The sequence below is a fragment of the Nocardiopsis sp. NPDC055824 genome (assembly GCF_053616335.1).
On the sequence record NZ_JBSHDN010000022.1, the window covers coordinates 1 to 53,090 of the forward strand.

Annotated in this window: 45 protein-coding genes and 1 tRNA gene; 30 read left to right on the plus strand and 16 right to left on the minus strand. The window is 74.4% G+C overall.

Going from position 1 to position 53,090, the window contains the following annotated elements:
- Positions 1-92: 92 nt before the first annotated feature.
- The 5 genes from ACWGL3_RS07765 to ACWGL3_RS07785 form a co-directional block, all read right to left on the minus strand.
- Positions 93-1,268 carry a C40 family peptidase gene (locus ACWGL3_RS07765; RefSeq protein WP_267946092.1) on the minus strand — a complete coding sequence of 392 codons (1,176 nt, stop codon included), beginning with the start codon at positions 1,266-1,268 and terminating at the stop codon, positions 93-95.
- 173 nt (positions 1,269-1,441) lie between these two features.
- Positions 1,442-3,112 carry a bifunctional 3'-5' exonuclease/DNA polymerase gene (locus tag ACWGL3_RS07770; protein WP_267946093.1) on the minus strand — a complete coding sequence of 557 codons (1,671 nt, stop codon included), beginning with the start codon at positions 3,110-3,112 and terminating at the stop codon, positions 1,442-1,444.
- A gap of 133 nt (positions 3,113-3,245) precedes the next feature.
- Positions 3,246-4,175: a 2-hydroxyacid dehydrogenase gene (locus tag ACWGL3_RS07775; protein ID WP_267946094.1), complete on the minus strand. Its 930-nt coding sequence runs from the start codon at positions 4,173-4,175 to the stop codon at positions 3,246-3,248.
- 168 nt (positions 4,176-4,343) lie between these two features.
- Positions 4,344-5,165 carry a TrmH family RNA methyltransferase gene (locus tag ACWGL3_RS07780; RefSeq protein WP_267946095.1) on the minus strand — a complete coding sequence of 274 codons (822 nt, stop codon included), beginning with the start codon at positions 5,163-5,165 and terminating at the stop codon, positions 4,344-4,346.
- Between the two features lie 173 nt (positions 5,166-5,338).
- The gene (locus ACWGL3_RS07785; protein ID WP_267946096.1) at positions 5,339-5,959 is read right to left on the minus strand and encodes a hypothetical protein; all 621 of its coding nucleotides are present in this window, start codon (positions 5,957-5,959) and stop codon (positions 5,339-5,341) included.
- A gap of 408 nt (positions 5,960-6,367) precedes the next feature.
- On the opposite strand from ACWGL3_RS07785, the gene ACWGL3_RS07790 reads away from it, so the two are divergent.
- The 7 genes from ACWGL3_RS07790 to ACWGL3_RS07820 all read left to right on the plus strand — a co-directional run bounded on the left by ACWGL3_RS07790 (position 6,368) and on the right by ACWGL3_RS07820 (position 14,572).
- Positions 6,368-8,110, plus strand: a complete 1,743-nt coding sequence (locus tag ACWGL3_RS07790) for a substrate-binding and VWA domain-containing protein (protein WP_267946097.1) — start codon at positions 6,368-6,370, stop codon at positions 8,108-8,110.
- A 394-nt stretch (positions 8,111-8,504) separates the two neighbouring features.
- On the plus strand, positions 8,505-10,265 hold the full coding sequence (locus tag ACWGL3_RS07795) for a substrate-binding and VWA domain-containing protein (RefSeq protein ID WP_267946098.1): 1,761 nt from the start codon (positions 8,505-8,507) through the stop codon (positions 10,263-10,265).
- Between the two features lie 281 nt (positions 10,266-10,546).
- Positions 10,547-11,194, plus strand: a complete 648-nt coding sequence (locus tag ACWGL3_RS07800; protein ID WP_267946099.1) for a hypothetical protein — start codon at positions 10,547-10,549, stop codon at positions 11,192-11,194.
- A gap of 75 nt (positions 11,195-11,269) precedes the next feature.
- Positions 11,270-13,153 (plus strand): DUF2510 domain-containing protein, encoded by a 1,884-nt coding sequence (locus ACWGL3_RS07805; protein WP_267946100.1) that lies wholly within the window; start codon positions 11,270-11,272, stop codon positions 13,151-13,153.
- A gap of 84 nt (positions 13,154-13,237) precedes the next feature.
- Positions 13,238-13,888: an oligoribonuclease gene (orn, locus tag ACWGL3_RS07810; protein WP_267946101.1), complete on the plus strand. Its 651-nt coding sequence runs from the start codon at positions 13,238-13,240 to the stop codon at positions 13,886-13,888.
- 67 nt (positions 13,889-13,955) lie between these two features.
- Positions 13,956-14,031: transfer RNA gene (locus ACWGL3_RS07815), tRNA-His, on the plus strand.
- A 142-nt stretch (positions 14,032-14,173) separates the two neighbouring features.
- Entirely contained in the window at positions 14,174-14,572 is a 399-nt protein-coding gene (locus ACWGL3_RS07820) for a hypothetical protein (protein ID WP_267946102.1), read from the plus strand.
- 425 nt (positions 14,573-14,997) lie between these two features.
- Here the strand turns inward: ACWGL3_RS07820 and ACWGL3_RS07825 are convergent, their stop codons facing one another.
- The 7 genes from ACWGL3_RS07825 to ACWGL3_RS07855 all read right to left on the minus strand — a co-directional run bounded on the left by ACWGL3_RS07825 (position 14,998) and on the right by ACWGL3_RS07855 (position 21,919).
- Positions 14,998-16,170, minus strand: a complete 1,173-nt coding sequence (locus ACWGL3_RS07825; protein ID WP_452461073.1) for a DNRLRE domain-containing protein — start codon at positions 16,168-16,170, stop codon at positions 14,998-15,000.
- A 671-nt stretch (positions 16,171-16,841) separates the two neighbouring features.
- Positions 16,842-17,108, minus strand: coding sequence for a hypothetical protein (locus ACWGL3_RS07830; protein ID WP_267946104.1), 267 nt, complete (start codon positions 17,106-17,108; stop codon positions 16,842-16,844).
- A 62-nt stretch (positions 17,109-17,170) separates the two neighbouring features.
- Positions 17,171-18,130, minus strand: a complete 960-nt coding sequence (locus ACWGL3_RS07835) for a hypothetical protein (RefSeq protein ID WP_267946105.1) — start codon at positions 18,128-18,130, stop codon at positions 17,171-17,173.
- 251 nt (positions 18,131-18,381) lie between these two features.
- Positions 18,382-18,708, minus strand: coding sequence for a hypothetical protein (locus tag ACWGL3_RS07840; RefSeq protein ID WP_267946106.1), 327 nt, complete (start codon positions 18,706-18,708; stop codon positions 18,382-18,384).
- A 116-nt stretch (positions 18,709-18,824) separates the two neighbouring features.
- Positions 18,825-19,757, minus strand: coding sequence for an ornithine cyclodeaminase family protein (locus ACWGL3_RS07845; protein WP_267946107.1), 933 nt, complete (start codon positions 19,755-19,757; stop codon positions 18,825-18,827).
- Positions 19,754-21,088, minus strand: a complete 1,335-nt coding sequence (locus tag ACWGL3_RS07850; protein WP_267946108.1) for an MFS transporter — start codon at positions 21,086-21,088, stop codon at positions 19,754-19,756. Before ACWGL3_RS07850 ends, ACWGL3_RS07845 begins: the two co-directional genes overlap by 4 nt.
- 138 nt (positions 21,089-21,226) lie before the next feature.
- Positions 21,227-21,919, minus strand: coding sequence for a GntR family transcriptional regulator (locus ACWGL3_RS07855; RefSeq protein WP_267946109.1), 693 nt, complete (start codon positions 21,917-21,919; stop codon positions 21,227-21,229).
- A gap of 249 nt (positions 21,920-22,168) precedes the next feature.
- Between ACWGL3_RS07855 and ACWGL3_RS07860 the strand changes: the two genes are divergently transcribed.
- The gene (locus ACWGL3_RS07860; protein ID WP_267950482.1) at positions 22,169-22,387 is read left to right on the plus strand and encodes a hypothetical protein; all 219 of its coding nucleotides are present in this window, start codon (positions 22,169-22,171) and stop codon (positions 22,385-22,387) included.
- Between the two features lie 1,285 nt (positions 22,388-23,672).
- Here the strand turns inward: ACWGL3_RS07860 and ACWGL3_RS07865 are convergent.
- Complete coding sequence (locus tag ACWGL3_RS07865) at positions 23,673-24,680, minus strand: hypothetical protein (RefSeq protein ID WP_452461074.1); 1,008 nt, start codon at positions 24,678-24,680, stop codon at positions 23,673-23,675.
- Positions 24,681-25,090: 410 nt separating this feature from the next.
- Between ACWGL3_RS07865 and ACWGL3_RS07870 the strand changes: the two genes are divergently transcribed.
- The 8 genes from ACWGL3_RS07870 to ACWGL3_RS07905 all read left to right on the plus strand — a co-directional run bounded on the left by ACWGL3_RS07870 (position 25,091) and on the right by ACWGL3_RS07905 (position 35,927).
- Positions 25,091-27,124 (plus strand): acyltransferase family protein, encoded by a 2,034-nt coding sequence (locus ACWGL3_RS07870; RefSeq protein ID WP_452461075.1) that lies wholly within the window; start codon positions 25,091-25,093, stop codon positions 27,122-27,124.
- 411 nt (positions 27,125-27,535) lie between these two features.
- Entirely contained in the window at positions 27,536-27,862 is a 327-nt protein-coding gene (locus ACWGL3_RS07875) for a hypothetical protein (protein ID WP_267946112.1), read from the plus strand.
- Positions 27,863-27,941: 79 nt separating this feature from the next.
- Positions 27,942-29,597 (plus strand): fibronectin type III domain-containing protein, encoded by a 1,656-nt coding sequence (locus ACWGL3_RS07880; RefSeq protein WP_267946113.1) that lies wholly within the window; start codon positions 27,942-27,944, stop codon positions 29,595-29,597.
- A complete protein-coding gene (locus ACWGL3_RS07885; protein ID WP_267946114.1) occupies positions 29,594-30,805 on the plus strand; it encodes a TRAFAC clade GTPase domain-containing protein in 1,212 nt (403 codons plus the stop codon). The genes ACWGL3_RS07880 and ACWGL3_RS07885 overlap by 4 nt, the downstream gene beginning before the upstream one ends.
- Positions 30,806-30,898: 93 nt before the next feature.
- Positions 30,899-33,574, plus strand: coding sequence for a GTPase-associated protein 1-related protein (locus ACWGL3_RS07890; protein ID WP_452461076.1), 2,676 nt, complete (start codon positions 30,899-30,901; stop codon positions 33,572-33,574).
- On the plus strand, positions 33,571-35,346 hold the full coding sequence (locus tag ACWGL3_RS07895) for a TRAFAC clade GTPase domain-containing protein (RefSeq protein WP_452461077.1): 1,776 nt from the start codon (positions 33,571-33,573) through the stop codon (positions 35,344-35,346). The genes ACWGL3_RS07890 and ACWGL3_RS07895 overlap by 4 nt, the downstream gene beginning before the upstream one ends.
- A complete protein-coding gene (locus tag ACWGL3_RS07900; RefSeq protein WP_267946117.1) occupies positions 35,343-35,504 on the plus strand; it encodes a hypothetical protein in 162 nt (53 codons plus the stop codon). Before ACWGL3_RS07895 ends, ACWGL3_RS07900 begins: the two co-directional genes overlap by 4 nt.
- 126 nt (positions 35,505-35,630) lie before the next feature.
- Positions 35,631-35,927, plus strand: coding sequence for a YciI family protein (locus ACWGL3_RS07905; protein WP_452461078.1), 297 nt, complete (start codon positions 35,631-35,633; stop codon positions 35,925-35,927).
- Between the two features lie 102 nt (positions 35,928-36,029).
- Here the strand turns inward: ACWGL3_RS07905 and ACWGL3_RS07910 are convergent, their stop codons facing one another.
- Positions 36,030-36,452, minus strand: a complete 423-nt coding sequence (locus ACWGL3_RS07910; RefSeq protein WP_267946119.1) for a VOC family protein — start codon at positions 36,450-36,452, stop codon at positions 36,030-36,032.
- 54 nt (positions 36,453-36,506) lie between these two features.
- Here ACWGL3_RS07910 and ACWGL3_RS07915 point away from each other — a divergent pair, with 54 nt between their 5' ends.
- Complete coding sequence (locus ACWGL3_RS07915) at positions 36,507-37,136, plus strand: TetR/AcrR family transcriptional regulator (RefSeq protein WP_344183541.1); 630 nt, start codon at positions 36,507-36,509, stop codon at positions 37,134-37,136.
- Positions 37,137-37,551: 415 nt separating this feature from the next.
- Positions 37,552-38,013, plus strand: coding sequence for a hypothetical protein (locus ACWGL3_RS07920; RefSeq protein WP_267946121.1), 462 nt, complete (start codon positions 37,552-37,554; stop codon positions 38,011-38,013).
- A 108-nt stretch (positions 38,014-38,121) separates the two neighbouring features.
- Here the strand turns inward: ACWGL3_RS07920 and ACWGL3_RS07925 are convergent, their stop codons facing one another.
- Positions 38,122-39,138 carry a LacI family DNA-binding transcriptional regulator gene (locus ACWGL3_RS07925; RefSeq protein ID WP_267946122.1) on the minus strand — a complete coding sequence of 339 codons (1,017 nt, stop codon included), beginning with the start codon at positions 39,136-39,138 and terminating at the stop codon, positions 38,122-38,124.
- A gap of 213 nt (positions 39,139-39,351) precedes the next feature.
- Here ACWGL3_RS07925 and ACWGL3_RS07930 point away from each other — a divergent pair, with 213 nt between their 5' ends.
- The 4 genes from ACWGL3_RS07930 to ACWGL3_RS07945 are packed head-to-tail and all read left to right on the plus strand — an operon-like array spanning position 39,352 to position 44,080.
- Entirely contained in the window at positions 39,352-40,647 is a 1,296-nt protein-coding gene (locus ACWGL3_RS07930) for an ABC transporter substrate-binding protein (RefSeq protein ID WP_267946123.1), read from the plus strand.
- A complete protein-coding gene (locus ACWGL3_RS07935) occupies positions 40,644-41,534 on the plus strand; it encodes a carbohydrate ABC transporter permease (protein ID WP_267946124.1) in 891 nt (296 codons plus the stop codon). Before ACWGL3_RS07930 ends, ACWGL3_RS07935 begins: the two co-directional genes overlap by 4 nt.
- Before the next feature lies 1 nt (position 41,535).
- A complete protein-coding gene (locus tag ACWGL3_RS07940) occupies positions 41,536-42,360 on the plus strand; it encodes a carbohydrate ABC transporter permease (protein ID WP_267946125.1) in 825 nt (274 codons plus the stop codon).
- Between the two features lie 46 nt (positions 42,361-42,406).
- The gene (locus ACWGL3_RS07945; RefSeq protein ID WP_267946126.1) at positions 42,407-44,080 is read left to right on the plus strand and encodes a glycoside hydrolase family 43 protein; all 1,674 of its coding nucleotides are present in this window, start codon (positions 42,407-42,409) and stop codon (positions 44,078-44,080) included.
- 373 nt (positions 44,081-44,453) lie between these two features.
- Here the strand turns inward: ACWGL3_RS07945 and ACWGL3_RS07950 are convergent, their stop codons facing one another.
- Positions 44,454-44,909 (minus strand): YkvA family protein, encoded by a 456-nt coding sequence (locus ACWGL3_RS07950; protein WP_267946127.1) that lies wholly within the window; start codon positions 44,907-44,909, stop codon positions 44,454-44,456.
- A gap of 597 nt (positions 44,910-45,506) precedes the next feature.
- On the opposite strand from ACWGL3_RS07950, the gene ACWGL3_RS07955 reads away from it, so the two are divergent.
- From ACWGL3_RS07955 to ACWGL3_RS07990, 8 genes are all read left to right on the plus strand, one after another.
- Positions 45,507-46,628 (plus strand): hypothetical protein, encoded by a 1,122-nt coding sequence (locus ACWGL3_RS07955; RefSeq protein ID WP_267946128.1) that lies wholly within the window; start codon positions 45,507-45,509, stop codon positions 46,626-46,628.
- A gap of 69 nt (positions 46,629-46,697) precedes the next feature.
- The gene (gene cpaB / locus ACWGL3_RS07960) at positions 46,698-47,471 is read left to right on the plus strand and encodes a Flp pilus assembly protein CpaB (protein WP_267946129.1); all 774 of its coding nucleotides are present in this window, start codon (positions 46,698-46,700) and stop codon (positions 47,469-47,471) included.
- Positions 47,472-47,498: 27 nt separating this feature from the next.
- Complete coding sequence (locus tag ACWGL3_RS07965; protein WP_431061443.1) at positions 47,499-48,875, plus strand: AAA family ATPase; 1,377 nt, start codon at positions 47,499-47,501, stop codon at positions 48,873-48,875.
- Entirely contained in the window at positions 48,868-49,281 is a 414-nt protein-coding gene (locus tag ACWGL3_RS07970) for a TadE/TadG family type IV pilus assembly protein (RefSeq protein ID WP_267946131.1), read from the plus strand. The genes ACWGL3_RS07965 and ACWGL3_RS07970 overlap by 8 nt, the downstream gene beginning before the upstream one ends.
- Positions 49,278-49,745 carry a TadE/TadG family type IV pilus assembly protein gene (locus tag ACWGL3_RS07975; protein WP_267946132.1) on the plus strand — a complete coding sequence of 156 codons (468 nt, stop codon included), beginning with the start codon at positions 49,278-49,280 and terminating at the stop codon, positions 49,743-49,745. The genes ACWGL3_RS07970 and ACWGL3_RS07975 overlap by 4 nt, the downstream gene beginning before the upstream one ends.
- A 48-nt stretch (positions 49,746-49,793) precedes the next feature.
- Positions 49,794-51,119, plus strand: a complete 1,326-nt coding sequence (locus ACWGL3_RS07980; RefSeq protein ID WP_267946133.1) for a CpaF family protein — start codon at positions 49,794-49,796, stop codon at positions 51,117-51,119.
- 55 nt (positions 51,120-51,174) lie between these two features.
- On the plus strand, positions 51,175-52,107 hold the full coding sequence (locus ACWGL3_RS07985; protein WP_267946134.1) for a type II secretion system F family protein: 933 nt from the start codon (positions 51,175-51,177) through the stop codon (positions 52,105-52,107).
- Positions 52,108-52,120: 13 nt separating this feature from the next.
- On the plus strand, positions 52,121-53,032 hold the full coding sequence (locus ACWGL3_RS07990) for a type II secretion system F family protein (RefSeq protein WP_344183521.1): 912 nt from the start codon (positions 52,121-52,123) through the stop codon (positions 53,030-53,032).
- The last annotated feature ends 58 nt before the right edge of the window (positions 53,033-53,090 follow it).

The window sequence follows — 53,090 nt, forward strand, 5'->3', positions numbered from 1 at the left end:
GCCCACTCCTGCTTTTCCCGGTGTGCCGCATTTCCCTCGCACCCGAGGGATTTCCCCGCCCGGGCCGATACCGGACGGGGAAATCCCGGGAATCACGCGTTGACGCGCACCGCGCCGGCGTAGTTCTGGGTCCGCACCGGCGTGACGCGCACGTCGAGGCCGGTCCGCGGGGCCTCCAGCATCATGCCCTCGCCGAGGTAGATGGCGACGTGCGAGATGTAGTCCGGCGCCGTGGGGTCGGACCGCCAGAACAGCAGGTCGCCGCGCTGGAGGTCCTCGTACTCCACGCGCTCGCCGGCGTTCCACTGGTCGTGGGTCACCCGGGGGATGCTCACCCCCGCCTCGCGGAACGCCCACTGGAGCAGCCCCGAGCAGTCGAACCCTACGTCGGGGGTGGTGCCGCCCCAGACGTAGGGGACGCCGAGCTGGGTCTCGGCGTTCGCGATGACCTGCTCGATCACCGTCGAGGGCACGGCGTCGCCGTCGACGAGGGGTTCGGGGGCGTCCGCCACGAGCTGGAGCGAGGCGTCCTCCCCGAGGGCCTCCCCCAGGGCTTCGTGCAGGTCCCACAGGTCGGCTTCGGGCGCCGAGACCACCAGGGCGTTGCCCTCGGGCATGCCGAGTTCGGCGGCGCGCTCCCGCGACACGAGCGCGTCGATGCCCGCGATGCCGGAGGTGGCGTGCGTCCACACCTCCACGGGGATCTCGCCCCGCCCGCCCGCGACGGTGACCTCGCTGCCGACCTCCAGTCCGCGTTCGGTGCCGACGTCCCTGGAGAGAGCTATGCGGCCCTCGGCCACGCCCTGCCAGACCTCGTCGGACTCGGCGGAGGGCTCGGGCGCGTGGTTGCGGAAGCTGGAGGGGGAGACGCCGAGGACCGAGGTGGGCTCGCCGTCGATCTCGACGCGGGCCGCGTCGACCGCCAGGGCGGCCTCCACGCCCTCGACGGCGCGGACGGCGGCGACGGCCTCGCGTGGCAGCTCGCGCGGGGAGACGGCGAAGTACTCGACGCTGCGCGCCTCGCGGAAGGGGGCCACGTAGGCGTCGCGTTCGAGATCGGCGACGTCGGCGACGTCGGGGGGCCGGGGGTCGGCCCCGCGGTCCTGTCGGGGGTCGGTGCCGCTGGGGGCGTTGAGGGAGAGTTGCTCGCTGACGGGGGGACGGTCCTCGACCACCGGGTCCGCCCAGGCAGGGCTGGCTCCGAGGGCGGTGAAGGCGACCGCGAACGCGACCGTGGTACCCGTACACGTTCTGAAACGGCTCCGCACGGGGAGATCTCACCTTTCTGTGAGCCACCCGGGGTGTGGGGGACCCCTGAGGCGCACGGGCTGTCTTTCCTTGCCGATGGTTACCGCGTCCAAGAATGGGCGCACCAGGACGAGTTTGCAAGAAGCCCACGCCGTCCGGTGGTGGACGCCCAGGTCCCGGCCTCGCGGGCATTCTAGAGGTGCGCGTAGTTGTCCGTGACGACCGTCGCGAGGGGAAAGCGTACGGGGGTCTCCCCGAAGAGCGTCGTCCGGGTCTGCGCCTCCGCGTCGGCGACCGCGCGCACCGCCTCGTCCGCCAGTTCGGCGGGCACGTGCAGGACGACCTCGTCGTGGACGAAGAAGACGATGCCGCCGCCCTCCGGCATGTCCGGCAGGCGCCGGCGCAGCGCGGCGAGCAGCACCAGCGCCCATTCCGCCGCGGTGGCCTGGACGACGAAGTTGCGGGTGAAGCGGCCGTGGGCCCGTCTGCGGCGGTCGCCGCCGGGGCCCGAGACGGCGGCGGCCCAGTCGTCCGGGGCGGGCGAGGTCCGGCCCAGCCAGGAGCGGACCACTCCGCCGCCCTCCCCCGTGCGCGCGGCGGAGTCGACGTGGTCGAGGGCGCGCGGGTAGAGGCGGCGCATGGTGGCCAGCAGGGGCGCGGCGTCGCCGGAGGTCTGGCCGTACATGGCGGAGAGCATGCCGATCTTGGCCCGTTCGCGGTCTCCGCCCACGTGCACGGCGAGGCGGGCGTAGAGGTCCTCCTCCGCGGCGGCCGCGGCGAGCGCGTCGTCCCCGGAGACGGCGGCGAGCACGCGCGGTTCGAGCTGCCCGGCGTCGGCGCGGACGAGCACCCAGCCGGGGTCGGACCGGACGGCCCCCCGCACCGACTTGGGGATCTGCAGGGCGCCGCCGCCCCGGGTGGCCCAGCGGCCGGACACGACGCCGCCGACCACGTAGTCGGGGCGGAAGCGGCCGAGCCGTTCGCCCCGTGGGCCGGGGCGTTCGCCGACCCAGGTCTCCAGCCAGGCCCAGCCGTTGGCCGAGTGCAGCCGGGAGAGCTCCTTGTAGCGCAGCAGCAGGGGCACGACGGGGTGGTCGACCTGCTCCAGCACCCAGGACCGGGTGGACTCCACGGGGTGGCCGATCCACGCCATGGCCTTGAGGACCTGGGCCGGCGAGTCGGGGTTGACCTCGCGGCCGACGGCGTCGCCGATGCGGGCGGCGAGGTCGGCCAGCACGGGCGGGCGCCGCCCGGCCGGAGGGCGGGACCCGAGGATGTCGGTGAGGATCCGGTCGTGGACGTCGGGCCGCCAGGGCAGGCCGTCGTGGCTCATCTCCGTGGCGGCGAGCCCTCCCGCGGACTCCACGGCCGTGAGCAGGCGCATCCGCCCGGGGTCGGGGAGGTCGGCGATACGGCGCAGCTGGTCGCCGTGCACCTCGACCAGGGCGGCGAGGCGGTCGGTGCCGGGGGGCAGGGTGGAGCGGTCGGCCTCGAAGAGCGCGGGCTGGGCCGCGGCGCCCTCGCCGAGCGGCCGGACCGGATCGGCGGGGACGGGCAGCCCGTGCAGCCTGGCCCACGCCGCGCCGAGGGAGTGCGCCTCACGGTGGCGCACCTGGTGGCCGAGGAGGAGTGCCTCGGTCAGGGCCGCGTCGTGGCAGCGGGAGACCCGGACGCCCGCCCTGACCAGGTCGGGGTAGACGTCCTCCCCGGCCGACCACACCCACCGGGGCGGCTCGGGCCCCGCGTGCTCGGCGGCGCGGACGGCGGCGGCGAGGTCGGCCACACGCCGGACGGGGCCGGGGACGGCGTCCAGTTCCTGGAGCCAGCCGCCGCCCTCGCCGTCGGCGACCACTGCGATCCGCATGCTCCCATTCTGGCCGCGACCGCCGACATTCGGCCGCCTCCGGCACGGACGCCGTGTCGGCCTCCCCTCCCAGGGGAGGGGCCGCCGGGTCCGGGGCCGCCCGTGCCGCACCGGTACGGCCCCGGCCGTACCGCTAGCGGCCTCCGTCCCCGGCCCGGACGACGTTGGCCAGGGGCTCCCCCGCGGCCCAGCGGGAGAGCTGGGCGTCCATGAAGGTCCGGGCGCGGGGGTAGAACGCGGCGGAGCCGCCCGCGACGTGCGGGGTGACGAACACCCCCGGCGCGTCCCACAGGGGGTGTTCCACCGGCAGGGGCTCGGGGTCGGTGACGTCGAGGGCGGCGCGCACCCGGCCGTTCTCCGCCAGCAGGGCACGGGTGTCCAGGACGGGGCCCCGCCCCACGTTGACCACGAGCGCGTCGTCGCGCAGCAGGGCGAACTCGGCCGCGCCGAACAGGCCGCGGGTGGCCTCGGTGAGCGGGGTGACCAGCACGACGACGTCGACGTCCGGCAGCAGGGCGTGCAGCTCTCCGGCCCCGTGCACGCCCTCGTCGGGGCGCGCCCGGCCGGCCACGCGCACGACCTCGGTCTCGAAGGGGAGGAGCCTCTGCTCGACGGCCCTGCCGATGCTGCCGTAGCCGACGATCATCACGCGCGAGTCGGCGAGGGAGCGCAGCGGGACGGACTCCCACCGGTGGTCCCTCTGCGCGACCGCCCACCTGGGCAGGTCGCGCTGGGCGGCCAGGATCAGGGCGAGGGTGTGCTCGGCGGTGCTGGCGTCGTGCAGGCCGCGCCCGTTGCACAGGGTCACGTGGTCGGGGACCAGGGGCAGGACGTGCTCGTAGCCCGCCGAGAGGAGCTGGACCACCTCCAGCGAGGGCATCCGCGAGATCACGTCGAGCCGCTCGTCGACGCCCTGGGAAGAGGGGGTGTAGGGCACCTGGTAGAAGGCGACCTCGTCGAGCCCGGCCTCGGGGACGCGTCCTCCGGCGTAGACGTCCACCGTCAGGGAGGCCGGGGCGCCCTCCCTGTTCTGTTCCCACTGCACCAGTGCTCGGCCGCCCATGTCGCCGCATCCTCTCCCTCGGTCCGTGTCACCGGCCACCCTAGTGTCCCGGGTCGACCGAAGTCCGATGGTGGGACGAATCACACGTTCACCGACCCCTCTCCCCCGCCGTCACGGGGGTGCGGCGCGCGGGCCGAACTGGCGGAGGGGACGCCGGGCCCTCCGGGCTCACGGGCGTGCGCCGCGCGCCAGTTCGTAGCAGGCGATGGCCGCGGCCGCGGTGACGTTGAGGGAGTCGACGTCGCGGTCGGCCATCGGGATGTGCACCCGTGCGGTGGCGCGCTCCAGCCAGCGCGCGGACAGCCCGTCGCCCTCGGTCCCCAGCAGCAGGCCGACCCTGTCGCCGGGGGCGAGGGCGGCCATGGCGTCCCGGATCGGCAGGGACCCCTCCCCCGGGGTGAGGGCCATGAGGTGGAACCCGGCCCCGCGCAGGGTGTCCAGGCCGCCGTGCCAGTCGTCCATGCGGGTGTGGGGGAGGGTGAAGACCGCGCCCATGGACACCTTGACCGACCGCCGGTACAGGGGGTCGGCGCAGCGGGGCGCGAGGACGACGGCGTCCACCCCCAGGCCAGCGGCGCTGCGGAAGATCGCGCCGACGTTGGTGTGGTCCACCAGGTCCTCGAGCACGACGATGCTGCGGGCGTCCCGCAGGACCTCGTCGAGCGGGGGCAGCGCCCTGCGGTGGAAGGCCGCCAGCGCGCCCCGGTGCAGGTCGAACCCCACGAGGCGCTCCGCGGTCTCCTCGGTGACGACGTACAGGGGGGCGCCGGAGCCGGCGACCACGTCGTCGAGGGCCTCGGCCCGGCGCTCGGTGAGCAGGAAGCTGCGGGGCCGGAACCCGGCCGCGGCGGCCCTGCGGATCACCTTGTCGCCCTCGGCCATGAAGAGGCCGTGCTCGGCCTCCAGGTGGCGGCGCAGGTTCACGTCCCGCAGGCGGGTGTAGTCGGCCAGGCGCGGGTCCCCGGGGTCACTGACCTTGATGACGTCCATGGGACGGGATTATCCCCTGCTCCGGGACGCGGGTCCGACCCGGGCGGCGGGCCGCCCGCCCCGGAGGGGTCTGCGGCCCCGGGCGCGCGGAGGCGCCGGGCGCCACGGGCCGGACCGGCCGCCGGCGCGCAAGGGGTACCGCCCCGACCGGGGTCCGGGCGGTGCGGGAGGGGTCAGCCGATCTGGTCGGTGAGGGCGCGCAGCCGCTGCCAGCGCGCCTCCTCGCAGGAGCCCTTGCGGGTGAGCGTCGTCTCGACCTCCTGGCCCTCCCAGGTGCCCACGACGGTGGCCTCCTCCTGGCCGTACACCTTGTCGGTGCAGACGGTGCCCTCGCCGACCTCGGTGAACAACTGCTCCCCGCCCGGGTCCGCGGCGGTGGTGGGCTCGGCCTCGACCCCGGCCAGGGCCTCCTCCGGCTCCTCCTCGGAACCCTCCGCGCCCTCGGTCCTGCCCTGGAACTCGACGGCGGCCAGGGCCAGGTCGGCGCAGGTGGCCGGGTCCTCCTCGACGACGCCGGTGCAGCGCAGCGTCTGCACCCAGGCGCGGTCGCGGTCGCTCAGCTGGATCTGGAGGTAGCCGACCGGCCCGGGCTCCGCCACCTCCTCGGGCTCGGGCTCGGGGACGGCCGGACCGGCGTCGGGGGTCATCGCGGTGGTGGCCTGCACGTCCTGCGGCGGCATCATCGACGGACCGACGACCACTCCGTAGGCGATCGCGCCGACGCAGCAGGCGCCGGCGAGCATGGCGGTGCCGATGGTGCCTCGGCTCCGGTGGTCACGGTGCGATGGGGACATACCAAAAACCCTCGGGGGTCGGTTGGTCACGAGTCGTCCACCGGGGAGTGTGAGTCGGGGTGGACGCCAGGGGCGGGGCCCAAGCTTAGCGGGCGGTGCGGAGCACTCCTCCGAGAGCACCGTAACAAAGCGATCACCCCGATCCGGCGTCTCCGGGGCTCCCGCGCCTCCGGTCCGCCCCTTCCGCTTCACCGTTACCAACGAGTAGGGTCCAGGTGAAGAATCGTTCGCACCCCAGGGCGCGGTCGTTCGTCTCCACCCTGTGGGACGCCGGCCGACGCGCGATGGTTCGCCCCTCTCCCCTACCGCGGGTGCGGGACGCCACCCCCGCGGCCTCCCCTCGCACCCACCCGGCTTCCGGGCGGCCGCCGGTCGGAAGCCGGACACCGCCACACCCCCGGAGTGCCCGTGTCCAGTGGACGCCACCGCCATCCCTCCCCGACCCGCCGGACCGCCCGCGGTGCGTTCAGGTCGCCGCTGGGGATCACCGCCGCCGTCGTAGCGATCGTCGCCGTCGCCGCGATCGCGGTTCCGGTCGCCCTGAACTCGCTCGGTTGCGGCGAAACCCGCTACCTGCGCGTGTCGGCGACCCAGAGCATCGCCCCCGTGCTGCGGGAGGCCGCCACCGAGTTCAACGCCGACCGTCCCGGATACGGCGGCGCGTGCGTGTACGCGCAGGTGGACGAGATCGCTCCGCACCGCACCATGACCGCGCTGACCGGCGGGCGGGCGGCCGACTCCACCATCGCCCCGCACGTGTGGGTGCCCGAGTCGTCGGCCTGGGTCGAGCTGGCCCGCGTGTCGGGGGGCGGGACCCCCGGCATCGGGACCGATCCGCCGTCCCTGGCGTCCTCCCCGGTGGTCCTCGCCGCCCCCGAGCGGACCGAGGGCATGCCCGACCCCGACGACACCAACTGGACCGCGGTCCTGCCCGACGGCCGCGAGCCCGACCGCCCGCTGGTCATGGTCGACCCCAACCGCGGGGCCGACGGGATGACGGTCATGCACGCCGTCCGCCGCCACCTGGGCTCCGGGGACGGGGCGGACACCGCCATGACCGACTTCGTGCGCGACGTGCAGACGGACAGCGCGTTCGGCGAGATCGACCTCGCCACCTTCTACACGGGGTCGGAGGCCTCCGCGGAGCGCCCGGACCCGGTGATCGTCGTCCCCGAGCAGGCGGTGGTGTCCTACAACCAGGACCGCGCGGAGTCGGCGCCCCAGCTGGCCGCCCACTACCCGGCCGAGGGGACGGTCAGCCTCGACTACCCCTACGTCACCACCACCGACGAGGAGGCGCTGCGGTCCGCGGCGGCGGACCTGTACGAGGTGCTGCGCGACGACGCCTACCGCTCGCGCCTGCGCGACCTGGGGTTCCGCGACCCCGACGGAAGGGCCTCGTCCGCCCTCGCCGGCCGGCCCGGGCTGATCCCCGAGGAACCCGCCACCCACGAGGACCTGACCGGGGACGCCCTGCTGGCCTCGGTCACCGACTGGAACCGTCTGTCGATGCCCAGCCGCACGCTGGTCCTGGCCGACGTCTCGGCCAACATGGCGGACGACCTCGACGGCGCCGGCGGACCGACCCGGATGGAGGCCGCCCTCCAGGCGGCCCTGCTGGGCCTGGCGATGTTCCCCGACGAGACCGACATGGGCCTGTGGCTGATGTCGGACGCGTACGGGGAGGAGGGCCGCGAGGAGTCCGCCGACATGCACCGGCTGGGCGCCTCGGACGGCGACGGGGACTCGACCCGCCGCCAGGAGCTCACCTCCGTGGCGGAGGGCGTCGAGGTGCGCGGCGGCGGCTCGCGCCTGTACGACAACATCCTGGCCGCCTACGACGAGGTCCAGGACGCCTACCACGAGGACAAGATCAACAGCGTCATCCTGCTCACCGCCGGGCAGGACGAGGGATCCAGCGACATCTCGCACGCGGAGCTCGTGGCGGCGCTGCAGGACCGGTTCGACCCCGAGCGGCCGGTCAGCATGTTCATCATCGCCTTCGGTTCCCAGGCGGAGGAGGCGGAGCTGAGGCAGGTCGCCGACGCGACGAGCGGCTCGGCGTTCGTGACCGACGACCCGGACGAGATCGGCGACATCTTCCTCAGCTCGATCTCACGCCGGCTGTGCGTTCCCGACTGCGACAACTGAGGCCGTGCCCGTGTCGGCGCCGGTCCGGGGCGCTCCCCGGACCGCGTCGGCGACGACAGCGCCCGATGGTCTCGATTGGATATCGGAATCGGGTTTCGGCCCGAGCGCTCCCGAAAACCCGGTTCCCGGAACGGCCGCCCGATATCCCGGGGCGACCGGCGCTGAGCTCAGGTTCACCCCCGGTACACCCCCGCGTCGACCTGCCGCCACCGGCCCGCCCGGCCTCCACCCGGTCCGGGCGGTTGAGTACCGTTCCCACCAGTAACACACCGGTGGCCGGTTCGCTCCCGAGGCGGACCGGTACGCGCGGCCCGTCCCGGGCCGGTCGCCCCCGAGCCGACATGTCTCCCCCTGTACGGCGCCCCCGTCCGTACACCACCCCGTGAGGAAAGCTGTGGGACGTCACCGCGGAAGATACGCAGAAGAGCCCTCCAACCGGGCCAGACGCCGGCGCGGCCGGGGCGGGGCCTTCGTGGCCCTGGCCGCCGCCCTGGTGATCGTGCTCGGCCTCACCGCCGCGGGCGTGTACATGTTCGGCGAGTCCGACGGATGCGGCGGCTCCGACATCGCGCTCGACGTGGCCGTCAGTCCCGAACTCGCCCCCGCAGTCGACCAGGTCGCCTCGGACTTCAACGCCGGGGAGAACCGGGTGGACGGGCGCTGCGTCCGGGCCGAGGTGCGCCAGGTCGACTCCGCCAACGTCGCCTACCAGATCACCGGTTCGGGAGCCACCATGGGCGACACCGAGTCCGACGTGTGGATCCCCGACTCCTCCATGTGGCCCCGTCTGGTCCAGAGCCAGGCCGGGGACGCCGTCATCACCGAGACCGGCACCTCCGTGGCCCGGTCCCCGCTGGTCCTGGCCGAACTCGCCGAGTTCGCCGACGGGGAGGCCGCCCTCGCCTGGGCCGACGTCATCCCCACCTCCGCCCCCGGGGAGGCGTCCGAGCGCAGCGTGCGCGTCGTCGACCCCGCCCGCAGCTCCACCGGCCTGAGCACCCTCTCCCTGCTGCAGTCCGCGCTGGAGCGGTCGAGCCCCGACGCCGACACCTTCAACGCCCACATGACGGCCGCCCTCCAGGCACTCCACCAGGGGGCCTCCTCCGACGAGGACGCCGCGTTCCTGGCCCTCAGCGGCGGCCAGGCCGACTCGCCGCCCGCGATGGTGATGTCCGAGCAGGCCGTGTGGCGCTACAACGCGGCGCACGAGGAGGCCTCCGCCCGCGCCAACTACCTGGAGGGCGGCACCTACTACCTCGACTACCCGTACGTGGTGCGCAGCGAGGACAGCGACATCACCCGTGCCGCCGAGGTGTTCCGGGAAGCGGTGCGCTCGGACGAGGCCCTCCCCCACCTGCTCGCGCAGGGGTTCCGCGGCCCCGACGACCAGATGGACCCCGCCGTGCTCACCGAGGACGTCGGCTTCACCGAGGACGCCCCGGAGGAGCTGCCCGTCCCCTCCGACGGGGCCGTCACCGATCTGACCCGGTCGTGGAACCAGCTCAAGATGGACTCCCGGGTGCTCGCGATCGTGGACGTCTCCGGGTCGATGCTCGCCGAGGTGCCCGGGACGGGGATGACCCGTATGCAGGTGACGGGCGCGGCAGCGACGGAGGGCCTCCAGATGTTCACGCCCACCTCGGAACTGGGCCTGTGGGAGTTCTCCACCGACGTCAACAACAACCTGCACTACCAGGAGCTGGCGCCCGTCCGCGAACTCCAGGCCACGGGGGACGGCGGGACCGAGCACCGCGACGCCATCGCCGGCGCGCTGGCCGGGCTCCGACCCCGCCCGCAGGGCGACACCGCGCTGTACGAGACCTACCTGGCCGCCTACCAGGAGATGTCCCGTACCTACCGGCCCGACCGGACCAACGTCATCCTCATGCTCACCGACGGGGACAACGACAACCCCGGCGGCATGGAGCTCGACGAGCTGATGACGCAGATCGACGGCATGGCGAGCCCCTCGCGCCCCATCCCGATCATCACGATCGCGTTCGGGCCGGACGTGCAGAACCTGGAGCCGCTCCAGGAGATCGCCGCCGCCACGGGCGGCGCCGCGTACATGACGGAGGACCCCACCGAGATCGGCGACATCTTCCTCCAGGCGTTCTCCCTGCGGCTCACCGAGGACGACCCCGGGGCCGAGTAGCGGCCCCGCCCCGGCGGGGCCGGGGCGGCCGGGCCCCGGTGCGGACCGCGTCCGGGCCGCACCGCGCACGGCCCCCGGCGTGACTGGGGGTGACAAGACCCTGTCCTAGGGCGAAGGGGATATGGACTTCTCCCCCGGGTTGGCGTACTCAGGGAGGGGCCGGGGAACGCCCCCGGCGCCCGGCCCCTCCCCCGGGGCGCGTGCCCCGCGGCCGGCGTGCCCGGGCCGTCCGGCCCGTCCGGCGTCGGGCCCGGCCACACGACGACCCGATTGGGAGTGCCATGGCGAAGGCGTGGATGCCCGGTGCCGCGAGACTCGACGGCGGGGCCACCCGAACACCCCCCGGCACCGGGGCCCCGCGCGCCGTGTGGACGGTGACCGGATCCGACCCCGGTTCGTGGTCCGCGCACGAGGAGGCGCGACGGCTGGTGGACGAGGGCCGCGCGACGCACCTCGTCTGGAACCCGCTGACCGGCGAGACCGTCCAGACGCTGGCGGCGACCAGGCGCGTCGGTGTGCAGCTGGGCGGCACCGACCTGTACGAGCAGCACCTCGACCACGGACACGAGGGCCGGGTGTGCCTGGTGGTGTCGGTGGTGGCCTTCCGGGAGACCCCGTTCACGGACGGGCCGATGGTCGGCCTGGCCCCGCTGCTGCTGTGGCTGGACTCCTGGGGGGTGCGCCGTGCGTGGCCCGCCGGCCGTCCCGGGTCCGAGGGCCCCAAGGCCGAGGTCGCGGCCCGCGCGTGGGCCCGGGGCGGCCACTTCGGCCACGACCAGGTCCCGGGCTCCTCCGCCAAGGGGCCGGGAAAGCTGGACACCGCCTGCCTGCTGTCGGCGGGGGCCCGCCCCGACCGCCCTGCACCGGGAACAGACACCGCAGGGCAACTCTCGGCGACGCCCCGAGCACGAAGGGCGACGAGCTCGTGATCCGCACACCACCGGGCACGTGGGACCGGGTGCCACTGGTCGAGCGCCGCTCCGCCACCCCTTAGTCTGTCGCCCATGGGTGGATCTATCGAGCCGGGTTGGTACGCGGACCCGCGAGGCGACGCGCAGACGCTCAGATGGTGGAACGGCGACGAGTGGACGCGGCATACCCGTTCCCTGAGCGAACTCCAGGGCGGTGCCGACGGCCAGGACGACGAGGGGGCCGCCACCGCGTTCCTGGGCGCTCCCGACCGGGGGGGTTCCGCCGCCCCGGACGAGGAGGAGGCCGGGACCGTCCGGCTGGGCTCCGCAGCGGCGGCGCCCGCTCCGGTCGAGGACGAGCCCAGCACCATGCGGATCGACCCGTCGTGGGTCCAGGGCGCCTCCGGGCCCCCCGCCCCGGTGGACGACGAGCCCAGCACCATGCGCATCAACCCCTCCTGGGCCCAGGACGCCTCCAGCCCGTCCGACCCGACCCCGGCGTCCCCCACCCCCGCGCCGATCGGCGAGGACCCCGGCACCGTGCGTATCGACCCGTCCTGGGCCCGGAGCGCCTCCGCCCCCGCGGCCCCGGCCCCGGCCCCGGTCGGCGAGGACCCCGGCACCGTGCGCATCGACCCCTCCTGGGTCCACGGCGCCTCCGATGACGAGACCCCCACCGCCGACGTGCGCGGCCCCGGCGCGGACGAGGAGCCGACCGCCGACCTGAGCGGCGTCGGCGCGACCATGCGCGTGGGCCCCGGCGACATCTCCGGTCGGGACCAGGACGAGACGCCCACCGCGGACCTCGGCGACGACGACATCCCCACGGCCAACCTCACCGACGACGACATCCGCCCCGCCCCGCAGACGGCGGTGTTCACCCCCTCCTCCGACGCCCCCGGCACCGCCGTGTTCACGCCGTCCGCCCCGGAGCCGTCCGGAACCGCGGTGTTCGACCCCTCCGACCCGATGTTCTCGGGCGCCGGGAACAACGAGGACTCCGAGGGCAAGGGCGGCAAGTTCAACAAGTTCCTGGGAAGCCTCAAGGAGGGCTGGGCGGACCTGTCCGAGGAGCGCAAGGAGCAGCGCCGCCAGGCCGAGGAGGAGGCCGCCAAGCAGCGCGAGGAGGAGCGCGTCCGCAAGGAGGCCGAACTCCGGGAGGAGGCGGCGCGCCGCGCGGAGGAGCAGGCCCGCAACCCCCAGGCGCAGCCCCCCGGCCAGGCGCCGGGCGCCGCCGCGGCCGTGCCCGGCGAACCGCAGCCCGGGCAGCCCTGGCCCTCGCCGGCTCCGGACCAGCAGGCCCAGGGGTACGCCCCCGGACAGCAGCCGCCGGGACAGCAGGTCCCGGGAAGCCAGTCCTCCGGGGCGCAGCAGGCACCCGCGCAGCAGTATCCCGGCGTCCCGCCCCTCTCCGGTCCGCAGTCGGGGCACGCCGTTCCGCCGGGCGCCCCCTCCGGCCCGTATCCGAGCGGCTTCCCGCCGCACCAGCGGTCCGGCCCGCAGATCCCGCCGTCGGGCCCCCAGCCCGGCTTCCCCCCGGCGCACCACCAGGGCGGTTACCCGCCGCCCGGGTACCCGCCGCAGCAGATGGGCAACCCGAACATGGGCGGACACCCCCACCAGGGTCCCCCCATGCCGCCCCCTCAGCACATGAACCGCCCTCCCCAGGGCCCGCCGCCCGGATACCCCCGTGCCGGCGTGTCCGGCGGGCAGCCGCCGATGGGCGGGGGCCACCAGCAGCCGCAGCGGGGGCCGGGCCGGCCGCCCGGCGGCGGCCTGTACCCGCAGCAGCCCCCGCAGGCCCCTCCGCAGCCGCAGAGGAAGAAGAAGGGCGGCTGCGGACGCGGCTGCGGCTGCGGCTGCTTCTTCTTCCTCCTGATCCTGGTGGTCGTCCTCGGCCTGGCCTACGTCCAGTTCTGGGGCGTCTACGACTGGATGGACGCCGTCTTCGGCGTCAGCGGCCTGGTCTGGGACTGACCCGGCCCCAGGGGCGGTCGGGCCACGGGCCCGGCCGCCCCTTCGTCATCCCCGGCACTTCCCACAACCTCTAAGCTGACCGGTATGAATGACAGTTTGGTGTGGATCGACTGCGAGATGACGGGCCTCGACTTCGAGAACGACGCGCTGATCGAGGTGGCCTGTCTGATCACCGACGGTGAGCTCAACGTCCTCGACGAGGGCGTCGACGTCGTGATCAGACCGCCGCAGGCCGCACTGGACGCCATGGGCGACTTCGTCCGCGACATGCACACCAAGTCCGGCCTGCTGGAGGTGCTGGACAAGGGCGTCACCCTGCACGAGGCCGAGGACATGGTCCTGGAACACATCCGCCGGTACGTGACCGAGCCCCGCAAGGCCCCGCTGTGCGGCAACTCGATCGCCACGGACCGCACCTTCCTCGCCCGCGACATGAAGCGCATCGACGAGTTCCTCCACTACCGGATGGTGGACGTGTCCTCCATCAAGGAACTGCTGCGCCGCTGGTACCCGCGCGTGTACTACGCGAGCCCGGACAAGAACGGCGGGCACCGGGCGCTCGCCGACATCACCGAGAGCATCCGTGAGCTGCGCTACTTCCGCGCCACCGCGTTCGTTCCCGAACCCGGTCCCAGCTCGGCCGAGGCACGCGCCGTCGCGGCCCAGGTGATCGCCGGGGGCAACGGACTCAAGCCCCGCGACGGGGCCTCCGGGGACGCCGGGGCGGAAAACTGATCGAAGCACTCCCCGGAGTCCGCTAAGATTTCATACGTACGCAGGGCCGCGAGGCCAGGCGAACGTGGTGGGTGTAGCTCAGCCGGTAGAGCACTTGGTTGTGGTCCAAGAAGTCGCGGGTTCAAGTCCCGTCACTCACCCCAGAGGCGAAGGCCCCTGACCAGCGGAAACGCAGAGTGGTCAGGGGCTTTCGCGTGTTCGGGGGTGCACCAGCGGGTGCACGGGGCCCAGAACCGGAGTCGGCCGCCCTGGTCGTCGATCCCCGCACGTGGCAGGATGACGCCCATGTCCCAAGCACCCCCCTTCGGGGTCCCCCCGAACTCCCCCCGACCCGGCTACCGGTCGGGCACCGCGCCGCAGCGCCGACAGGGGTCGCCCGCGGACAAGGCGATCACGATCGTCCTCATCTGCCTCGCGCCACTGGTGTGCCTCGGGACGAGTGCCTGGGGCTTTTTCTCGGTCATGGCGACCGCGAGCTGTGGAAGCGACTGCGGCGGCGCCGTCGACACGGCCGTCCCACTGATGATCTTCTCGCCGTGGGTGGTCTGGCTGATCGTCACCGTCTGGTCGATCGTGCACCTGAGCAGGAGGAGGCCCGCCGCCTGGGTGATGCTGCTCGGCCTGGGGGTGGCGACCGTGATCTACGTGGCGGCGAACATCGTGCTGTTCATCGGCGTGGGCTGATCATCCGCGCGCACGGCGACCGCGCTCGACTCCTCGCCCTCCGGAGCGACCTTGCCGGGCCCCGTGCGGGGAACCCGCCCGATCTCCGCGCATGCCGGTGGCGGCCCGGAGTCCCCCTGTGCGGTGCCCACGCGCACAGGCGGTTCCGGACCACCGCGGCTTCCGGCGGCAGAGCCCCCTGCCGGGCTCTGCCGTAGATGCGTCCGGCTTCGGGACGAGCACCTCTCCTCTCGGCGCGACCGTGCCGTCACCGCAGGCGGCCACCGCGTCTTGTGGCCGGTGCGGCGACGACGGTTCTCCGACCGCTTCCGTGCCCCGCCCGCCGCGGCGCTCGGAGAGCGGCCTGCCCGACCCCTCGGGCTGCCGCCGGTGCGTACCTCCGCCCAACCGGATTCCGCACCGGGAGGGACGGGTGCCGTCGTCCGTCAACCGGTTCTCCGTGGCCGGTGAACCGGGGAGCGGTTTCCGACCGGGCGGACCGGAGGTCCCCGGGCCGGGGTGGACGTACCCCCGCCCTGCGGTCGGCGGCTGCGCGGAGCGGCCGGGCGCACGGCCCGTTCCCCCCGCCGGGGACGGACCTGTCCACCCCCGCTCCGGAGCCGGTCCGCGGCGCCGGGGCCGGGAACACGTGCGGCATGGCTTCCCACGACCCCGGGGACGGTGCCTCCGGGAAGGCCGGGCCCTCCCGCGGACCGGTCCGGTGAGGGGACGGGGGAGTTCTCGTCGTGGACGGCGGCGCGGTCCCCGGCCGGCCCGGCGTCAGCGGCCCCGCGCGGGAGGCTGCCCGTGAGCCCGGCCGGGCCGACGGCCTTGCCCGGGTACCGCGGCGCGCCGTGGTCGACCACCAGCACCGGCGGCGCGCTCCCGACGTCGAAGCGGAGCCAGGCCGCGGTTCCGGACTCGTCGCGTTCACCGAGCCGGAGGTGGAGGTGGGACTCCCCGTTGTCCACGGCCCACCGGTAGGCCTCGGTGACGTCGAACTCCACGCCCCCGTCCACGGGGCAGGCGGTCTGCCCTCCCGTGATGCTCCGGGTGTCGAGCAGGGCGCGGGCCTCGGGCTGGTCGTTCCAGGTGGTCCCTCCGTGGAAGGGGTCGACCCGGTGCACCTGCGCGTAGGAGGTGCTGTCGCAGTCGTAGGACCACACCACCTCGGTACGGAGCACCGCGGAGTCGACGACGGCGCCGGGGCCGGGCGCGACCGGGAACCGGAACAGGGCCCTGCGGGTGTAGACGCGGTCCCAGGCGAGGCGCCCCGTGCCCACGCTGGCGGTCTCGGCGCCGCCGTAGGACCGGTCGGGGAAGGCCCGGTCGACGTAGGTCCACGCGGAACTCCCGGCTTCGGCCCGGCCTCCTCCGGAGCGCACCTGTTCGGGAGGGCCGTCGGCGTCGGAGCCGGTCGGCCCGGGGGCTCCGTCGGCCGGGTCGGTGCTCCCCCGCGCGCCGCTCAGCTCCTCCCGGGCGCCGCGCTCCCCGGAGGCGACCGGCCCGCCGGCGGCCGGGGCCTCATCGTCGGCCGCGACCGGGGCGGCGGCCAGCAGCGAGAGGACCAGGGCGAAAATCGCACAGGCCGTCGTCGCACGGGGCAGGGAACGACGCATGACGGGGGGTGCCTACACATTCCGACTATGACCGAAAAAGAATACGGGCGGGACATGCGGGCCCCGCTCCGACAACCAGGAAGTTATCAAATTCCCGCAGCGGCCCACAAATCCCAGCGGCATAAATACAGACCAAAAACAGAATTACTACCACCGGAAACACGGTGCCATCCGTAACGACCTCCGCACAGAAGAAATCGAACTCATGATCGACCTTTAATCGGCAACCATCGAACTGCGCTTCACGTCGGTCCGAAAATCGGCCGCTTCCCGGGGTTCGGGGACACACGCCCTCCGCGACAGCGCCTCGCGAGGGAGGGGCGTCCGTGCCCCCGGCCGCTCCGGCGGGTCCGCCATGACACGGCGGTCGCCCCGCGAACCGGGGTGCTTGTCCCGTTCCGCCTCCCCGCCGTCATTCCCGGGCAGCACGGCGGCGGGTCGTGGAAGCGCGGCGTCCAGAAGACGGACCTGGCCGGTCGGACAGCACTCCACGCCCGGCGGGGATCCGCCTTTGACAGAAACCCCTTATCCACAGACTCTTTTCGGAAATCCGGAAAACGCATATACGTCGGTATCGATGGTCGGGCGCTCTTTCCGCCGCCCCGTCCCGGCCGGACGCCGTGGGGCGGGCCCGGTCGCCTCCGGCTCCCGCCGGGACGGCCTCCCGGGGCTCACCCCTCGTCGGCGTCGTCCTCGGACCGTTCCCCGGGTGGGCGGATGCGGCTGGCGAGCCGGTAGTCGGCGCGGATGTCCTCGTAGACGACCCCGGTCATGACGGGCCGGGGAAGTCCCGAGCGGTCGCTGCCGGCGGCCCCCTCCTGGTTCGGCTCCCCCCAGGGCCGGGACACGACCTCCGGGGCCTCGTGGAAGACCAGCTCGTCCGCGGTCGCGGAGGCGCTGATCTCCACGTCGTACTCGGTTCGTTTCCGGTCACCCATGGTCTCCACCCCCGTCTGCCGCCGGGCGGGTCCGCGTCCACCGGGCCAGGCGGCCCCGGGCCCTACTTCCGGGCCCTGCCGCCGGTGCCCTTGGCCGTGCCCCCGGCGCCCTTCCCTGTACTCTTCGCCGCGCCCTTCGCCGCGGTCCCGGCGCCCTTCGCGGCACTCCCGGCGCCCTTGGCCGCGGCCCCGGCACCCTGGCCGGCGCTCTTCGCCGCGCTGCCCGCACCCTTGCCGACGTCCTTCGCAGCGGCCCCGGCATCCTCGGCCGCGCCGCCCACGCCCCTGCCGACGTCCTCCGCAGCGCTTCCGGCTCCCGCGCCGACGCCCTCCGTCGCCTTCCCCGCCCCCGTGCCGACGTCCTGCACCGCGCTGCCGGCTCCCGCGCCGACCTCCTCGACCGCGCTCCCCGCACCGGCGCCGACGTCCTCCACGGCCTTCCCCGCGCCCCGGCCCACGCCCTCCACGGCGCCTCCGGCGCCCCGGCCCAGGGCCCCCACGGCCTGTCCCGCACCGCCCGCGACCTGCTCGAGCGAGGTCCCCACACCCCGGGTCACCTGCTCGAGGATCTGCGGGTTCGTGTCGATGGTCTGCAGCACCCGGGTGATGATGTCCCGGACGTTGTCGAGCCGGACCTTGAGCAGGGCCTGGGCCTCGACGCCCTTGATGTTCAGGTGGACGCGGCCGAGTTCGACGTCCGCCCCCACCTTCAGTTTGAGCAGGTCCAGCACCTCGGCCTGGAGCGAGACGGAGGCCAGGAGGTTCTCGACCTCGAGCTCGATCTCGTCGACCTTCAGAACCGGCACGTCGAGGAGCACGTCCGTCTCCTCTCTGCCTGGGTCCCGGTGGACGTCCTCCCGGAGGGGCTCCAGTTCCTCCTCCGCACCGTCGGACCGCCTCGCCCGCGCGGTCCCCGGCTTCGCGGTCCCCTCGTCCGGGGCATCGCCCTTCCCTGTTCTCCTGCCGCCGGAGCGCGTGGTCCGCTCCTTGCCCTTGCCGGTCTCCTGGGGACTCTGGTTCACCGTGTCGGCACCCTTCTGCGTGGTCCGGGCGCACCCGGCCGTCCCCGCGCCCTCCCGGGGATGCGGTCCGCCCGTCGTCCATGGCGCGAACACCCGCACCGAACGCCCTGTTCACCGCCGCTCGGGAAGCGCGGGTGTGTCCGCCCCCTGTACCCGCGACCGCCGCCGGAAAAACCGTTCCCCCTGCTCAGGGCGTCTCCTGCGACTCCGTCCCGGCGCTCCCCGGCGGTGCGTCCCACGCCCGGAGCGGCTCAGGGCGGCGCCCCCGCCGACCCCCGGCCGCCGAGGCGGCGCAGCGCCTCCTCCCAACGGCTCCGGCGCTCGTCACCGGTGAGCTCCCACCAGGGGGTCCCGCGTTCGCCCAGGCCCTCCTTGGCCAGGGCCACCCGGGACCGGGCCAGCCGCTCCGCCCCGGGATCCCGCGAGCGCAGCGCCGCCGCCACGTCCCTGCGGGCCGACATCAGGTGGCCGACCAGGTCCTCGCGCACCCCGTCCGGCAGGTCGGGGTCGCTCGCCCGCCACCGCCGGCCGCCGATCACGACGTGGCGGCCGTCGGCGGTGCGTTCGGGTTCCCGCATGTCGGGAAACCTGCCCCGTGGCGCGGGAGGCCACACCGGCCGCTGACCGGCCGGGCGCCCTCCGCCCGTCCCCGCGGGCCGGGGGCGGCGCCGTGCACGCCCCCGGCGCCACCGGCTCAGCGGGCGGGGGCCACGCCCACCGCCACGGCGAGGTCCTGCCAGGACATGCCGGACCCCTTGAACACGTTGGGGCGGTCGGTGCTGCGGTGCGCCTCCCCGCGCACGAGGGGTGCGAGGCCGACGAGGTCCTCTGCGGTGAGCGTCCCCTCGCCGATCGCGAGCACGACGTCGCCGCACTCGCGCAGCGCGGCGCCGCGCTCCTCGACGACGACGTGGGAACGTCCCATCAGTGCCGCGTCGAGTTCGCGGCGGTCCGGTTCGTGGGAACCGATGGCGACCACGCAGGCGCCGTCGCGGACGAGGGAGCCGTCGAACAGGGGCTCGGCGGCGGACGTCGCGCACACGACGATGTCGGCGTCCGCGACGTCGGCGGCGGTGCCGGCCTCCGCCGTGATGCCGTGCGCGGCGATCTCGGCGAGGGCGGACGCGACCTTGCCGGGGGTACGGCCGATCAGCCGGACGTCGGCGAGGTCCCGGATCCCCGCGATCGCCACGGTGTGCGAGACGGCCTGCGGACCGGTCCCGAACACGACGAGCCGGGAGGCGTCGGGCGCGGCGAGCCGGTCGGCGGCCACGGCGGAGGTGGCCGGCGTGCGCAGCGAGGTGAGGGCGACGCCGTCGACGAGCAGGCGCGGTGTCAGCGTCCGCGCGTCCATGAGCATGTAGACGGCCTGGATCCGCGGGAGTCCGCGCCCGGGGTTGTCCGGGGACACGGACGCGATCTTGACGCCGACCCACTCCCCCAGCGTCGAGGGCATGAGCAGCAGGTGGCCCTCCCCTGCCGGGGCGTGGGCGCGGGCCGGGTCCCCGGCCGGGTCGAAGCCGTCGAGCAGAGCGCTCTCGACCAGTTCCCGTGCGCGCGAGGGGCTGATCCGGGCGCGGACCTCCTCCGCGTCGACGAGGGGCAGGCCGGCGGGTGCGGGGTTCATGGGGTCACCTTGTCGTTCTCTCTGGCGGCGATCGCCGCGGACTCCTTGCGCACGATCCGTCCGGAGAGCGAGACCGCGCAGATCGAGATGGCCGCCAGGACCACCAGGTACGCGGCGATGGGCCACCAGGCGCCGTCGAACCGGGCGAGCAGCCAGGTCGCCAGGAGCGGCGCGGTGCCGCCGGCGAGGGCCGCGCCGACCTGGTAGCCGAGGGTCACACCGGTGTAGCGGACGCGCGTCGTGAAGATCTCCGAGGTCAGGGTGCCGAGGGTCGCGGTGACCGGGGGCCACACGAGGCCGAGGCTGATCACGACTGCCGCGTACACGGCCCAGTCCATCCGGAGGTCGAGCAGCATGAAGAAGGGGGCCGCGAAGGCGGCGATGAGCACCGCGCCCCCGAGGAACACGGCGGGGCGGCCGAGCCGGTCGGAGAGCCTGCCCATGAGCAGGATGCCGAAGGTGCTGACGAGGGCCCCGGCGCTCACGGCGTTGAGGACGACGGACTGCTCCATGTCGAGCGTGCCCGTGGCGTAGCTGACGACGAACGTCGCGAAGATGTAGAACGGCGCGGTCTCGACGACCTTGGCGCCGACGGCCACGAGCACGGAACGCCAGTGGTCGCGGAGCGTGTCGATGATCGGCAGCTTGGCGACGTCGCCGCTCTCCTTGGCCTCGCGGAACGCCGGGGTCTCGGCGAGGCCCTTGCGGATCCACAGGCCGACGAAGACGAGGACGACGCTGGCGACGAACGGGATGCGCCAGCCCCAGGACTCGAACGCGGCCGCGGGCATGAGGCTCACGAGCGCGAAGGCGACCGTGGACATCAGCATGCCGATGGTGATGCCGGTCTGGGGCACGGAGCCGAAGAAGCCCCGGCGGTTCTCGGGCGCGTACTCGTAGGCGAGGAGGAGGGCGCCGCCCCACTCGCCGCCGATCGCCAGGCCCTGGACCACGCGGCAGAGGATCAGCAGGACCGGGGCGAGGACGCCGACCTGGTCGTAGTTGGGCAGCAGGCCGATCGCCACGGTGGCGCCGCCCATGAGCGACAGGGTGATGACGAGGGTCTTCTTGCGGCCGATGCGGTCGCCGATGTGGGAGAAGACGATGCCGCCGAACGGCCGGATGAAGAAGGTCAGCGACAGCGACAGGTACGACAGCATCAACGAGATCAGGGGGTCGTCGTTGGGGAAGAACTGCTTGTCGAAGATCAGCGCGGCGGCTGTCGCGTAGAGGAAGAAGTCGAACCACTCGATGGTGCTGCCGCTGAGGCTGCCGATGAGCACCCGGCGGTTGGTGGCCGGTTTTCCGACCGTGGACTGTTGCGGTGACACGCACAACTCCTGGGGGTGGGGGCCGACGTGACGTGGGCCTCACGAAGGGGACTAGTGCAACGTACAATTTCACATTGCACTTAGGCAAACCCTCGTGACCTGGTCGGTTCCCGGACCGCCGCCGTCGCGGAGGCCGTGTCAGGACTCGGGGAGGCCCGCCCAGACCCCGCGCACGTGCCCGAGGTGGTGCCTCATGAGCGCCTCCGCGCCCGGGGCGTCGCGGGCCTCGACACGGTCCAGCAGGGCGTGGTGCTCCCGGGCCGTGGCGGTGAGGCGCCCCTCCTGGTGGAGGCGGCGCAGCGCCGACAGGCGCGACATGCCGCGCAGGCGCCGCACCTCCTCGACGATCCGGGCGTTGCCCGCGATGGCGAGCAGCTGGAGGTGGAAGGCCGTGTCCGCGGCGACGAACTCTCGGAGCTCCCCCGACTCGGCGGTCTCCGTGAGCCGGTCCGCGAGCGGGCGCAGCCGGGCGACCTGCTCGGCGGTGGCCGTCCCGGCGACACGGCCGACGGTCGGGACCTCGATGAGGGCTCGCAGCTCGATGATCTCGTCGAGCGCGACGTCGCCGAGTTCGACCACCCGGTACCCGCGGTGCCGGATCGTCTCGACGAGGCCCTCCCGGGTCAGCTCCATCATGGCCTCCCGGACCGGGGTGGCGGAGACGCCGAGGCGTTCGGCCAGCGCCGGGGCCGAGTAGATGGTGTCGGGTGCGAGCTCCCCGGCGACCATGGCCTCGCGCAGCACCTGGGTCACCCGGGAGCGGAGGCTCGTGGGCTCGGCGAGCGACCCGAGGACGGGAGTCGTCCGGGCCCGGCGCGCGTCGATGCTCATGCGGTGCGTTTCCTCCTCGGGCGGGCTCCTGTCGCTCCCAGGATGCCACGCTCCCCGCCGGGGCCCGCCGGAGCGGGGGTTCCGGGCCCTTCCCTGCGGTGCTCCGTCCGGCTCCGGAGGCGGCGCCGCGCGCGGTCGGCCCAGGTCCCCCACGGCATTCCTCGCACTCCCTTGGGTTTGTCCCGGCTCGGACCCGGGCAGCGGCACGAGTGCGGCACGAGCAAGGTCCGCGACCACAAGGGAGACGACATGATCCGCAAGCTGTCCGAACTGGGCGTCACCTCCGAAATGGCCTACTGCGCGGGCGCAGCGTCCATCGGCCTGACCATTCTGACGTGGCTGGCGTCCAAGAAGAAGGAGGACGCCGGCAAGGACGCGGCCGAGCGCAAGGGCCTGTTCGTCGGTGAGTGGGCGCCGACCTTTTTCGCGCTCGGGGTGGCGCTCAGGCTCGAAGAGGCCAAGAAGTAGGGCCGCACAGCAGAGCGGGCCCCGTCGCGAGCTTCGCGGACGGCAAGCCCGGCCGGTCTCCCGGCCGGGCTTCGGCGTGTCCGGCGCGGCGGTCCGGGACCTGCGCTCCGCGGAGTCGGTGCTGCGCCGCGCCGCCCGCGAGATCGACGACCACCCCCTGGACGCCGCCCGCGGCGCCGTGCTCTCCGCGAGGGTGCGCGCGGTCGTCGCCGGGGCCTGCGCCGGTGTGCTCCCGCGGGGATCCGTGGGGAGGGCGGGGTTCCCGTGTGCGGCCGGGCCGGCGCCCGGTCGGGAGGTCCCGGGGACGGGGACGGGGACGGAGACGCGGGACGGCCCCGCACGGTGGGTACCGTGCGGGGCCGTGCCTTCCCGCTGTGTTCGGCCTCAGTGTGCCGGGCGGGCACCCGAACGCGGGAAGTCCGGTGCGGCGTCGTCCCGGGTCACCGAATCCTTCGGCTCCGGGCGAGGCCGCTGAGCCAGCTGAGGGGGCTCCTGCGGGGCCGGCGGCCGCGCGGAGGGGTCCTGCCGGCCGGGAACCGCAGCGGGTTCCCGGGGCCGGGCGTCCGCACGGGGCGGCCGGGCCGCCCCAGGGGGCCGCCTCCACGGGCCAGCGGGTTGCGCCCCGGCGCCAGCGGATTGCGTCCGCGTGCCAGGGGTGTGCGGGCGGCGGGTCGCCGTCGCGCCGACGGAGCCCACTTGGCGGTCAGGCTCCTGGCCTTCCTCAGGGGGTTCCTCATCACGGTTCTCCTCCTCGTCAGCGCGGAACCGCGCTGTCTCGGTCGGTTCGTGGCGGCGTCGTCACCGCAGATCTCCCGGGCGCGGTCACCTCATCGCGGCGCCGAAGGGCGCCGGGGTCGTTCTCCCGAGGGCTCCCTACCGAGTCTGTCCCCGGTCCTCGGCCCCCGCGGTGCGCCGACCGCGCTCCCACCGTCGGCGGGGCCCGCGGGCCCTCGCCGGTCGGAGGACGACGGGCCGCGCTCCGTGAGCGGTGCCCTGCGCCTCCTCGCCGTCCTCACAGGGAACGTGCGGTACGGAAGGGAGAAATAATCACGAAAAAGATACTTTTTTCATGCTCATCTGCCTTGCTACCCCAACGTGTGGTAATGATGCGGTTTCTTTGAGGAAAGCTCGTACGGCGGCGTACCCGGATCCGCCGGAGGAGGGGAGCCGGGCGGGATCACCGCAGCTCGGAGCCCCCGTGGCCGGCTCCCGCGCCCTCACGAGATTTTCTGCCGCGCCGGCGCCCGGGACCCGTCCCCCGGCGGGTCCGGGGCGGGAACCCCGCTCAGTGGGGCGCGTCGAAGGAGCCGGTGCGCTGCCCCGTGCCGCCGTCGAGCCCGGGAAACGCCTCGCGGACGCGGACCGCCACGTCGTCGAAGCCGCCGAGCCCCAGGACCCGCACCTGCTCGCGCGCGAACTCGGCCCGGGCTGCCTCGTCCTCGACCGCGTCGACCAGGCTCCGGATGATCGCGACCTGGACGTCGCGTTCGGCTGCCTCGTGGCCCTCGGTCTCGGCGGGCCACCAGTAGCTCTCGAAGCCCTCGCTGTCGACGTCGTTGCCCGGCCCGGCGGGCTGCGGCGGCCCGTCGCCGAGCGCGTGCTCGTCCGGCGTCCCGACCGGATCGGCGACGCCGCCCCCCTCGCCGAACGGCGCGTCCAGGGGGTCGGCCTCCCCGAACGGGTACACGCCCGGGCGCGTCGGGGGAACCACCGCGGCGGCCTCCTCCAACTCCTCCTCGGCGTCGCGTATCGCGTCTCGCAGCGCAGCGTCCTTGCGCAGCGCGGAGAGGCGTCGCAGCCGCTCCGCGTCCTCGTCCGCCAGCCGCAGGCTCACGTCCTCCGCCCACACCACGATCCCGCTGCCCAGGACGGCCTTCTCCACCGCGAGCAGGGCGGCGAGTTCGCACTCGGCCGTCCCCTCACGGGCGGGGTCGGTCCCGCTGACCAGGTCCGACGCCCGCGTGACGACGGCGAGGACCGCCGGGGCGACCGGGTTGCGCAGGCCCAGGTCCACGTGGCCGGACCAGCGCCAGTGGACCGTCGCGGAGAAGTACAGGTCGTGGTCGGCGACGGCGCTCGGAAGCGCCACGGGGCGGATCCGCGTGCCCCGCGCGCCAACGGGCCCCTCGGCCCCGGGCCCCGCCTCCGGCTCGGGCGGGTCCGACGCCCCGGACCGCTCCTCCGCTCCGCCGGAACGCGACAGGTAGGCCGCCAGGCACAGCAGGACGACCGGGGCCCACAGCAGGGCCCAGGGGCCGACGAGCGGGTACAGCAGACCGGGGACGAGGGCCACCGCCGCGGCGGCGGCGATCAGGCGTGCTCGGGTGACGGGGGTGACGGTGCGCCTCCTCTCGCGGCGAGGCCGCGGCGGACGGTGCCCGACCGGTGCCCTCTGGTGGGCGGACGCGGCCCGGCGGCCGGGAACGCCGCGACGGGGGGTCGCGGCGCCGTCGGCGGGGCGGCGTCCGTACAGGACAGTGTGCCCGAGATCCGGAGCGCGCGTGCCGGGAACACACCAGCCCGGGGGCCGTGTGGGGAACATCCGGTCACGGGAAGGTGTCCGCTCTGCCCAGGTTGGGCGAACACCTCCCCTCGTGTTGCCTTGGAACACCACACAGGTCGCCGGAACATAACAGAATGCGATCACCAGTTCCGCGGCCCTTCCGGTCGCCCGTCCCCGAACCCGCTCGCGGAGCACACCGAATGCCTGCCACACCTCCCGGGGCCGAACGCCGGTTCCGCCCCGAGGTCCAGGGACTGCGTGCCGTCGCCGTCCTCCTGGTCCTCGTCTACCACCTGAACCCCGCCCTGCTTCCGGGCGGCTACGTCGGCGTCGACGTCTTCTTCGTCATCTCCGGCTTCCTCATCACCTCGCTGCTGTACCGCGAGGCGACGGCGCACGGACGCGTGTCGATCCGCGGCTTCTACGTGCGCCGCGTCCGGAGGCTCCTGCCCGCCGCGACGGTCGTGCTCCTGGGCACGGGCGTCCTCTCGTTCTTCGTGCTGCCGATCACCAGGCTCACCGACACGGCCTGGCAGCTGGCGGCCTCGGCGCTCTACGTCGAGAACCTCTACCTGGCCCGGCAGGCGGTGGACTACCTGGCCTCCGACACGCCGCCCAGCCCCGTCCAGCACTTCTGGTCGCTGTCGGTGGAGGAGCAGTTCTACGTGGTGTGGCCGCTGCTGTTCGCGGTGTGGGCGCTCACGCGGCGGCGCTGGCGGACCACCGCCCGCGCCCTCACGGTGCTCCTGGGGTCGGTGCTGGTGCTGTCCTTCGCCTGCTCGGTGGTGCTGACCTCGCAGGAGTCGGCGTCCGCGTACTTCCTGCCGACGACCCGCGCCTGGGAGCTCGCGGTGGGCGGACTGCTCGCCGTGGGCCTGGCCCACGGCAGCCTGCCGGAGAGGGTGCGCGCCCCCCTGGGCTGGCTGGGCCTGGCCGCCGTCGTCGCCTCCGCCGTCGCCTACGACGACGCCACCCCCTTCCCCGGTTGGGCGGCGGCACTGCCGGTCCTGGGCGCCGCTGCGGTGATCGCCGCCGAGCAGGGGTCCGGCCGCCTGACCGCGTCGGCCCTCCTGGGCACCGCGCCGGCCCGGTGGGTGGGGGACGTGTCCTACTCCCTGTACCTGTGGCACTGGCCGCTCATCGTCTTCGCGCTCGTCCTCACCGGCCGGGACGGGCTCGGCCCCTTGGACACGGTCGTGGTGGCGGGTCTGTCCGTGCTGCTGGCGTGGGCGACGAAGGTGTGGGTGGAGGACCCGGTGCGCGACCGGGGCCTGGTCCGGAGCGGACGGTCCGCGCTGGCCGTGGCCACCGCGGGCATGGTGTCGGTGGCGGCGGTGGGCGGAGCCGCGTACCTGCAGGTCGACCGGTCGGGGTCGGTGACGTTCGACCCGTCGGTGCACACCGGCCCGGCCGCGATCGGCCGGTCCGCCGACTCCGAGGGGGAGTGGACGTACCCCTCCCCGGTCAGGGCCGAGGACGACCTGCCCCTGCTGTACGACGACGACTGCCAGGCGTCGAAGGAGGACAGCGACCCCGCGTCGGCCCAGTGCGTGTACGGGGCGGAGGACGCCGGGACGACGGTGGCGGTGGTCGGGGACTCCCACAGCGCCCAGTGGTTCCCCGCCCTCCACGAGATGGCCGAGGAGAGGGACTGGCGGCTGTTCCTCTACACGAAGTCGTCCTGCGCGTTCACGGACACGATGACCGCGGACGCCGAGGGCGGCGCCTACGAGGAGTGCCGGGAGTGGAACCGGGGGGTGGTGGAGGAGTTCGCGGAGCTGGCCCCGGACCTGGTCTTCACCAGCTCCTCCACGACCAGTCGCCCCTTCGGCGCCGAGACGATCGAGGAGGGCAAGACCGCGATCGCCGAGGGCATGCACCGCCTGTGGCGGGACGTGGTCGAGGTCTCGGGCCCGATCGTCGCGATCCGGGACACCCCCCGCCACCAGAGGGACGTGGTGGAGTGCGTGTCGGCCAACCTCGACCAGCCGGAGCGCTGCGAGGTGTCCGAGGGTGAGGCCTTCGAGCACGCCGACCCGCAGGAGGAGGCCGTCCTCGCGCTGGGGGACGAGGCGCACATGCTCGACCTCAGCGACCGGTTCTGCGTCGACGGCGCGTGCCCCGCGGTGATCGGCAACGTGATGATCTACCGGGACGCCGGGCACATCACGGAGACCTACATCCGGCTGCTCGCCCACGACCTGGGCAGCCGCCTGGACCGCGCCCTGTCCTGAGCACGCCGCCCGACGGGCCCGGAGCCCGGCGGCGGCCGGGCCCGTCCGCCGTGCGTCCCGGCCCGACCGCCCCCGGGCTCCGGCCGCTGCCGGTCCGGGGGAGAACCGCGTGAACGTCGTCCGTCGCACGTCCCTTCGCAAACCGTTGTCACGATCGCCGAAAAACATATTTCCAGAGCCTCATGAGCACCATATAAAGCTCTTCAGTGCATAATCGGACGTTTTCGGATGGCACACGAAAGCGCAGGTGGAAGGCCGGAACAATCCCTCCGGGGGCATGCGCGACCCCGGGAATGTGTCGCGTGCGTTCTCCCCGTCGGCGAAGGCCTCCGCGAGTATGATCGCGGAATACACCGGCCGCGCCGTGACAGCGCTGCGCCGTGGTCGTTCCGGAGGCGAAAGGCGAATCGGATGGGGTCGCACGACGGCGGAGGGTCGGCGGAGGTCGCCGCCGGGCGCGCCGCCATCGCCGGGAACGCCGTGGGCGACGACACCGCCCCCTCCCCGGACCACCGCGTCCGCATCGGTGAAGCACTGCTCCCGGGGCTTCCCCACGGACCGGCGGGGACCCCCTTCCGGATCAGGTTCCACCTCACCGGGACCGGCCTGCTCCACGTGCGCGGCCGGGACCCGGCGAGCGGGCGGGCGACCGGTTTCGACGGACGGATCGGCGGGACGGGCAGGGCGGGAGCGGAGCGGGCCGAGGAGGCCGTCGCCATGATCCGCGCCTCCGGCTGACCCGGCGGGGGTTCCGCTCCGCGGAGCCCCCGGACGACGCCGACGACCACCACGAGCGCGAGGGGAGCGGCACGGCACGATGCCCTGGAACGCACAGGACCGCAGACGCCACGAGGGCGAGGAGGCCGCGCGCACCCTCACCGCGGCGGTGGAGGCGGCCGACGACGAGGCCCTGGCCGACGGACTCGAAGACGTGGAGCCGATGCCGCCGCGCGGAGCCCGCGCCCGCGTGGACGGCCGCGACGTGGTCGTGTCGTGGCAGCCCGTTCCGGGCCCGGCGGGTCCGGTCACCTACCGGGTGGTGCGGCGGACCGGCCGGGCCGGGACCGCGCGCGAGGTCGCCGTGGGCGAGCTGTCGGGGACCGAGATCACCGACACCGAGGCCCCGGTCGGCACGGACGCCCGTTACGCGGTGGTGGCGGTGCACGGCGGCCGCGCAGTGTCGGAGCCGGTGGAGACCTCCCCGGTGACGATCACGCCGGAGGTCTGCGACCTGCGCGTACGAGCGGGCGAGGCGTCGGTGACCGCCTCGTGGCAGGCCCCGGCGGAGGCGGTGCGCGTGGACGCGTGGCGGCGCGAGGGGGCAGCGCCGAGGGGGCCGGGCGACGGGGTCAGGGTGGAGACGGACGGCGCCGGGTTCCGGGACCGCGACGTGCGCCCGGACGCGGAGTACTTCTACCGGGTGCGGGCGGTCTACCTGACCTCGAACGGGCACGCCCGTGCGTCGGAGGGGCTCGTCCGCCGGGCGACCCCCGGGCCTCCGCCCCCTCCGGTGCTCGACCTGGCCGTGTCGGCGGACGGCGGCACGGGGGTGCGGGTCCACTGGACCCGGCCGCCCCGCGGCCGGGTCGTCCTGAGGGTGGGCCCGGAGCCGTCCAGGTGGGAGCCGGGAGCGGTGGTCGGTCCCGACGAGGCGGCCGCGCACGGCCCCGAGGCGGTCCGGGAACCGGAACCGGAACCTGTACCGGGGCCGGAACCGGTCCGGGAGGGGGACCCCGGGCCCGGACGCGAGCGGGCGGAGCTGCTCCTGGGCGCGGGGATCAGCCACGTGCTGGCGGTGACGGTCGCCGGCGACCGGGCCGTGGTGGGCCGCTCGGTGCGGATCGCGACCGCGCCGCCGGTCGGGGGGCTGCGCGCGGAGCGCTTCGACACCTCGGTCCGGCTGGGGTGGACCTGGCCGGACGAGGCCGCCGCGGCCCTGGTCTCCTGGACGCCCGAGACCCCTGGGGGGCCGGAGCACACGCGGGGACCGGACGGGTCCGGGAGCGCGCGGTGCACCCGGCGCCAGTACGGGGCGGACGGCGGCTTCGAGGCCGCCATGGGATCCGACCCGGTGCGGGTGAGCGTCCGCACCGTCGTGGTGACGGGCGGCGAGGAGGCGGTGGGCGCTCCCGTGTCCGTCACCGTGCCGGGCCGGGCGGTGATCTCCTACCGCGTGGAGACGGCCGGTCTGCTGCGGCGCGAACGCGTCGTCCACCTGGTCGCGGACCGGGCCTGCGCCATGCCCGAGGTGTCCGTGGTCTACGCCGAGGGGGAGGTGCAGCCGCACTCGGGGGCCCAGGGGCGTGTCCTGGCGACCCTGCCCTCCCGGCGCCTGGACGCGGGCGAGCGGGTGTCGGTGCGCGTGAGGCCTCCCCGGGGGTCCGGCCCCGGCTGGCTGATGTGCTTCGCCGCCGCCGACGACGACCGCGCTGCGCGCCTGCGCCAGCCCTCGGTGAAGGAGCTGCGCCTGTGAGAGCCCCGACCGCGTTGCACGCCCTGAACCCCCTGGACGGCCGACGCCTCGTGTGCCCCTACTGCTACTCGGGTTTCACCGAGCGCCTGATCCGGTTCCGGTGCACCGGGCGGCCCGGCCCCGGCGGGAGGGTCTGCGCCCCCGTCGAGGACACGGCGGTCCGGACCCACCTGGGACGCCGCGAACTGCTCCCCCCGGTGTTCGGGGCCGACGGGCGGCGGGCCCTCGCGGTCTGCCCGGAGTGCTCGTCGACCACCGGCAAACAGGTGTGCGCCACCTGCCACGCGCAGCTGCCGGTGAACTTCGGCCGCACCCGCAGCCGGCTGATCGCCCTGGTCGGCGCCCGCGACGCGGGCAAGACCGTGTTCATGACGGTGCTCATCCACGAGCTGATGAACCGCGTGGGCGCCAGGTTCGGCGCCTCGGTGGGCGGCTCCGACGACCACACGCGCCACCGGTTCCGGGCCGACTACGAGACCCCGCTGTACGAGGAGGAGCGGCTCCTGGGCGCCACCCGGCGCACGGGGACCACGCGTGAGCCGCTGGTGTTCCGGTTCACGGCGCCCCGGCGGGGGCTGACCGGACGGCGGCCCCGGCACACCCTGCTGTCGTTCTTCGACACCGCCGGGGAGGACCTGACGTCGGAGGAGAGCGTCGAGGCGAACCTCCGGTACCTCAACAACGCCGACGGGGTCATCCTGCTGCTGGACCCGCTCCAGATGGAGGGCGCGCGCAGGCTCGCCCCGGCGGGGACGAGGATGCCCGCGCCCGGCCGCAACGCGGGACGGCCGCTGGACATGCTGGGCAGGGTCACCGACCTGCTCCTGAAGCGGCCCGGGGCCGCCGGCCGGCTCATCCGGGTTCCGATGGCGGTGTGCCTGACCAAGATCGACGCGCTGCACGGCCAGCTGGACGCGGGGTCCCCCCTGCACCGGCCCCAGCCGGGGGAGCCGTTCTTCGACGACTCCGACAGCCAGGACGTGCACGCCCAGGTCCAGCAGCTCCTGCACCGGTGGGACGGCGGCGGGATCGACGGGCACGTGCGCAACCACTACCGCAACGCCCGCTACTTCGGGGTGTCCGCGCTGGGCTGCGCCCCCGACGACGGGAACCGGGTCCGGGGAGGGGTGCGCCCCTACCGGGTCGCGGACCCGTTCCTGTGGATGCTGGGCGAGTTCGGGGTGGTCCCCTCCCGGGAGGGCCCCTGACCCGCGGCCGACCCGGTGAGGCGTACCCGCAGGGCCGGCCCGCCGGCCGCAGGATCCCCCGCGAAAGACCAGAACGACCGGAAGGGCGCGCCGATGGGTTTCGCTCAGCTCTACTACACCTCGTGCGAACACGGCCTGTCGGGGTACGCGGGATACCAGTTCAACGCGGCCACGCCCGGGGTGGACCCCCGGGTGCTGAGGGAGGTCGAGCGGTTCACCGTCTACGAGCCGCCGCGCCGGTCCTCCCCCGCCGGGGTCGCCGCACACCCCGTCAACCTCTGTTACGCGCCGGACCTGGGCGGGGTCCCCGTGGTGAGCCGGGTCGTGTCCAGCGGCGACGACCCCTCGGGGCGGCCGGGCAACTACTTCGCGCACAGCCTGGTCCCCGCCGGAGGCGCGGCGGACGGCGACGGGGCCGGCGGTGTCCGGGACGGGGGCCCGCTGCCGGCCGAGCTGTGGGGCGCCCGCTTCTGGGCGGACGCACCGGTCCGCGGTACCGGGCTCCCGGTGCTGGAGGTGCGGCGCGGCCCCTTGGACCGGCGCCGGACCGAGGCCTGGGCGCGCGGCCTGCCCCCGGAGGCGGTCGTGCGGCTGCTGGTCTGCGCGGACGGGGCCGTGGACGGCGCCCGGCCCCTCGTGCTCGTGGCCGACAGCGCCTCCGTCGCCCACTGGGTGGCGGCGCTGACCCACCTGATGCCGCCGGAGCGGGCGCGGCTGCTGTCGTTCGCGACGTACGGCGCCGACCCGGACGGGACGCCGGTCCACGTCATCGGGGTGCCGCCGGGGTCGGACACCTCGCCGTGGGAGGACCGGTTCACCGTGCACGCCCCGGGGTCGGACTCCCCCGGGCGGCTGCCCGAACCCGACGAGCGGTCGCGGGCGGTGGCCGCCCGGCTGGTCGGCGCGGGGTCCCGCGGAGCGGTGGGTCTGTGGCGCGGGGCCGCCCCCTACGCGTCGGGGAGGGAGCGGCGCCTGGCGGACTGGCGCCCGGTGCTGGCCGCGGCGGCGGCCCTGGCCGGCGACCCGCTGGGCCCGGAGGACCTGCGGGCCGTCCGCGAGTGGCTGTCGGAGGCTGTGGAGTGGCTCGCCCCCGGGGACACGGCGTCGCTGGTCGCCCGGGTCCTGGACTCCGGCGCCGGGGCGCTGGACGACGGGGCGCTGGCCGGGTTGCAGCGGCTGGCCCACCGGGTGGGCGCGGACGAGGTCACCGAGCGGATCGAGCGCGTCCTGGTGCACCGCTCCCTGGACGGCATCGCCGGGGGCGGGGCCGCTCCCCGGGTCGCGCCGATGCGGTCGGACGCGGTGCGCGCGGCGGCGCGGGAGCGCATCTCCGAGCTCCTGGCCGGCGAGCCTTCCGAGGAGTCCTCGCCCGGTCGGTCCGCACGGGTCGGGACGGAACCGGACGGGACCGGTCCGGAGGCCGGGGCGCCGGGGGGCGGGCGGCCCGGGGCGGAGGCTGCCCCGGCGCGGGCGCCCGGCGTGAACGCGGCAGCCCGGCGCGGCGGGGTTGGGGGCGGCGGGGTCGCCCCCGACCGGGCCTTGGAACTGCTGCGATGGGCGCGCGCGGGAGGGCTGGCACCGTCGGCGGTGAGCCTGGAGAGGTACGGGCGCGAGGTTGTCGCCCCTCTGCTGGCGGACCCCTGCTTCGGCCGTCCCTCCGCGCCCGGCGTCGCGGGAGCCGCCCCCGCCCCCGGGCGGCGGGGCGGGGCGCCGCGGGCGGCGTGGCCCGATCCCGCCGTGGCGGTCCTGCTGTCCCACCACCACGAGGTGCGGCGCGGCGCGGCGGAGCGGCTGGCGGCCCTGCCCCCCGACCGGCTCGCGGACGTGGCGGTCGGCCCGGCCGGCGCCCTGTTCGCCGGCGACCGCGACGGGGCCAGCGCGCGCCTTCGCGAGCTGCGCCGCCTGGGTACCGACGACCGCTCCGACCCCGTGGGGCTGCTGGCGTACGTGGTGTCGGTGCGCCGGGAGGGGCGGGCGTCGAACGCTCCGGGCCTGGCCGAGCACGATCTGGACGACGCCCTGCTGACGGAGGTGTGGGGACCCGGGCACGGGCCGCACTCCGCCCTGCTGGCCCTGCGGGCGATGCGCCCCGGTGTCCTGGTGTCCCCGGGCGTGGGCGGCTGGGTGGCCGAGGCGATGGTGGCCGCGCCCGCGCCGGACGGGGAGCGGGCGTGGCGGGACCTGGTGGACGAGGTGTCCCGGCACTGGCTGCGCGACCGGCTGCCGGTGGCGGGGCAGCGCGTGGCGGTGGAGTGGTCGGAGGTCCGCCCCCTCCTTGCCGGGCTCCACCGGGCCGGGGAGGAGCACGGGCCGGAGCGGCTCGCCGCCGTGTACCGGGCGCTCGTGGAGGTCCACCCGGCGGTGGACGCCGTCGCCCGGCGGACGGTCGTGGACGTGCTGTCCGGATGGCGGAGTCCCGGGACGCTGGCCGCGGCTCTGCGGGGGTGCCCGGAGGACGTGTTCGGGGCCTTCTGCGGGGTGGTCGCCGCCCGGCTGGCCGACGACCGGCCCGACACGGCGACGGCGGCCGCGGTGTACCTGGCCGCGGGGCACGAGGACCTGGCGGGGCACGAGCGCGGGGGGCGCCTGGACGCGGCGGTGCTCTCCCCCGCCGTGGCGGCGTGGCGCCGCCGCCACCTCGCCGGGGTGCGCAGACAGCTGCCCCGGGAGGGGGCGGCGGCGTTCGACGAGTGGGTTCGGCGGCGGCGCGGGGAACGGGAGCGGAGACGGTTCGGGCTGGGTCGCCGGGCAGGCGGGCGGCACACGTGAGCGGTCCCACGGGCGAAGGCGCGACCGCGGGCGCCGAGGGCTCCGCGCCCCCGGGCGGTGCGGCGGCCCGGACGCGCGGAGGCGCCGGAGGGCGGCGGGCGGGCGGGCACGGGGCGCCGCCCTCTCGGCGGGGCCGCACCGGCCGGCCGCGGGCCGCGGGGTTCGCGGGGGAGCTGTGGCCGCGCCGGGACGGGGGCCGGGCGGACCTGGGGACGGGCTGCGCGGCCGCGGCGTCGGTGGCGGTGCTCGGGCTGGTGGTCGTCTACGTCCTGCGCTGGTGGCTGCTGGCGTTCCTGGTGAGCGCCGTCGTCGCCCTGGGCGTCGCCGCCGCCGTGGTCGGCGGGTCCGTGCTGACGGGCCTGTACTTTCGCCGGACGCACGAGGTGATGTTCGGTGGCGGCCGCCCCGAGGATCCGCCCCCGGGCGAGGGGGACGACCCGGCCCACCGCGCCTACCACGGGGGCCCCGCCTGGTGGGACCTGCGGACGATCGTGGGCCGGACCTGGGCCGCGTCGGCCCTGTGGGGGGTGCTCCTGGGCGCGCACTTCGCGGTCCACGCCCTGGTGGTGGCCGCGTACCTGGCGGCGGCATGGACGTTCGTGGGGGTGCTGCGGGTCGTGGACGCCGGCCTGCTGGTGGTCCGCCGGGTGCGGATGGTGTGCCCGGGCTGCTTCCTGCGGCTCGGCTACCCGGCGTACCTGTGCACACGGTGCGGACGCAGGCACGGTGCGATCCGCCCGGGGCTCCGGGGGCTGCTGCGGCGCCGGTGCCTGTGCGGGGCCCGGCTCCCCACGCTGCTCCTGCTGGGCTCGGCCGACCTGGACGCGCTGTGCCCGCACTGCGACCGGGGCCTGGAGCACCGGCCCGGTGAGGCCCGGGAGTTCGTGCTGCCGCTGTTCGGCAGCGCGGGCGCGGGCAAGACCCGCCTGGTGGCGGGGATGAACCTGGCGCTGGCCCAGGCCGCGCGGGGCACACGGGAGGCGTACGTGGAGCCCGTCGGCGAGGAGACCGTCCGGCGGCTGCGCGACAGCGAGCGGCTCCTGACCGCGGCCCACCGGACCGGCCCCACTCCCCCGGGGCGCGAGGTCCGCGGGCTGACGGTACGCGTGGGGGCCGAGGGGCGGACCCTCCTCCTCCAGGTGTACGACGCGGCCGGGGAGCGGTTCAACCGGTCGGCGACCACCGAGGAACTCACCTATCTGGGGCAGGCGTCGACGTTCGTGCTGGTGGTGGACCCCCTGGGCGTCGAGGCGGTGTGGCGGTCCATGACCGCCGGGGAGCGGTCGCGCCTGTCCGGGCACCGCTCGCGCGTCCGCGACCCCGAACTGGCGTACGGGGCGGTGCGCGACGAGATCCGGCGCCAGTACCGCATGTCCGGCCGCAGACTGCGGCCCCGGCGTGCGCGGACCCGTCTGGCGGTGGTGGTCACCCGCGGAGACCTGGTCCGCGGCACCTCGGCGGCGCCCGGCGGGATGCCGCCGGAGGAGTGGGCGGCACGGACCCTGGGACTCGGGAACCTTCTGCGGGACGCGGCGGCCGACTTCGGGGAGGTGCGGGTGTTCCTGACGGCGTCGGTCGCCGACGACTCCGGGACCGCGCACCCCAGCCTCTCCGCACTGCTGCGGTGGGTGCTGGCCGGGGAGTCCGCAGCGTTCGCGGGGATGCTGGCCGGGTCCGCGCCCGGTTCCGGGGCGGGGACCGCACCGCGCGGCGCGCCCGTGCCCCTCGGCTCCGCCCCGCCCCGGCCCGAGCGCGTGGGAGGCGGCCGATGAGCTGCCGCACCCCCGGGCACCGGGGCGCGCGCCGGACGATCGCCGTCACCGTCTACCTGGTCACCGGGGTACTGACGGCGGCCGCGGTCACCGCCGCCGTCTGGTTCGGCGTCGCCGCCGTCCAGTTCGTGTGGGAGCACGCCCTCGCCCGGATGTGACGGTGCCCCGTCGTGCCGGGGTCCGGGTGGCGGCCGGAACCCGGTCGGCGCCCCGGGGACCGCCTGTGGCACAGTGGCGGCGGAAGCGGTGCCCACCGCCTGACCACGCCTTACGGGAGGAAACCGATGGCCGTCTTCGCCGTCACCTACACCTACGCCGACGGGAGCGCCGCCGCACGCGACGAGCACCGCCCGGCCCACCGGGAGTACCTGGGCGGGCTCTCCGAGCGGGGCGTCAACCTGTGCTCGGGCCCGTTCGGCCCCGAGGAGGCCCCCGGCGCACTGCTGCTGTTCCGGGCCGGCTCCCGCGAGGAGGCGGTGGCCCACACCGAGAAGGACCCCTTCCGGATCCAGGGCCTGGTGGCGGAGGTCTCCGCCCAGGAGTGGGTCCCGGTGCTGGGGCCGCTCGCCGAGCACTTCTGATCCGGCGCCCGGTGCGCACGCCGCGGGACAGGTCGCCCCGGCCGGTCCCGCGGCGCTCCCCCGGCCGGTCCCGCGGCGCTCCCCCGGCCGGTCCCGCGTGCGCTACTCCGGCGCGAAGCCGTTGTCCCTCATCCACCGCGGGTCGGGGGCGACCAGCTGGAGGATCTCCACGAAGAGCCCCTCGGGGCCGGCGACCTGGAAGCGGCGCTGCCCCCAGGGCTCGCTGACCAGGGGCAGGACGATCTCCAGGCCGGCCTCCCTCAGCCGCTTCTCCTCCGCGTCCGCGTCCTGCACCAGGAAGGCGACGAGTGTCCCCGCCACCGTCCTGCCGAGCATCCCCTCGGCGAGGGACGCGTGGTCGCGCCGGACGAAGTCCAGCGACAGGTTCTTGTGCTGGGCGTGCTGGGTGTTGACGTACCAGCCGATGTCGGCGCCGATCTCGAAGCCGATGTGCTCGGCGAACCACTCGGCGCTCGCGCGCGGGTCGTCGCAGAGCACCGCCATGCCGATGAGGTCGATATTCACGGTGTTCTCCCCTGAGTCGTTCTTGACCACTTCACCTAAAGTACTACACTTAAAGTGGTTGCAGCAAGCAGCCCTTCCCGACGACTGGAGACCGAGACCATGCGGCAGAACCCCGAACGCAGGCGCGCCCTCCTGGACGCGGCCATCGACGTCCTGGCCGAGGAGGGGGCGCGGGGGCTCACCTTCCGGGCGGTGGACGCACGCGCGGAGGTGCCGAAGGGCACCGCGTCGAACTACTTCGCCAACCGCGCCGAGCTCCTGCTCCAGGCGGGCGCGCACGTCCATGTGCGCCTGACCCCCACCGACGAGTTCATGGACCGGTTCACGAACGCCCTGCCGTCCCGGGAGCAGACCCGGCTGGGCATGCAGGACCTGCTGCGGCGCATCGAGCACAACCGCAACGGCTACCTGGCGCTGCTGGAGCTCCGGCTGGAGGCCAACCGCCACCCGGGCATCCGCGAGGAGCTGACCCGCACCATCAAGGAGACGCTGGAGGAGAACGTGCGCACACACCTGGAGGGCGGCTTCCCCGGCGACCGGACCACCGTGGTGACGCTCTACCTGGCGATGACGGGTCTGTTCATCGAGCACCTGACCCTGCCCGCGGTACTCGCCGACGACGCCGCCGGCCCCCTGGTGGACCGCATGGTGGACCTGATCGTCCCCGGCCCCGACCAGGCATAGCCCGCCCCCGGCCCCCGCACGGGCCTGCCGCCCCGGGGAGGCCGCCCCCTCTGCGCCCGCCCCGGGAGGCTCCCCGTCCGGAACTCCGGCGACGGCGCCCTGCCGCCGGGAAGCGGAGGGCCCCGGCGCGGGCCGGCACTCCGCGTTCACCGGCGTGGCCCCGGACGCCGCACGCCCGGTGCCACTGCCGGACGCGTGCCCGCCCGCCGGGGAGGAGGCAGGCGCGCCCCCAGGGTCCGAGCCCTTCGCCGGCCCCGACGCCCCGCCCCCGAGAAGGACCCCGGACGCCGCCCGCGCCCGCGACGGCCGGTCGGCACGCGCCAGGGAGAGTCCGCGACGTCCGTTCCGTCCCGGAAAACCCCTGTCCGGGGGCGGCTCCGGCGTGCAAGACTCCAGACTCTCGCGAGGAGGCCCTGTGCACACACACCACTTCGGCATCGTCACCGGCGACGGCCGCACCCGGCGCGCCGTCGTCGAACTGCCGGGACGGCCCGACGCGGTCGTGACCGGCGACGACGAGGCCGGGCTGGCGGACGAGATGTCCGAGGTCGTCGCCGGGCGCCTGGGCGTCTCCCCCGACGAGGTCGACGTGACCCTCTTCGGGCACGACGGCGACGACCCCTGCTACGCGGCGGCCGTCCTGTGCGACGGCGCCGGGTGGCACACGCGGTTCCCGGCCCAGGAGGACCTTCCCGCGGCCCTGGACCTGCCGGTGGCGCTGAGCCGGGAGGCGGCCGAGGGCCAGGCCCTGCGCGCGCTCGCCTCCGCGCTGGGCCGCCCGGCCGCGGGCCTGGACCTGGAGGTCGTCCGCATCGGGCCCGGCAGCGAGGACGCCGACGCGGACGAGGGGTGGGACGAGGACCGGGACGGTCCCTGACCGCTCCCCGCAACCGCGCCCGCGGGCGTCGGCCCGCACCGCACGTGAGCGCCCGCCACCGGGCGCTCCCCTCCGTGCGCCCCCGCCGGGCGCGGCCCCCCGGGCCGGTCAGCCCTTGGGCGGGGCCGTGCTGCTGCGCTCCACCAGCCGTGTGGCCATCTCCACGCGGGTGGTCTCGGGCCGGTCTCCGCCGACCAGGTCGAGCAGCATGCGCGCGGCCATCTGCGCCATGTCGCGCAGGGGCTGGCGGACGGTGGTCAGCGGCGGAGTCGCCCACAGCGCCTCGGGCAGGTCGTCGAAGCCGATCACGCTGACGTCGTCCGGGACCCGCAGCCCGCGGTCGAACAGGGCCCCGTAGGCCCCCCGGGCCATCTGGTCCGACCCCGCGAAGATCGCGGTGGGGGGCTCGGGCAGCTCCAGGAGGGCGGCCGTCTCGGTCCGGCCCGTGTCCAGCAGGAAGTCGCCGTAGCGGACGTAGTCGTCGGGGACGGCGAGGCCCGCGCCGCGCATCGCGCTCCGGTAGCCGTCCACCCGCGCCCGGCTGCACATCACGTCCGGCGGGCCGCTCAGCGTGGCGATGCGCCGGTGGCCGAGGCCGATGAGGTGCTCGGTCGCGGCGACGCCCCCGGCCCAGTTGGTGGCGCCGACCGCCGGGACGTCCTTGGCGAGGTCTCCGACGGGGTCGACCACCACCACGGGTATGCCCAGCGCGTCCAGCTGGGCGTGCTGCGCGGCGGACAGTTCGGACAGCACCAGGACCACGCCGTCGGAGTTGCGCGCCTGGAGGTTGTCCAGCCATTTGCGCCCCGGCCGGGTGCGGCTGCGGTCGTGCACGGCGGAGACCACGATGCCGAACCCCGCCTCGTGGGTGACCTCCTCGACCCCGTCCAGGATCGCCATCGACCAGGGGCTGCCCAGGTCGAGGAAGACCAGGTCGATGAGGCCCACCGTCCGGTCGTCGCGGTGCCTGCGCGGCTGGTAGCGGTGCTGTTCCAGGAGCCGTTCCACCTGGCGGCGGGTCTCCGCGGCGACGTCGAGGCGACCGTTGAGCACCTTGGACACGGTCGGGACGGAGACCCCCGCCTCCTGGGCGATCTCCGCCAGGGTGGGTCGTCGCTGTGGCATGCGCCTCCTCGTCGGATCCGGGCCGGGAGCGGTTCGCGGCCCTTCAGGATTCTATCTCGAAAGTTTTCGAGGGCATTCGCCGTAACCTACCCGAAATCAGAGGGGGCCTTGACGCACCCCCTCGGACAACTTAGCGTCATGCCAACCGAAACATATCGAAATATTTCGAGAATTTCGACCCACGTCTCCCCCCGACGGAAGAGCGGTGTCCCCATGAGAAGCACCTACCGGATACGTGTGATCGGCGGTACCTCCCTGGCCCTGGCCATGCTCCTGGCCACGGGCTGCGGGACGACCGGGCCCGGCGGCGGCGACGCCTTCCAGGTGTGGGCCCTGGAGGACGCCGCGGTGAACGAGCTGGTCGAAGCGGGCATCGAGGCCTACAACGCCGACAGCGACGTCCCCGCCGAACTCGTCACCTACGTCAACGACTCCTACAAGCAGCGGCTCCAGGTGGCCCTCGGCTCGCCCAACGCCCCCGACGTGTTCTTCAACTGGGGCGGCGGCAACCTGGCGCAGTACGTCGACGCCGGCCAGGCCGTCGACCTGACCGGGGCGCTGGAGGACGCGCCGGAGTTCCGGGACGCCTTCCTCCCCAGCGTGCTCGACGTCGCCCGGATCGACGACGCCTACTACGGCGTCCCCATCCTCGGCGTGCAGCCCGTCGTGCTGTTCCACAACAGGGCGGTCTTCGAGGAGGCCGGCATCGAGCCCCCCGAGACCTACGACGAACTGCTCGACGCCGTCGACACCTTCCAGGAGCGGGGCGTCACCCCCGTCACCCTCCCCGGGGCCCAGGGGTGGACCCAGCTGATGTGGTTCTCGTACCTGGTCGAGCGGATCGGCGGCCCCGACAGTTTCCAGGCCGTCGTCGACGGCGAGGCGGGCGCGTGGAGCGACCCGGCGATCGTCAGGGCCATGGAGATGTGCCAGGAGCTGGTGGACAGGGGCGCGTTCGGCACCAACTTCAGCTCCATCGACTACGACAACGGCAGCGCCTCGGCACTGCTCGCCACCGGGGAGTCCGCCATGTTCCTCATGGGGACCTGGGACATCGCCCGCCAGCAGCAGGACAGCCCCGAGTTCATGGCGAGCGGCGACCTCGGGTACACGGCCTTCCCGACCGTGGAGGGCGGCGAGGGCGAGCCCGGGGCGATCGTCGGCAACCCCAGCAACTACTTCTCCGTCAACGCCGACAGCGGGCACACGGACGCGGCCGTGGACTTCCTGGTGGAGACCTTCGCCTCCGACGAGTACGTCGACGGGCTCATCGAGGCGGGCCAGGTGCCCCCCATCGAGGGCGTGGAGGACCGGCTCCAGGAGAGCGAGCACGCCGACTTCGCCGTCTTCACCCACCAGCTGGTCTCCGAGGCGCCGAGCTTCACCCAGTCGTGGGACCAGGCGCTGTCCCCGTCCGCCTCGCAGGCCCTGCTGACCAACCTCCAGCTGCTCTTCCTCGGCGACATCACCCCCGAGGAGTTCTCCCAGGACATGGAGCAGCACCTGTGAGGACCGCGACCCCCGCGGAGCGGCCCGGGTTCGCCTGGGCCGCTCCGGCCCTGCTGTTCTTCGGCCTGTTCGGCCTGGCTCCCGTCGCGGTGGTCGTCTACCTCAGCCTCACCGCGTGGAACGGGCTCGGCTCCCCGCAGTGGGTGGGCCTGGACAACTGGCGGGCGCTCCCGGGCGACGACGACGTCACCCGCGGACTGGGCGTCACCCTGGCCCTGACCGCGCTGTGCTGGGCGACGCAGACCCCCCTGGCCCTGGCGTTCGGCACATGGGCGGCGGGACACCAGCGCGCACGGGCCGTGGCGAGCGCCGTGTTCTTCCTCCCGCTCCTGCTGTCCACCGCCGCCATCGCCCTGATCTGGAAGGCGCTGCTCGACCCGAACTTCGGCCTGCCCTCCCAGATCGGCCCCTGGATCGGGCTGCCCGACGGCAACGTGCTCGGCAACCGCTCGCTGGCCCTGTACGCGATCGTCCTCATCCTGCTGTGGCAGTTCCTGCCGTTCCACATGCTGCTCTACCAGGCGGCGGCACGGCAGATCCCGAGCTCCCTCTACGAGGCCGCGGAACTCGACGGGGCCTCCCCCCTCCGGAGGTTCTGGCACATCACCGTCCCCCAGCTGCGGCACACGATCATCGCCTCGTCCGTGCTGATCCTGGTCGGGTCGATGACCTACTTCGAGACCGTCCTGCTGCTCACCGACGGCGGTCCGGGCAACGCGACCCGCATCCTGCCGCTGCACATGTACAACCAGGGCTTCATCGCCTTCGAGATGGGCTACGCGAGCGCCGTCGCGGTGCTGCTGGTCGTCATCGGCACCGGGCTGTCGCTGCTGGTGGTGCGCGTGACCGGCTACGCCCGTATGACCAGCCAGAGAGAGGGAATGTGACATGGCCACCCGAACCAGGCCCTCGGTCGGCGGCGGGATCGGGGCCGCGCTGTGGCTCGTCGTCGTCGCGGTGCCGATCTACTACCTGCTCGCCACCAGCCTGCGCGGGCCGGGCGACTACATGGCCGACGGCCCGCTCGCCCTGCCGGACGACCTGACCCTGGACAACTACCTCAACGTCCTCGAGGTGGGGTTCCTGCGGTTCCTCGCCAACAGCCTGGTCGTGGCGTGCGGCTCCGTGGCGCTGGTCCTCGCCGTGGCCCTGCCTGCGGCGTTCGCGATCGTGCGCGGCCGCAGCCGCGCCCTCCGTGTGGCGTTCCTGCTGTTCCTGCTGGGGCTGGCGGTCCCCGCCCAGGCGGTGATCATCCCGATCTACCTGATCATCACCCGTCTCAGCCTGTACGACAGCCTCACGGCGATCATCCTGCCCACCGCCGCGTTCACACTGCCGATCTCCATCGTGGTGCTGACCAGCTCGCTGCGCGACGTGCCCGGCGAGCTCTACGAGGCGATGGCGCTGGACGGCGCCACCAACCTCCAGGCGTTCCTGCGCCTGGTGCTCCCCCTGGCGCGCCCCGGCGTGGTCACCGTGGCCATCTTCGTGGGGCTCAACGCCTGGAACAACTTCCTCTTCCCGCTGGTGCTCACCCAGAGCGAGGAGAACCGCGTCCTCCCGCTGGGCCTGTGGTCCTTCCAGACCCAGTACGGCACCGACGTGCCCGGCCTGATGGCCGCCGTCGTCCTCTCCACCCTGCCGATCTTCGCCCTCTACCTGTTCGGGCGCAGGCACCTCCTGGGCGGGCTGGCCGCGGGGTTCGGCAAGTAGGAAACCCCTCCCGACCACACACGAACCGCACTGACGAAAGGCCACGATGACGACCCTCCCCGCCACCGCCGCGCTCTCCGGGACCATCGCCAACCCGGTGCTCCCCGGGTTCCACCCCGACCCCTCGATCCTGCGGGTCGGGGACGACTACTACCTGGCCACGTCGACCTTCGAATGGTGCCCGGGGGTGGTGCTGCACCACTCCAGGGACCTGGTCCGCTGGCGTCCCCTGGGCGGCGCGCTGACCGAGGCGCGGCTCCTGGACCTGACGGGGCGCCGGGACTCCGCCGGCGTGTGGGCCCCCTGCCTCTCCCACAAGGAGGGGCTGTTCTACCTGATCTTCACGAACGTGGAGAACTACGCGGGCGGCTTCTGGGACACCCCCAACCTCGTGACCACCGCACCGGCGGTCACCGGCCCCTGGTCGGACCCGGTGCCCCTGCACTCCATGGGGTTCGACCCATCGGTCTTCCACGACGCGGACGGCCGCAGCTGGGTGCTGTCCAACCTGAACGACTGGCGTCCCGGCAGGAACGCGTTCAAGGGGATCGTGCTCCAGGAACTGGACACCGACGCGATGCGGCTGGTCGGCGAGGCGCGGCTCATCTTCGCCGGGACCGAGGCGGGTGTGACGGAGGGGGCGCACCTGTACCGCAAGGACGGCTGGTACTACCTGATGACCGCCGAGGGCGGGACCACCTGGGACCACCAGGTCACGGTGGCGAGGTCGCGCCGGATCGAGGGCCCCTACGAGCCCGACCCGGCCGGCCCGACCCTCACCTCGCGCCCCGACCCCTCGCTGGTCCTCCAGAAGGCCGGCCACGGGAGCCTGGTGGAGACCCGGGGCGGCGAGTGGTTCCTGGCGCACCTGGCCTCGCGCCCCCTCACCGAGCGCGGAAGGTGCGTGCGCGGCCGGGAGACTGCGCTCCAGCGCGTGGTCTGGTCGCCCGAGGGGTGGCCGCGGGTGGAGGGGGCCGCGCCCCGCGAGGAGGTGCCCGGCCCCGCGCTGGAGCCCCACCCGTGGCCGGAGCCGCCGGAGACGGACGGCTTCGACGCCGCCGAGCTCCGCCCCGAGTGGAGCACCCTGCGGCGCCACGCCTCCGCGGACTGGCTGTCGCTGGAGGAGCGCCCGGGGCACCTGCGGATCCGGGGCGGGCAGTCCCCCGCGGGCACCGGCTCGCCGAGCCTGGTGGCGCGGCGCGTCCAGCACGAGCGGTGCGCCATGGAGACGGTGATGGAGTTCCGCACCCGCACCTTCCAGCAGATGGCCGGCCTCACGGCGTACTACAACACCCGGCACTGGCACTACCTGCGGATCGGTTTCGACGAGGAGGAGGGGATGTTCGCGAGGGTCCTCACCTGCGACCGGGGCCGGTACCGGGAGATCGGGCACCGTGTCGTGGTCGAGGACTGGGAGCGCTGCCACATGAGGGCCGTGATCGACGGCGCCGAACTGCGGTTCGGCCTCTCCCGGGACGGGCGCTCGTGGACCGACATGGGCGTGGTGCTGGACGCGGGCATCCTCTCCGACGACCACGCGGCCGAGCGCGAGGGCGGCGAGGGCGGCCATCCCGACCGGGAGGGCAACGCCGGCCTGGTGAGGGCCTGGGGTTTCACGGGCGCCTTCCTCGGCCTGTGGGTGCACGACCTCGCCGGGACCGGGTGCCACGCCGACTTCGACCACGCGTCGTACCGGGGGACGGAGCGCCCCGACCGGTGATCCCGTGCCGGAGCGGCGGACGGGGACCGCTCCCGGGACGCGCGGGCGGGGCGCCGGCCCCGCGGGCCGTGGGAGCGGCGGTCCGTCGGCGGCACACGGCCGGACGCTGTGACTCATGACGCGCTCCGGCCCAGGGCGCGGGCGGGCCGCGGGGCCCGTCCGCGCCGTTACGGAGCCACAGGCGTCACACTGTCACCATTTTCGGACCGACCATAATTGCCTTCAGGCCTCAACCCCCGCGCGTCACGGGGGCGGTCGGCGCCGGGGCGGACCCGGGCCCCGGCCGCGGGGACGGAGGGACCGGAGCGGGCCCCGCGCGTCCGGTGACACGCGGGGCCCGTCGGTGCTTCCGGGAGGCCGGGCGGCCCGCCCGTCAGGACCTCCGGGCGGCGGCCCGGTCGGCCCCGTCGCGGGCGCCCTCGGGGCCCGGGCCCGCCTGTCCGGGATCCGGCCGACCGGCGCCCTCACCGGGCCGGTTGGCCTGGTGGAAGGCCTGCTGGGCCTGGCTCTGCCGCTCCCACCGCACGAAGCGCTCGCTCTCGCCGAGCGCCATCGTGGTCAGCCACACGGCGACGCCGATGTCGTCCGCGAGGCCGAGCAGGGGGATGAACAGTTCGGGGACGAAGTCGACCGGCGAGACGATGTAGACCGCCAGCACCAGCATGCCGAGCAGCTTCCCGCTGCTCAGGTCCGGGTACCGGCCGCGCATCTTGGCCCCGAGCATGCGCGGGACGGCCCCGATCCGCTTCCAGACCGAGATGTCGGTGTCGGAGTTCTGGATGACCTGCCAGGCGGCGGCTCCGGCCGCGGCACGGTTTGCCTTGCGCATCGTTGGTCTCCTCAGGGGCGTCTGACTTCTCAAGATATGACGCGAAGTCCCCCCGATTCGTTCCCTCCGCAGGACGCCCCAACCCCCGACGAGACGCACGCGACACCCGTGCCCGCCGGGGAGTTTTCCACAGTTCGGCCGTGGGCACTGGTGGGAGGCGGAGCGGAGGGGCATCCTTGGGTGGGAAGGACGGAGGTGAGGAGACGAACACGCGTACAGCCCGCGAACACGCCGGGCAAGGCACACACATGTCCACCGGACCGGCGCGGAACGGCCTGTCCACCCCCTGGCCGCATGCGGCCGACGCGTCCGGCGTCCCGCCCCGGGCCGGTCCCCCGGGACCTGCGCGGGAGGCGCCGCGCACGGGTCGCACACGCGGGTTTCCGCCCCCGGTCCTTCCGGCCGGCCCGCGCCTCCTGTTCAATGGCGACAAATGCGAGGTCTCCCCCCTTCAGCCACACATTCGTTACGATGCGTTCGGGTGGCACCTTCGACGCGGGAGGCCGCTCTGCTTCAGATCTCTCCCAAGCGCGCAGAACCGATGGAGCTTGCCCAGTGTCCAGAGCCCAACCTCGGTCGGCGACGACCGTCGCCCTGTTGGCGGATATCCCCAGCACGGGCCATGTGGGCGAGGTCCGGGCGCAGCGGTTCGCGATGCGGGGCGAGGGCATCGGCGAGCGCAGCTCGGCGTTCGTCGCCTTCGCCAGGCAGCAGGTGGACGCCGGCCGCAAGGTCGTCGCGCTCTACCCCGCCTGGCGGTCCGAGGACGCCGAACGCGCGATCAACTTCGCGCGCGGCTCCATGCGCACCGACCACGTCGCGGGGATCGCCGTCGACCTCTCCCCCCTGGCGCTGTCACTGATCGCGGACCAGCTCGCCTACCTCGCCCCCTACCTGCCGCCGGGCATGGTCGCCGCGCTCTGCGACGAACTCCCCCGGCACCTGCTCGCGGGCGCCTGGCTGAAGACGGTCTCCGGCCTGTCCACCATCCCCACCTCGATGCGCCAGCACATGGGCTCCTTCGCACCGTCCGTGTCCTTCCTCGCCTACTGCGCCCCCACCGCCCGCGTGGGACGCCTGCGTCCGGCCGACGTCTCCCGGACGCTGCCCTTCCGCCCGGTCCAGCCGGTCCAACTGCTCTGCTCCACCCCCGACCCGTCCATCACCGGGGTCTTCGACGACAACCTGCCGCAGGCCATCCAGCCGGTGGCCACCCGCACCCTTCCCGTCCAACCGCTCGGGCCCGTGTACTGGGGAACGTCCCGGTACGTGGAGTTCGTGGCCCTGAGCGCCCACCCCCAGGCGCTCGCCTACGCGGCGGGCGCCATTCGCGCCTCGTACTGCTCCTGGTGCGGCGAACCCATGTCGGGCAGGCCCTGCCCCTTCTGCTCGGCCGACAGCCCCCGGACCGGCGCAGGCGTCCGGACACCGCAGACGTCCCGGCCCCCCGTGCCCGAATCCGCGCCCCGGCCGCAGCGGCGCCCGTCCCCCGGCCCCGCGCAGGGCCCGGCGGAGGGCCCGGCGGAGGGCCCGGCGCCCGGCCGGCGCCGGGCGGGGCCCGTACCCTCCGACCCGCCGTCCGACGGCACCCCTCCGCCCCCGGGCGGCAGGGGCGCCGCCGACGGCCGACCGACCCCACCGACCGCCGACCGGCCGGAGGGCGCCCCGTTCACGGGCCGCGCCCTGTGGCCCGGTACACCCAGGACCTACTCCCGCTAGGGCCCGCGACCGCGCCGGCCCGACGGGCGGACGGCTCCGCGACGACACTGGAAACGGAAAAGACCCCCTATGAACCCCCGTCAGCGACGTGGCGTGCTGCTCATGGTCGTCGCCGCCATCGGCGCCGTCGCCGTGTTCGCGTCCGTGTTCACCTACCTCAACTCGCAGCAGGACCGCCTGGGCGAGTTCGCGACCGTCCTCCGCCTGTCGGAGGACGTGGACGCCTACCAGCCCGTCGGCGAGGACTCCGTCGAACGGGTGCAGGTGCCGAGGATGTACTTCGACCCCGAGGTGTTCATCACCGACCTGGCCGACGTGGACACGCCCGCCGACCAGGAGCTCGTCGCCGCCTCCCACCTGGAGGAGGGCGTCTACCTCCAGCGCGGCATGGTGCAGCCCCAGCCCACCCTCACCACGGGCGAGCGGGAGATCGCGATCATGGTCGACGCCGAGACCGGTGTCGCGGGCAAGGTGCAGCGCGGATCGTTCGTGGACATCTACGGCACGTTCCAGCCGCGCGACCACGGTGAGGCGTGCGCGGTGCGGATCATCACCGAGGTCGAGGTCCTCGACATCGGGGAGCTCCGCTCCCAGGAGCGCGAGAACGGCGGCGTCTCCGGGGTGGTCCCGGTGACCTTCCGCCTCGACCCGCAGGCGGCGCTCCAGCTCGCCTACGCGGAGGACTTCTCCACCAAGCTCAGGCTGGCGCTGGTGAGCGCCGACGGCGGCGGATCGCCCGGGGCCAGCGAGTTCTGCAGCGGGGACTTCGAGGACCTCGCCGGGGGCGCGACCCCCGACGAGGGAGAGACGACCGACGAGCGGCCCGCGCCGCATGGGGGGTAGACGTTGATGTTCCGAGTCCTGGCGGGTATGCCCACCTCCGAGGCGGAGCTGGTGCTGGCCGCGCGCTTCGAGGAGCTGGGCAGCGCCGAACTGGTGGCCTCCCGGCCCACCACCTCCGCGCTGATCGACGCGGCGGGGGAGTTCCCCGAGATCGACGTCGTGCTCATCCACCAGGAACTGGGGCCCGCCCCGGTGTTCGACGCCATCCGCGACCTGTCCCACCGCCACCCCCAGCTCGCGATCCTCCTGGTCTCCCCCACCATGGACCCCGACACGTTCACCGGGGCGATGGAGGCCGGCGCCCGGGGCGTGCTGCCCCACGACTCCGGGATCGCCGAGCTGGAGACCCGCGTCACGAAGGCCGCGGAGTGGTCGCGGACCCTGCGCCGCCACCTGGAGTCGGCGTCCCTGGACCTGCCCGCCTCCGGGGTGCGCGGCCGGATCATGGCCGTCAGCGGCGCCAAGGGGGGCGTGGGCGCCACCACCTGCGCCGTCCACCTCGCGATGGTCGCGGCGGCCGCCGGCCGGGTCGTGTGCCTGGTGGACCTCGACCTCCAGACGGGCGACCTGCCCGCGTTCCTCAACCTGCGCCACCGCCGCTCCATCAGCGACCTGGTCGACGCCGGGGACGACATCACCCCGGGGATGCTCGCCGAGACCCTGTACGTGGACCACCGGGGCCCGCACGTCCTGCTCGCGCCCGAGCACGGCGAACGCGGCGAGGACGTCACCGCCCGCGCCACCCGCCGTGTCCTCAACGCGCTGCGCTCCCGGTACGAGCTGGTGGTGGTGGACTGCGGCTCGACCATGAACGAGGCCACCGCCATGGCGGTGGAGCTCGCCGACACCGCTGTCGTCACCGTCACCCCCGACGTCCCGGCGCTGCGCGGCGCCCAACGGCTCATGGGCATGTGGGAACGGCTGCAGATCCGCTCCCACGAGGACGTGTACTCGCTGGTCACACGGCACAGCCGCAAGAACGAGATCCAGCCGGACTTCCTCCAGCAGCTGCTGGGCACCAGGGTGCTGCGCACCCCGGTCCCCGCGGCCTACCGGGCCCTCGAACCCGGGGAGAACAACGGCGATCCGACCAAGGTCACCGACGAGGGCCTGCGCAAGGCCTTCGCACGCCTGGCCGCGGAGCTGGACCTGCTGAGCCCGCCGGCCCCTCCGGGCAGCGGCGGCAAGGGCGGGTCGACCACGCCCTCCGGCGGTCTGGGGTCGTTCGCCGCCCTCGCGGACCGCCAGGCGCTCGCGCCGTCCACCCGCGACGTGTCCGGGTTCCTCAACGCGTCGGTTCCCGACCCGGCCCGCAGGGCCGCCAACGGGTCCTCCGCGACACCTTCGGGTGGCCGCCCGGCGGGGCCGTGGGGCGGCGGGGGCCGCGGTGGGTTCGATGGCTGAGCCGCGGTCCGCGCGCGCCCGGCGCCGCCGCGACGACGGCGCGGTCATCGTGGAGTTCGCGGCCGCGGTGCCGTTCATGATGCTCGCGATGGCGCTGGTGTGGCAGGTCCTGCTTCTCGGCATCACCTCGATGTACGCCTCGCACGGCGCCGCCGAGGCCGCCCGCCAGGCCTCCGTGACCCCCGACGACATGGAGCGCATCGGTGAGGAGGCCCGCAAGCGGGTGCGGCCGCCGTGGGACGGCGAGGACGTGATGACGGTGAGCGTCGTCGAGCGCGACGGCGGGCGGTTCGCGCGGGTCACGCTCGCCATGCCGATCTTCCTGCCCGGGGTCACGGGGCCGTGGGACATCACCGGTGAGGCCCTGGTCGTCCCCGAGGTGGAGCCGCGGGGGACCGCGCCATGAGCCGACCGACCGCCGGTCCCGGCTCCGGCCGGGGCGGCCCCACCGCCCGGGGCTCCTCCCCGGGGCGCCCGCGCGGTGGAGCCGCGCGGCGCCTACCGCTCGGCGGCCGGGCGGGGCGGGACGCCGACCGCGGCGGCCCGCTCCTGGAGTTCGCGGCGTTCTTCCCGATCCTGCTCCTGACCGCGGTCGTCGCGATCGAGGCGTTCCTGGCCTTCGTGGCGGTCGAGCGCCTGGAATCGGCCGCGCGCGCCGGCGCCCGGGTGGCCGGGGCCGAGCAGCTGCCGGGCGCGGAGGCGGCGGCCCGGGAGGCCCTGCCCTCGTGGCTGGACGACGCGACCGTCACCAGCGGGACCAACGACAGCGAGGGCTTCTACGTGGAGGTGTCGCACCCGCTGCCCATCGTGTTCTCGTCGTCGGGGCTCGACCTGACCCTGACGCGTCGCGTGGACATGCCCAATGTGTGAGGCGGGAGCGGTGCGCCGCGCCCGTCCGGGGGGAAGGAGACGAGGGACATGGGCCTGAAGGACCGCCTCGAGGAGGACCGCGTCGTCGAGGGCCGCGCGGACAGCGCCAGCGTGACGCACTGGCGGCGGCGCCTCCTGGAGGAGATCAACCTGGAGGACCTCACCCAGCTCACCCTGGCGCAGCGCCGGGTGCGGCTGGAGAAGGTCGTGGGTCACATCCTCACCCGCGAGGGCCCGGTGCTGTCCGACCGTGAGCGGTCGCTGCTGATCCGCAGGGTCGTGGACGAGGCCCTCGGCCTGGGTGTGCTGGAGCCCCTGCTGGCCGACGAGACCGTCACCGAGATCATGGTGAACGGTCCCGACAACGTGTTCATCGAGCGCGGCGGCAGGATGCAGCGGGTGGACGCCACCTTCAACGGCGAGGAGCAGCTCTACCAGACCATCGACCGCATCGTGTCGCTGGTCAACCGCCGGGTGGACGAGTCCTCGCCGATGGTCGACGCCCGCCTGCCCACGGGCGAGCGCGTCAACGTGATCATCCCGCCGCTGTCGCTGTCCGGGCCGATCCTGACCATCCGGCGCTTCCCCAAGCCCTACCCCATCGACGAGCTCGTGCGGATGGGCAGCCTGGACGCGCCGACGGGCATCCTGCTGGCGGCGATGGTGCGGGCCCGGTTCAACATCGTGGTGTCCGGGGGCACCGGCACGGGGAAGACCACGTTCCTCAACGCCATGTCGGCGTTCGTGCCGACCGACGAGCGCATCGTCACCATCGAGGACTCCGCCGAGCTCCAGCTCATGCAGGAGCACGTGGTGCGGCTGGAGACCAGGCCGGCCAACATCGAGGGCCGGGGTGAGATCGCCATCCGCGACCTGGTCCGCAACGCGCTGCGGATGCGCCCCGACCGCATCATCGTCGGCGAGGTGCGCGGTCCGGAGACCATCGACATGCTCCAGGCCATGAACACCGGCCACGACGGCTCCCTGGTGACCGTTCACGCCAACTCGGCCGACGACGCCATCTACCGGCTGCAGACCCTGGCGACGCTGGGCGACGGCAACGTGCCCTACGACGCGATCCGCGACCAGATCAACAACGCGGTGGACGCCATCGTGCACCTGGGGCGCTGGCCGGACGGGTCCAGACGGGTCAACGAGATCGCCGTGGTCTCCTCACGCCGCCGGGAGGAGTTCCGGCTGGACCCGGTGATGACCTTCGACGCCCTGCCCACGGGCCCCAACCGGTCCGTGTCGGGCGAGTTCCGGCACTACCCGATGCCGCGGCACATGGCGGGACGGATCTACCACGTGGGCGAGGCCATCCCGGCGGCGTTCGGCGTCGTCCCCGACGAGGGCGTCGCGGGCCGATGGTGACCCCCCTTCCCGCGCCCTCCGGGGCGTGCTCGCCCCCCACCCGATTGGAGTCCCGGTGACCTGGCAGTTCGTGGCGATCCTCGGCGGCCTGGCCGTGGTCCTCGCCGTGGCCCTGTGGGGGCTGTGGGAGTTCGTGGCCAGCGCCGAGCAGCGTCGCATGATCGCCGCCCGCAGCGCCCTGGACCGGGCCGAGTACGAGGCGTCCACGCCGGCCGCCCGCCTGGACGCGGCCATCTACCGCACCCAGTGGGGTTCGCGTCTGTACCGCCGGATCGCCAGGTCCGGGGCGGACGTGCGCCTCTCGACGTTCGTGCTCGCGCTGACCGGCGGTTCGCTCCTCGCGGTGATCGTGGTCTGGCAGGTCCTGGCCCCGTTCTTCGGCCTGCTGGCCGCGGTCGGGGTGGCGTTCCTCTTCTTCTCCTACCTGAACCGGGCGGAGGCCAAGCGGCGCGAGGAGTTCACCGCCCAGCTGCCGGACCTGGCGCGGGTCCTGGGCAACGCGACCTCCGCCGGGCTGGCGCTGCCCACGGCGGTGGCGATGGCCGCCGAGGAGCTGGACGGGCCCGCCGGGGAGGAGCTGGGCCGGATGGCGGAGTCGATGAAGCTCGGCGCCTCCTTCGAGGAGGCCGTGCGGGAGCTGCGCGAGCGGATGCCCTCGCGTGAGCTGGGGGTGCTGCTGTCCACACTGGTGGTGGCGTCGCGCTCGGGAGGTTCGCTGGTCACGGCGCTGCGCAACATCTCCGAGACCCTGGAGAACCGCAAGGAGACCCGGCGCGAGGTGCAGACGATCCTCAGCGAGACGACGAGCACCGTGTGGGCTCTGGGGTTCATGTCGGTGGGCGCCCTGTTCCTGATCAACGGCATCGAGCCCGGGATCATGCGCGTCATGACCACGTCCGTCGCGGGGGTGACGGTGCTGCTGGTGGTGGCGGCGCTGTTCGCGCTCGGTTTCCTGCTGGTGTCCCGCATCACCAAGTTCGACCTCTAGAAGGACTCCCCCGATGAGTGTGCTCCCCACCCTGGTCCCGCTCGCCGCGGCGCTGGCCGGCGCCCTGGTCGTGCTGACCGCCTGCTACGGCCTGTACCTGACCATGTCGCGGACCCGGGTGGAGGTGGGCGGTCCGGCGGCCCGCACACCCCGGACCAAGTCGGAGGAGACGTTCTTCCTGCACCGCCTGACCGAGGCGATCGGCAAGCCCTTCGTCAAGTCGGTCCTGGCGTCGATGAGCCCGCGGATGCGCGCCTCCGTCACCGAGCGGCTGGAGGCGGCGGGGCGCCCGGACGGGCTGACCGTCGAACGGTACGTGCGGCGCAAGATCGGCGAGGTGGCGCTGTACGGCCCCCTGGGGCTGCTGATGTTCGCCGTGGGCAGCCCCCTGGTGGGCGTGGTCGTGCTGGCGTTCATGGGGCTGACCGATCTGAGCATGTACGTCCAGGGCCAGGAGCGGGCCGACCGGGTGCAGTCGCAGCTGCCGGACTTCCTGGACGTGCTCTCGGTGACGGTGAGCGCGGGGATGTCGTTCCGGGCCGCGGTGGCCAGGGTGGCCGAGTCGATGCCCGGGGTGCTCGCCGACGAATTCACGCTCGCCCTCCGCCAGATGGAGCTGGGGACGTCCCGGCGCGAGGCCTTCGAGATGCTGCGGCGCCGGACCCGCAACGAGTCGCTGAGCAAGTTCGTGACCGCCATCCAGCAGGCGGAGGAGCTGGGCGCCCCGCTCAGCGACACCCTGGTGGACATCAGCCGGGACATGCGCCGCGCCGACGCCCAGTACATGCGCCGCAAGGCCCAGAGGATGAACCCGCGCGTGACGATGGTGACGGCTGTGACCCTGCTGCCGGGGCTGCTGATCCTCATCGTCGGGTCCATGTTCCTGGGCACAGAGGTCGACCTCGGCGCCATCTTCGGCGGCTGACCGCCGGTCCCCCGGGGCAGCCCCCGACCGCGGTGGCGGCCCCTCCCCGAGTTCGGGG

Coding starts and splice junctions, on each gene's coding strand:
- ACWGL3_RS07770 (WP_267946093.1), bottom strand. CDS start 3,112: ATGCGGATCGCAGTGGTCGCCGACGGCGAGGGCGGCGGCTGGCTCCAG.
- ACWGL3_RS07775 (WP_267946094.1), bottom strand. CDS start 4,175: ATGGGCGGCCGAGCACTGGTGCAGTGGGAACAGAACAGGGAGGGCGCC.
- ACWGL3_RS07780 (WP_267946095.1), bottom strand. CDS start 5,165: ATGGACGTCATCAAGGTCAGTGACCCCGGGGACCCGCGCCTGGCCGAC.
- ACWGL3_RS07785 (WP_267946096.1), bottom strand. CDS start 5,959: ATGTCCCCATCGCACCGTGACCACCGGAGCCGAGGCACCATCGGCACC.
- ACWGL3_RS07800 (WP_267946099.1), top strand. CDS start 10,547: ATGGCGAAGGCGTGGATGCCCGGTGCCGCGAGACTCGACGGCGGGGCC.
- ACWGL3_RS07805 (WP_267946100.1), top strand. CDS start 11,270: ATGGGTGGATCTATCGAGCCGGGTTGGTACGCGGACCCGCGAGGCGAC.
- orn (WP_267946101.1), top strand. CDS start 13,238: ATGAATGACAGTTTGGTGTGGATCGACTGCGAGATGACGGGCCTCGAC.
- ACWGL3_RS07820 (WP_267946102.1), top strand. CDS start 14,174: ATGTCCCAAGCACCCCCCTTCGGGGTCCCCCCGAACTCCCCCCGACCC.
- ACWGL3_RS07825 (WP_452461073.1), bottom strand. CDS start 16,170: ATGCGTCGTTCCCTGCCCCGTGCGACGACGGCCTGTGCGATTTTCGCC.
- ACWGL3_RS07830 (WP_267946104.1), bottom strand. CDS start 17,108: ATGGGTGACCGGAAACGAACCGAGTACGACGTGGAGATCAGCGCCTCC.
- ACWGL3_RS07840 (WP_267946106.1), bottom strand. CDS start 18,708: ATGCGGGAACCCGAACGCACCGCCGACGGCCGCCACGTCGTGATCGGC.
- ACWGL3_RS07845 (WP_267946107.1), bottom strand. CDS start 19,757: ATGAACCCCGCACCCGCCGGCCTGCCCCTCGTCGACGCGGAGGAGGTC.
- ACWGL3_RS07855 (WP_267946109.1), bottom strand. CDS start 21,919: ATGAGCATCGACGCGCGCCGGGCCCGGACGACTCCCGTCCTCGGGTCG.
- ACWGL3_RS07860 (WP_267950482.1), top strand. CDS start 22,169: ATGATCCGCAAGCTGTCCGAACTGGGCGTCACCTCCGAAATGGCCTAC.
- ACWGL3_RS07870 (WP_452461075.1), top strand. CDS start 25,091: ATGCCTGCCACACCTCCCGGGGCCGAACGCCGGTTCCGCCCCGAGGTC.
- ACWGL3_RS07875 (WP_267946112.1), top strand. CDS start 27,536: ATGGGGTCGCACGACGGCGGAGGGTCGGCGGAGGTCGCCGCCGGGCGC.
- ACWGL3_RS07880 (WP_267946113.1), top strand. CDS start 27,942: ATGCCCTGGAACGCACAGGACCGCAGACGCCACGAGGGCGAGGAGGCC.
- ACWGL3_RS07890 (WP_452461076.1), top strand. CDS start 30,899: ATGGGTTTCGCTCAGCTCTACTACACCTCGTGCGAACACGGCCTGTCG.
- ACWGL3_RS07900 (WP_267946117.1), top strand. CDS start 35,343: ATGAGCTGCCGCACCCCCGGGCACCGGGGCGCGCGCCGGACGATCGCC.
- ACWGL3_RS07905 (WP_452461078.1), top strand. CDS start 35,631: ATGGCCGTCTTCGCCGTCACCTACACCTACGCCGACGGGAGCGCCGCC.
- ACWGL3_RS07925 (WP_267946122.1), bottom strand. CDS start 39,138: ATGCCACAGCGACGACCCACCCTGGCGGAGATCGCCCAGGAGGCGGGG.
- ACWGL3_RS07930 (WP_267946123.1), top strand. CDS start 39,352: ATGAGAAGCACCTACCGGATACGTGTGATCGGCGGTACCTCCCTGGCC.
- ACWGL3_RS07940 (WP_267946125.1), top strand. CDS start 41,536: ATGGCCACCCGAACCAGGCCCTCGGTCGGCGGCGGGATCGGGGCCGCG.
- ACWGL3_RS07945 (WP_267946126.1), top strand. CDS start 42,407: ATGACGACCCTCCCCGCCACCGCCGCGCTCTCCGGGACCATCGCCAAC.
- ACWGL3_RS07950 (WP_267946127.1), bottom strand. CDS start 44,909: ATGCGCAAGGCAAACCGTGCCGCGGCCGGAGCCGCCGCCTGGCAGGTC.
- cpaB (WP_267946129.1), top strand. CDS start 46,698: ATGAACCCCCGTCAGCGACGTGGCGTGCTGCTCATGGTCGTCGCCGCC.
- ACWGL3_RS07965 (WP_431061443.1), top strand. CDS start 47,499: ATGCCCACCTCCGAGGCGGAGCTGGTGCTGGCCGCGCGCTTCGAGGAG.
- ACWGL3_RS07970 (WP_267946131.1), top strand. CDS start 48,868: ATGGCTGAGCCGCGGTCCGCGCGCGCCCGGCGCCGCCGCGACGACGGC.
- ACWGL3_RS07975 (WP_267946132.1), top strand. CDS start 49,278: ATGAGCCGACCGACCGCCGGTCCCGGCTCCGGCCGGGGCGGCCCCACC.
- ACWGL3_RS07980 (WP_267946133.1), top strand. CDS start 49,794: ATGGGCCTGAAGGACCGCCTCGAGGAGGACCGCGTCGTCGAGGGCCGC.
- ACWGL3_RS07990 (WP_344183521.1), top strand. CDS start 52,121: ATGAGTGTGCTCCCCACCCTGGTCCCGCTCGCCGCGGCGCTGGCCGGC.